Consider the following 56,736-nt stretch of genomic DNA (forward strand, 5'->3'; position numbering starts at 1 on the left):
TACGGAGGAAATATCGTCAATGAACTGACAGGCGTGAACGATGCAAAACGTGCCGCAACAGGTGTCGATCCGATCACAGGTGAAGAACTCACCGCAGGCCAGCGAGTCGCCGCAGGCGGCATGGCAGCAGCAGGCTACATCCCGATCGTCGGATGGGCGGGCCGTATTTTCAAAGGCGGTAAAGCCGTTTATAAAACGACTCAAGCCACGTCAGCCGCAGTCAGAGCAGTCGACATTTACAAGACATCACAAATATCCTTTGACGCCCTGAAAACATCACAAAAAGGCTTATATGGCCTCACCGCAACAAACGGCTTCAGCGAAGCGATTACGGGTCGAGACATGTTTGGAAATAAAGTCTCGAAAGAACAGCAAGAAGCCAGTATGAATGCGGCTCTGGGGATGCTTTTGCCGTTTGGGGCGAAAGGGTTTCAAGGGAAGATGGGGATTAAGGGTGCTGAAAAATATAATACCCATACGATGAAACACATTTATCATGGTGAAATTAATAAAAGAGGAAAAGCAGTTGGTTATCATCATGAAAGTATGCAAGGTGGTAAGATTATTCCAGGAAGTGAAAGTTTACCTGATAAAAACGGTATTTATAGAGCTAAAGTTGAAATTGAAGGAGTTGAAAAAGTAGCTAAATCAAGTTTCTTTCCTAAGGAATGGAACCGCATTGATGTGTTAAAAGCTATCGATGAAGCTTACCAAAATAAACAACAGATAGGTCCTAATAAATTTAAAGGTATAACATCATCAGGAATTAAAATAGAAATGTATTTGAAAAAAGATGGATCAATAGCTACAGCATATCCATTATATAAAAAATAATATGAAGGTGATTAACTTATATGAGATATCCATATGAATTTAAGGAAGACCAATTTGGTGATTTAGCAATCATACTTCCCGAAGAAATAAGTATTTTCTCAGATTTTATACAAGATATTTCATCGATAGAAGAAGTGGATGAATATATAGGATATATTCAAAATGTTATAGATGGAGTATATGAGAAATTTGAAATTACATTGAATGCTACCAGTGTAAATATTAAAAAAGATGAGACAGTAGTTGAACATCATTATAGGATTGAAGAACCTCTTGAAAATAAAATTGAAACGAAGGAATTCATAGAATTGTTGTTAATTTGGAGAGAGAAAATACCGGAAATATTCGAAGGTTAAACATCATTGTCGAGACTGAAAAATAAAAAGCACTTTATTGTTATTCAAGGCAAAAAGTGCTTTTTGTTATGAAATAAAACTTTAGATAATTGTCTAAAAAAGAAGTTGCCAAAAATGATCCCAAAAAGAATAACAAGAAGCTCAGTCTACCGTTTTTGGTATGAAAAAGCACTCGATTTATGGGAAATAATTTTAGATGACTCCGTGGAGACAGCTTACTACCATTAATAAAGAATGCTGTGTATATGCCTTGAAAGGAGACATGATGATGTTAAGAGTAACAGAATATAAAGACAGTCAGCCTATAAATATTGAAAATGATCTTTATACACCGATTAATATAGAGTTCGGTAGTTGGAATATATCAAAAGAGCCAACGATATATTGGAAAACTGAAGATTTTAAGAAATTCCTAATTAAAATAGGCATAATGAAGGGTCTCTGTGCTTAAAGCAAACAGAATATTTTATCAGAACGCTCTAAAATAATAAATATGAAAGTTATAAAATGAAAGGGGTTTACATGATGGATGATATTCTGACAAAAAAAATAATTACAGAAAGTGGTACGGAGTTTGAAAAATCTCTAGAATATGGAGGACCCTACGAGCTAGCAATTGTAGAATTTACTAAAGAAGGAGAAGAAAAACTTTTTACAGGACTAGCCTATGATTTATATGAAAATGGAAATATTGAAAGTTATTTCTATGCAGAGCAAGGTGTTAAGCAGGGAAAGTATGTTGAATTTTACTCAAATGGAAATGTGAAAAAAATAGGTAATATGAATAAAAGTGCTGCAGACGGATATCAAGTCGAGTTTTTTGAAAATGGAAATAAAAAGTATGAATCTGAATATATAGCTGGTCGGAAAATGACTTATATAAAGTACGATGAAAACGGAAGTATTGTAGAGCAAAAAACAGAGCCTGATGAATCTGATTTAAAATACGTCGAAAAATTCAATGGTTAATAAGGAAAAATAAATTCGAATAATGATTGAAATAATTGGAGTAATATTAATCTGTCTCAAAATAAAGAGAAGGCTTATATATAAAATGTGATAAAATTTATTAATCTTGACTACTGATCCCTGTAAGATATGCAGATATCGAGACACGCATTATTCGAAATGAGCTATTAACAAAAAAGGGGAATAAACCATGCTATGGATTTTCACACAAAACGAACAAAGTTTCGTTAATGTTCACGAAGTCACAGTAACCGGTAAAAAGATTGAAGGGTTTATCGCAGGCAGTGATTCTTGGGTCAAGACGCTCGGCAAGTATGACTCAAGCGATCGAGCGTCAGAGATCCTTCAAGACATTGTGAAAGTAATTGAAAAAAACCCAAATGGTACGATGACCTATCGGATGCCTCAGCAGTAAAAAAGAAACCACCTTTCCATTGCGAAAAGGTGGTTTTGTTTATGAAGGTGTTTTAGTAAAAGCTAAAAATAACGGGATGCCTGTGCCGACAAGTGTAGTGGCGAATAGGAACATACCGCAAATGAATAGAAAATGACTGGCTGAAAAGACGAGTGCCAGAATGAGAAACACGATGCTGAGTCCTGCCATGCTATATGATGGGACAAAGCGGCGTTTGTATGTGGCTTTCTTTGTTAGGAATGAGAAGAAAATGCCAAATAATAAAGGGACAATCCATAAGTAAAATAAAATAATAAGAGACATACATAATACCTCGATTTTTTCCTTCTATTTTATCAGATGCCAATCACAACGGATACTACAAAGCTTCACTTTGTAAAATAGTTCATGCAATCGACACAATTAAGTGGGCTGATTGATTGAATTCGTTTTTTGTTTCATATATTCAGGCTGTAAAAGTGCGTACACACAGTGATCGGCAAAGTGGTCGCCCAGCCATTCACATTGTCTTAATATGCCTTCAAGTGAAAAAGATAAACGCTCTGCGATGCGTCTGCTTTTTTGATTATCAACAGCGGCCCTTATTTCAATGCGATGCAGACCGCACTCTTCAAATAAATAGTGAATGACCGCTTTGCATGCTTTTGTCATGATGCCTTTTCCTTGATAGCCTTCCCCGAGCCAATAGCCAATGGAAACCGTCCGATTAATCCAATGAATTTGGTGGGTGCCAATGATACCAACGAGTTCTCCATGTGACCAGATTCCAGCCTGAAAACCATTGTTTTGCAAAGCTTGCTGCATGGCACCTTGAATAAACGCCATGCTATCTTCTTCTGTCTGCGTCGAATCGACCCATAGCATCCATTCACGTAAGTGCTCTCTTGAGCGTTGGATGAGCAGATACAGACTTCTCGCGTCTCTTGGTTCAAGCAGCCGCATGGATAGATCTTGATCCTGATAAAAAAACATGTGATCACATCCTCTCAAGGGAAATTCTACCACAACCCGATATAAAAGACAGCCTGATCACTGTCTTTTACATAAACGTATCCACAATTAAAAACAGATTAAGTGCGACAACAAGAGCTGCTATCACCCAAGATATTCCGGTCACCCAGCGAGCATTCGTCAAATCGCCCATAATTCGTTTTTTACTTGTAAACAAAATGAGCGGAATTAAAGCAAACGCAATTCCAAAGGATAAGACCACTTGACTCATCACAAGCGCAGATGTCGGATTGACCCCAGATGCAATGATCGCAATAGGGGGAATGATGGTAATCAGCCGGCGGACATACAGCGGAATGCGGTACTGAATAAAACCTTGCATGATAATATCGCCTGACAGTGTACCGACAGAAGAACTGGAAAGTCCGGCTACAAGCAGACCTACACCAAATAAGATCGCTGATACAGGACCTGCGAGAGTTCCAAAATGCTGAAATGCTACATCTAAATCCTCAACAAAAAGACCATTTTTAAAAAATAAAGCAGCTGCTACAATCAACATGCTGGCATTGATAGCGCCAGCAACTACCATCGCAATGAGGATGTCTAAAAACTCAAAACGAAAAATCAGCTTTTTCTCTTTTTCCGTTCTGCCGACGACTCTTCTTTGCGTTAAGGCTGAATGGAGATAGATCGCATGCGGCATCACCGTAGCGCCTAAAATACCAGCGGCAAGCAGTACGCTGTCTGTCCCTTCAAACCTTGGAATGAACAGTCCACCGGCGACACTTGCAAGATCAGGTTTAGCCACAAAGGTTTGTACAGCGAAAGCAATCACGACAACAAACAGCATACCGGTAATTCCTGCTTCTAATGCTCGATAACCTCGTCTTTGGAGCTCTAAAATGGCAAAAGAACCGATCGCTGCAATAATCGATGCTTCAAGCAGCGGGATACGAAAGAGTAAGTATAAACCAAGGGCAGCCCCGATAAATTCGGCTAAATCTGTGGCGATAATGACGAGTTCGCCCTGAATCCATAAACCGATCGAGACTGGTTTTGGAAACTCTTCTCGAGCAATTTCAGGTAAATTTTTCCCTGTTGCGATTCCAAGCTTTGCAGACAAAGACTGGATGAGTAAGGCCATGAGATTGGATATGAGAATGACCCATAACAGAAGGTAGCCATATTTCGAGCCAGCCGCAATGTTGGTCGCAAAGTTTCCTGGATCAATATAGGCAATGGCTGCGATAAAAGCAGGTCCGAGAAAAGGAAGGAGCCTTCTAAAACCCTTCACCTTTCCTTCAAGTGCACGCTCCGCTGCCACTGACATGTGGGCTTGTGCCTCGATGTATTTGTTTGTCATATGTCATCACCTAGATTCTACAAAGTTTTGCTTTGGCACAAAAAGTTTCCTCGATGCAATTTTTAATCATCATATGCCCATCTTCATGAAAAGTCAACTATCTGAACTAATAGGTTTGTTTATCATATGTAAGTGAAAAAAATAGATACCTTGTCAATCAAAACATAAAAAACACCGCCTCTGATCTTAGGCGGTGCATCCTCTGCTTCCTCTTCTTTTGTATCGTTTTTTAAGAAACCCTTGATCCAACGCTGCGGAAGATCAGGCTTAAAATAATGACAAAAATGGCTGCTCCTAAGATCGCTGGAATGATCGCAAATCCTGCCAGACTAGGACCCCACGTTCCAAGTAATCCATGACCAATCCAAGCACCTGCAAGCCCGGCAATCATTGAACCGATCCAGCCTCCTGGCACACTGCCTCCAGCGAGTGCACTCCCAATGAGACCAATGACAATCGCCACAACTAATGAAATCAGAAATCCTAACATGTTGATCACTCCTCTTTTGTTTGTTTATTGTTTACTAAGCAATAACCGTTTTAAAAGAGATTAAAACCTTTCGGAACCACTTCAATGTTCGATACGTATGATGGACAAGGATTGTGTATAATAACAGACATATACTTGAACGGCATCTAAGGAGGCAAATCGCATGGAGGAAAGAGAGTGGTTAAAAGCACAATTAAAAGAGATTGAAAAGTGGGAGAAAGACCAGCAAAAGGTATGGTTTTGGGAGAAACTTAGCCGGCTTCCATTTCAAATGCTGGACAAGCTGACCCCTGCCTTTATTCAAAAAAAAATCGGTGTGTTATTAGATGAGATGGGGCACTATATTCAATCAGGCGGTGTCTATTTGACGTCAGAGAAAGGCATTATTCATCAATTTCAAAAGAAATGTGCCGATGAATCGATTCAGCGTATTGAAGATATTGAGGCGGCTCCAATCGAGGTCATGGATGCCATTAGTGATCAGATGGGGAAAAACCGAACAAACCTCGCCACTGTGCAAGGTGCGACAACAGGTGTCGGAGGTATGTTTACATTAGCGGCAGATATTCCGGCTGTCCTCGGTCTCTCTTTAAAAACATTACAGGATATCGCCGTCACCTATGGCTATGATCCGAAAAATAAAGAAGAACGAGTCTTTATCATTAAATGTTTACAGCTGAATTCTGCTGACGTTGTTGGGAAAAAATCAATATTAAAAGAGCTGAAGAGCTATCATGCATCAGAAGGGAAGCACGAAAACATGATCTCTCAAATTCAAGGATGGCGTGAGGTCGTATATAACTACCGTGATTCGTTTGGCTGGAAGAAGCTGTTTCAACTTGTCCCAATTGCGGGGATTTTGTTTGGTGCAGCGTCCAACCGCTCACAGTTAAAAGGAATTGCCGAAACAGGCATCATGCAATATCGAAAGCGCAGAATATTAACAAGATTAGAGGAGCTCGCTCAGCAAGAACAGCGTGACTCCGGCGCATAAAAAAATCCCTTTCTCGAAGGGATTTTTTATTTGGTCTCAGCATCTTCATCAAACGCTTGAATCGGAGAATATTCATAGCGTGCCCGGAGCTCGCGGATTTGTTTGATCAAGGTGGAACCGATGATCCTTTCTGCTTCATCATACAAAGGATCGAGCGCTTTCATCCATTTTTGCCGCTCTGCTGGTGTTAATTCGTGTATGGCAATTGGAGATTCGCGTTTAATTTCCTCCAGTTGATCCTTGTTCATTTGTTCGGCATGTTTTTCGTTCCATGCCGTTGTTTCTTCCATCGCTTCGAGTAAAATTCGCTTCGTCTCAGGTGTTTGACGATCAAAAAAGGATTGATCTGTTAAGATGACATACCCTAAATACCCGTGATTACTGATCGTCATATAGTCTTGTATATGATAGAATTTTTTTGAATAAATATTTGAAATTGTATTTTCTTCACCGTCTACTTTTTTTGTTTCTAGCAGCTGAAACGTTGAATTAAACGATTCCTGATAGGGTTTTGCACCAAGAAGCTTGAATTGCTTTTCAATCATGTCACTTTGCATAATACGGAGAGATTGCTTTTTTAAATCACTAGGCTGCTTGATTGGGCCTTTATTCGAAGTGATTTGCTTAAAGCCATTTGTCCAGTAGGCCATTCCCTTTAGTCCGTCTTTTTGCAGTGTGCCGAACAGTCTCTGTCCAATCGCACCATGTAACCCTTCTTGGACAGCATCGTAGTTAGAAAAGGCAAAGGGCAGATCAAGTGCCAGCCATTCAGGGGACAGCATGCCGAGCTTTGACGTAGACGGAGCAATAAATTGAACTTGATTCTCTTTTAGTGCATTAATTTCTTCGATATCAGAATAAAGACTCCCGTTTGAAAAGATTTGAATGCTGATCCTGCCGTCGGATTTTTCATGAACAAGCTCAGCAAATTTCTTTGCAGCCAGCCCTTTTGGGGTATTATCTGCGACAACATGGCTGAATTTGAACACAAGCTGATCCTTCAGCCCAGTCTGTTCATCGTCGAAGGTCGTCGCTGATTTAGGCATCATATGATAAAAACCAAAGTATAAAGCGGTTACAAAACCGATGATGAGCAATAGCGTATAGGCGAGTAAATTCTTCATGCGTCAGATCCCCCTTATGTCAAGGATACTTGACAGAGGAAGAATTCGTAAAGATACAGGTGAAAAAATGATGAGAAATCGACTGAAATTACAACAATTATCTATTAGATGGAAGCTCACCATCCTCACATATTTCGTTGTCATTTTTGCCCTTTTAATCGGAGGAATTGTTCTGGTCGGGGGAATTCAGCAAACAGAGGAACGAGAACTTCGAAAAAGGCTCATGAACACGGCAAGAACAGTAGCTGAGATGAATGAGGTAAAGCAGGCGTTGGATGATCAGACAAAGGAGCGTGCGCGGTTGCAGCATGCCATTGAAGAGATTCGGATTATCCAAGATGCTGACTACATTGTTGTCATGGATATGGATCACGTGCGATTGACACATCCAGTGAAAACAAGGATTGGCCAGCGCTCTGAGGGGACAGATGAAGAACCTGCCTTTGCAGAGCATATCTATTTCTCAGAAGCACAGGGAGAGCTTGGCACAGCCATTAGAGCTTTTTATCCAGTAAAGGATGAAAAATTTAACCAAACAGGGGTTGTACTAGTCGGAAGAACATTGCCGAGTATGGCAGATATATTAGGAGAAATGAAGCAGGATATCCTCATGATCCTTCTGCTCACGCTCAGCTTCGGGCTTGTCGGTTCATTTTTGCTCGCCCGTCATATTAAACAGCAAATGTTTAAGCTGGAGCCGCATGAGATTGTCAGAATGCTAGAGGAACGCACCGCTACTTTTCATTCAATTAATGAAGGGGTCATTGCCATTGATAACCAGCACATGATCACCATTTTTAATGAAAAAGCAAAGCAAATTTTCAGCGTGACAGGTGATGTCGTGGGCCGAAATATTTGGGATGTGCTGTCAGATACAAGGCTTCCAGAAATCATTGACCGTGCAGAACCCGTCTACAATGAAGAAATTCATATGAGCGGAAAGCGGATCATGAGCAGCCGAATCCCAATTGTGATGAAAAAGAAAATCATCGGAGCGGTTGCTATTTTTCAGGACCGGACAGAGGCGGCCAAATTGGCGGAGGAATTAACCGGGGTGAAGAACTTCGTTGATGGCCTGCGGGTGCAAAATCATGAACATATGAATAAGCTTCATACAATTGCGGGATTAATTCAGCTGGGGAAAGCCGATCAAGCACTCGATTTAGCGTTTCAAACGACCGAAGAGCAGGAGCATGTGACGGACTTTCTCCACCGTGTGATACAGCATGATGCAGTTGCTGGTTTATTGATGAGCAAGATAAGAAGGGGCAAGGAGCTTGGAATCAAGGTTGAAGTAGATGAAAATAGCAGTCTGCGCGATTTCCCAGAGCGGCTGGATCAGCATGATATGACGAAGCTGCTTGGCAATCTGATCGAGAACGCCTTTGCCGCGTATGATACTGTAGAAAGAGACACAAAACTCATTTCTATTAGTATTGATCAAACAGAGGATGTCCTCGCGATCTTAATTGAAGATTATGGATCTGGAATAGAAGAGGACATGATTCCTCATATTTTCGACAAAGGCTTTACTCACGGTAAAGAAGGCGGAACAGGCTACGGGCTGTATATTGTAAAAACGATTATCGACAAAGGAATGGGAAATGTAGAAGTCACATCAAGCATCGGCATTGGTACCACCTTCTCAATCGAATTCCCAATGACAATAGAGGAGAGAGACAGATGACTCAGATTAAGGTGCTATTAATTGAAGATGACCCGATGGTGCAAGAAGTCAATAGAGAGTTCATTAAGAGTGTCCCTGGCTTTCAAGTTGCGGCTGTAGCAGGAAATGGCGAGCAGGGCATCCAGCTCATCAAAGACATTCGCCCAGATCTTGTGGTGCTCGATGTGTATATGCCTAAAAAAGATGGCGTCAAAACACTGCAAGACATCAGAAAGCAAAAGATGCAGGTGGATGTGATTGTGATTTCGGCAGCAAAGGACAAAGAGACGATCGGCACCATGCTTCAAAATGGTGCCCGAGATTATATCATTAAGCCATTTAAGTTTGAACGGATGAAAGAATCTCTTGAAAGCTATAAAGCGTTCAAATCAAAAATTCGTACCGCAGCAGAATTTTCTCAAGAGATGCTCGATGATATCATACGAAAGCCTGCAGTTAAGCAGGAAGACACATGGCTTCCTAAGGGGCTGAATGTGCATACGATGAATGAAATTAAAGCCTATATGCGTCTGCAAGAAGGAGCGCAGTCTGCAGAGGAAGTCGCCAATGCACTTGGGATTGCACGTGTCACGGCACGCCGTTATTTAGACTTCCTTGTAAAAGAAGGCGAGCTGAAATTAGATATGCAATATGGCGGGGTCGGACGCCCTGTGAATAAATATATCGTACATTCTGACTAAGAGACCAAAAAGACCAAAATGTACGATATGTCCATAAGCTTCACAGCCTTTGATGAAATCGCTATCATTTACCTACAGATAACAGTTAAGCGTTTACATCAAAGGGTGAGGGAGTTGATTTTTTATGAAGAGGCTATTGAAGAACCTGACATTTCAGGTCATTGCAGCTGTCATTATCGGGATCATTGTTGGGATGGTTTGGCCAAACGTCGGGAAAGAAATGAAGCCGCTTGGTGACACATTTATTAATGCAGTGAAAATGGTCATTGCACCCATTATTTTCTTAACCATTGTTCTTGGAATTGCCAAGATGGGGGACATGAAAAAGGTTGGAAAAGTTGGGGGAAAAGCTTTTATCTATTTTGAAGTTGTGACGACACTTGCGCTTGTCATCGGACTGTTTGTGGTCAATATCATGAAGCCGGGAGCAGGTCTTGACTATAGTAAGCTTGAAAAAGGGGATGTCTCGCAATATACCCAAAATGGGGGACAGGGTATCGACTGGATGGAGTTTGTCACACACATTGTGCCATCTAACATGGTAGATGCCTTTGCAAAGGGAGATATTTTACAGGTCTTATTCTTCTCTATTTTATTCGGTGTTGCGCTCGCTGCACTTGGCGAGAAGGGGAAAGGCATCATCGAATGGCTTGATAAGCTGTCGCTTGTCTTCTTTAAAATCATTGGTTACATTATGCGTGCCGCGCCATTAGGGGCATTTGGAGCAATGGCTTATACAATTGGACACTTCGGTTTAGCTTCGATTAAACCACTGGCTAGTCTGATGCTTTCCGTTTATATGACGATGTTCCTGTTTATTTTCGTCGTGCTGAACATCATTTGTAAAATGTATGGCTTCAGCCTGTTCGGTTACCTCCGTTTTATCAAAGATGAAATTTTAATTGTTCTTGGCACAAGTTCTTCAGAATCTGTCCTGCCAAGAATGATGGATAAAATGGAACGCTACGGGTGCTCTAAGTCGGTTGTTGGACTTGTCATTCCGACAGGCTATTCCTTTAACTTAGATGGAACCTCAATCTACTTGTCCATGGCCGTGGTCTTCTTAGCGCAAGTGTTTGGGGTGGACCTATCCATCGGACAGCAGATCACGATTATCCTTGTTCTGATGCTCACATCAAAAGGAGCAGCTGGAGTCACAGGAAGCGGATTTATCGTGCTAGCTTCTACACTTGCTGCACTTCAGGTTATCCCGCTAGAAGGTCTTGCACTGCTGCTAGGGGTCGACCGTTTCATGAGTGAAGGAAGAGCAATTACGAACCTGATTGGAAATGGAATTGCTACAATTGTTGTAGCGAAAAGTGAAGGGGAATTTGACGAAGCGAAGAGTAAAACAGCGCTACAGGAAATGCGAAATATCAAGCAGGCTGTTTAGTATAAAAACAACCAAAAACCGAAACCTTATGTTCTACATGGGGTTCGGTTTTTTCTTGTGTAAAAAAAGAAAAAACATAAAAGCTTGATAAATTTAGGACGAATCGTAAGACCTCATTGACCTTTTGTTATATAATTTACAGAAAGATCCGATATAATGAATATGAGATCCAACGAAAAATAGACTTTAGTCCTGGCAGGTGTGTAACGTATGGCGGCATTTTTTAAATTGTTCGAAAAACCTGGTGTCAAGAGGTTTTCAGTATTTGTAGTATTAGCCACAGCATTATATCTATTAAGAGGAATGATGAATTTAATTCTCCTGACCTTCATTTTCACCTTTTTAATGAACCGGTTAGAAGAGGTCATAAGAGGCTTTTTAAATCGCTTCCTGAAAATAGGACAGAAATCAGTCATCACCATTTTGTACATCCTTCTAGCTGGTGGATTGACGTTTGGCGGCTTTGTGTTTGTGCCCATCATCGCTAAACAGGTGGAACAGTTATTTCATTTAGGGAAAAAGATTGCAGATCATCCACAAGATTTACCCTTCTTTGACGTCGTCACCAATGTGTTCGGAGATTTCAAAATATCTTCTTTCTTCGAGAAAGGGTTTAATTTCCTCTATACATACTTAACAGATTTCAGCACGTTCAGTATCCAGGTCATTATGTCCTTAATATTAAGCATGTTCTTCCTGTTCGAAAAGGAACGCCTCATTCAATTCATGAATAAGTTCAAAACGAGTAAAATCTCCGTGTTCTATCATGAAATTGCCTTCTTTGGACGTAAGTTTTCCAGAACATTTGGTAAGGTACTTGAAGCACAGTTCATCATTGCAACAGTTAACTGTGTCTTAACGACAATTGCGCTTGGCATTATGGGCTTCCCGCAATTATTTGGATTAGCGGTCATGGTCTTCTTGTTAGGTTTAATTCCGGTAGCGGGTGTGGTCATCTCTCTCGTTCCACTCAGCATCATTGCGTATACACTTGGAGGCGGAATGTACGTCCTATATATTGTGCTGGTGATCGTGATCATCCATGCCATTGAAGCCTACTTCTTAAATCCGAAGCTCATGTCAGCTAAAACAGAGCTCCCTATTTTCTTCACGTTTATTGTCCTGATCTTTTCTGAACACTATATTGGCATTTGGGGCCTGATTATCGGCATCCCAATCTTTGTGTTTATCTTAGATATCTTGGAGGTCACGAATAAGGAAGAAAGTAATTAAAAAGTTCATATGAACCTGTTTACAATTTTCTAAAAATAAGGTATAAATAGTATGAAAATATCATATTACCACACGCTTAATCCTTCTAAAGGAATGGGGGACCCAAGTTTTTGGGGTGAATTTTTCTTATTTAAGAAAAAAGGACATCTCTTCGTCCTAACCCGTCAGCTAACCTCATCAGCGTGAAGAGAGTAGACAGTGGTACACGTATGGACACGCAGGCCCACGAGAAGACTCTCTCGTGGGCCTTTTTGACGAGGAAGGGGAGATTTTATTGAAGCTTGCGACGAAAATTATTATTGCTTTAATTGTAGGTGCAATCACAGGACTACTACTCAACATTTTTGCTCCAAACGTATTCAAAGTGTTAGACCCTTATCTATTTACACCTCTAGGTCAAATCTTCTTAAACCTGATTAAAATGTTAGTTGTACCGATTGTCTTCTTTTCGATCACACTTGGTGTAGCAGGCCTTGGCGATCCGAAAAAACTTGGCAGAATCGGCGTAAAAACCATTACTTACTTTCTACTCACTACGACTTTTGCCATCATTATTGGCATTTCATTGGCCTTACTTATTAAGCCAGGCACATTTGGCAATTTTGATACGAAAGCGGCAGAATATTCCGCTGAGGAAGCCCCATCAATGGCAGACACACTACTCAATATTATTCCAACCAATCCAGTCCAATCTCTAGTTGAAGGAAATATGCTTCAAATTATCGTCTTCTGTGTATTTTTAGGTCTTGGCATTGCCTTGCTCGGTAAAAAAACAGAAGGTTTGCTGAAGCTGTTTGAACAAGGAAATGAATTAATGATGTATCTTGTCGGTGTTGTGATGAAATTCGCACCGTACGGGACATTCGGTTTGATCGCAACGGCAATTGGCAGTCAGGGGCTCGATGCCATGAAAGCGATGGGACTTTACTTCTCAGTCGTCTTAATTGCGCTGATCTTGCATTTCTTCCTGACCTATGGGTCAACCGTTGCCCTATTAGCTAAACGAAATCCAATGGCATTCTTCAAAGGATTTTCTCCAGCGATGGTTGTGGCATTTAGTACATCAAGCAGTAACGCAGTACTGCCAGTATCAATGGAAACAGCTCAAAAGCGTTTGAAGGTGCCAGAACCTATTTCAAGCTTTGTGCAGCCGCTAGGTGCGACCATTAATATGGATGGTACAGCGATCATGCAAGGGGTTGCGACTATTTTTATCGCACAAGTGTATGGAGTTGAATTAACCCTTGTTCAAATGCTGACAGTTGTCTTAACAGCAGTACTAGCAAGTATTGGCACAGCAGGTGTCCCAGGGGTAGGGCTCATCATGCTAGCCATGGTTTTAAATTCCGTGAATCTTCCTGTTGAGGGCATTGCGCTGATCCTTGGCATAGACCGCTTATTAGACATGGCAAGAACCGTGGTCAATATTACAGGTGACGCAGCATGTGCGGTGATTGTTTCTGAAACCGAAAAGAAACATGAGAAGGAAGCACCAACACCTAATTTATCACTTTAACAACAAGAAGGGCTGACTGGATCAGCCCTTTTTTTCGTGGAACGGCTTGTCTAGCGTGATATACTTTTTACAGGATGAGCGGCCGTAACTGCCGCCATAGGTTTTACATTAGAAGGAGGAACCACTTTGCAGTCTGCTGTTTTACACATAGAGAACGTCGATAAACAAATTGGCCGGCATCAAATTTTGCAACATATTTCGATGGACATTAGGCAAGGGGAAATTGTCGGTTTACTTGGACCAAATGGGTCTGGAAAAACGACCTTGATTCGATTGATCGTTGGCTTGATGAAAAAAAACAACGGCCGGATCATCATAAATGGATATTCTCAAGATGATGATCATCAAAAGGCGATGTCATCTGTTGGGGCGATCATAGAAAATCCGGAATTTTATTCATATTTAACAGGTTTTGAAAACCTTGAGCTGTATGCGTCTATGCATGATGGAGTTTCAGAAGAGCGCATTCTTGAAGTGGTAAAAAGAGTTCGTCTGGAGCACGCCATTCATCAGAAGGTCAAAACGTATTCACTAGGGATGAAACAAAGGCTCGGGATTGCACAAGCAATTTTGCATAAGCCCAATCTGCTCATTTTAGATGAACCAACAAATGGGCTTGATCCCGCAGGAATGAAGGAGTTTCGAGAGCACTTGCAACTGCTTGTACAAGAAGAAGGTGTCTCTGTGTTATTTGCTACACATCTATTGCATGAAGTAGAAGAGCTTTGTGACCGCATGATCATCATTCAAAAAGGACAGATCAAAGCCAATACAAACCTTCGCGACATGGAAGGAAAAGAGCAGGTGCTGATGAATATTCAGCCAGTAGAAAAGGCAGTTTCATGGCTAGATACGCAAGGATATACATATGAACAAAGGGATCAACATGTGCTGGTTCAACTGAATAAAGACCGTGTGCCGGAGCTGAATAAACAGCTTGTCTTAGCAGAATTTGATGTACTTGAAATGACGCCTCAAAAACAATCAATTGAAGAGGCCTTTATGAAATGGACGGAAGGCGGGACGGCAGATGCTTCAACTCATCAAGAATGAACATAAAAAAATCACGAGACAAAAGATCACATTCATTGCACTTGGACTGATTGTTGTCTTTCAATTGACGATGGCTCTAGCATTGAAACGAGTCATTTCCGGGCTTGGCGGGCAAGATACAGTCGCAAACTATTTTGCTTATTCCACGAATGTTGTGTTTATTTTACAAGTGTTCGCTGTCGTGATTGGCGCCACATTGATCTCAACAGAGTTTCAAAAAAGAACCATCAAGTTCTTGTTGATTCGGCCAAAGACAAGGCTTCATATTTTCTTGTCAAAATACATCACTCTTGTGCTGATGGTCCTTTACCTGTTTGTTTTTTATTATGTGTTCGCTTTTCTTTTTGGCCTTATTTTCTTTGGTACTGATTTTGATGAAAGCACTGGGCGATTATTTCTGCACACATTTGCTGTGATTGGATCACAGTGGGTGGAAGTAGTCATGATGGCAAGCTTTGCTTTTCTGTGCTCAAGTTTGTTTAGAAACAGTCTGATTGCACTTGTGACTTCATTTTTCGTCTTATACGCAGCGAAATCATTAGTGTCGATCATGTCTCTGTTAGAAAATCAGTGGGGGAAGATTCTACTTTTCGCTAATACGGACTTCACACAATACAGTTTTCAAGGTCCGCCGCTCTTTCAGGGCATGAGCCCTCTGTTTTCGCTATTCATTGTAGGGGTGCATTTTGTTTTCTTTGTTGGTGCTGCTTGGCTCCTTTTTTGGAAGCGTGATGTAAATGTGTAAAAATTGTGTCAAATAACAAGAAAAATTCGTGACATCTTTGTGAAAACGAGTCTGTATTTCACGATAACCGGCTGATTTTGTCTTATAATAAGACAGAGTCATGGAGGTGGCACTATCGTGAAAAATTTTATTACGGCTTTACCTATTTTGTTGCTGTTGTCGTTTTCGTTTGTGTCTTTTGCCTTCCAGTTTGATCATCTTGTTTATTTCAGACTAGCGCTAGGGATCTTTTCATTAGCGGGTCTTTTCTTTCTGTATACACTTAAAAGAAACATGAAATGGTTCATGGTCTATTTATATGCGAGCTGGATCGTTCTTGCTGCCGTTACGACATTTGAAGAACCCGTGTTTTCACAATTCTTCTTCGGTGGTTTAACGATGACAATGGGTTATCTAACATATATGCTCATCTATTTAGGAATGAAACAAGACCGTGTAGCGAAATCACATTAAAACAAAAGCCGATAAAATCGAAGAATAGATTTTATCGGCTTTTTCTTTTCTTCAGGCAAATAAAAAAGCAGCCATCTATTTGACTGCTCTTCTTGTGTTTATGATTCACGTCCAGCAGCGGCAAGCTGCTTTTGGTGCTTTTTGTCGATGGTTGCGTATATACTTTCCATCATCTTAGGGTCTCGCATGATCGCTTCCTTGTTTTCTTCAATCAATTGCTGATACGTTTTGATTTTCTTCTTAGACATGTAACTCAACGCTCCTTTGGTAGAATGGACTCTATAAGATTTCACACAGATGAAATTGATAATCATTTTCAATTAGCAACTCCATTATACAAAGCAGAATGTCATAAGTAAAGATTCAATTCAGAAAATTCACGTAACCGACATATTCCCATCCATATCGACGATGAATTCTTTCCCAGGAAATAATCCGCTGTCAAACCTTGTCATGAAATCAGATCAAACATTCCTGCCGATGTTGAAACATTTTAGCCGCACATCTCGTCTTATGAAGAGATTTGATTTAAAAGGATATAAAAAAAGACACCAGCATGAGTTGGCTGATGTCTCCATTCAAATGAGTTATGAAACGTGTTCTTGAAGAAACTCCGTTACTTCTTCAGGTGATTTAGCGTTGGCACTGTGTAAATGACCTGTTTTTTCGCCATTTTTGAAAATTAACAGGCTAGGAATTCCCATGACCTGATACGTTTCCGCTAACTCAGGAAAGTCGTCTTTGTTTATTTCAAACCATTCATTCTGAGCATAAGCCTCTAAAATGTCTGGAATGAACATGTCCATTCTAGTGCAATCAGGGCACCATGTCGCAAAGAATTTAACGATGACCTCTTTGTCTGATTGAATGATTTCGTTGAATTGTTCAGTGCTTGTAATTTTTTTCAATTTGTCACAACTCCTTTTCAATGTCATTTTAATATAAAATAAAGGCGAATGACATACAAATGCTCGGGGGGCGCTTACAACCTTTACAAATCATTTCAATTCCGTAACAACAAAAATTAATTAGAGCATTTTTGCTTGAAAGTGATAAGATAGTAAAGATGAATTTTAGTGGGGGGAGTATCCATTGAAAATAAGTTTAGGATTGGTTTACGGCGGAAAGTCAGCCGAACATAATGTATCACTGCAAACAGCCCTTGCAGTTACAAAAGCACTTAACACTGAGAAGTTCGATATACATCCAATTTATATTACAGAAGAGGGCGAATGGCTAAGAGGAGAAAAACTCACTGAACCAGTATCAAACGTCAAAATGCTTCAATTTGAACAAAATGCAAAGACGTTTTTACCAACTTCTTTAAATGAAAGCATGTTTCCACAGCCTGCAGCAGCTGATGAAAAGATTGATGTTGTCTTTCCATTGCTACATGGGCCAAATGGTGAAGATGGGACCATGCAAGGGTTACTTGAACTATTGAATATCCCGTATGTTGGTAACGGCGTTCTCGCGTCTGCTGCGGGTATGGATAAAGTCATGATGAAAGATGTGTTTGCTCAAGCTGGACTTGCGCAGGCAAAGCACCTTTCCTTCAATAAAAAGGATTATGAGAAAGCCATATCAGACAGTCTAGAACAGGTAGAAGCAGTTCTCGGGTATCCTTGTTTTGTGAAACCTGCCAACATGGGATCAAGTGTCGGAATTAGTAAATGCCGCAGCAAAGAAGAGCTGCAAACAGCATTTGATTTGGCTTTCCAATATGATCGTCGTGTTGTTGTGGAAGAAGGCGTTGTAGGACGAGAAATTGAAATTGGTGTATTAGGAAATGACGAGCCGAAATGCTCAGTTGTTGGTGAAATTGCACCTAAAACAGATTTTTATGACTACAAAGCAAAATATGAAGATGGCGATACAGATTTGATCATTCCTGCGAGTGTGTCAGAGGAAGAGTACAAGACGATTCATGATATGGCGATTAAGGCATTTAAAGCCATTGATGGATCTGGCCTCGTACGTGCAGATTTCTTCCTAACAGAAGAAGGCGAAGTGCTGATCAATGAAGTGAATACTATGCCAGGATTCACACCTTTTAGTATGTTCCCGCTTCTTTGGAAACATACTGGTGTAGAGTATCCTGAGCTGATTGAGAAGCTGGTGTCACTTGCAATTGAACGCCATCAAGAAAAACAAACCATTAAAACCACTTTTTAATGTAAGAAGCAAGCAGACACTATCCTACAGGTAGTGTCTCTTTTCCTTCAAACGTGAAATGAGAAAGAGAGGCGAAAAAACATGATCAAACGTACAGTGAAACAAGTCGCCCAAATGGCTGGTGGCACATTATCGAATGAAGCTTTTGGCGAAGAACAGATACACGGAGTGACAACAGATACACGAAAAGTATCAAAAGGCGCACTATTTATCCCGCTTATCGGGGAACATTTTAACGGTCACACTTTTGCTTCAAAAGCAGTGGAGCTTGGAGCGGCAGCGGTTCTTTGGAATGAAACAGAAGCGAACCCACCATCCGGTGTACCTGTCATTCTTGTAGAGGATACTCTGACAGCACTCCAACAGCTTGCGAAATCATACTTAAAAGAGGAAAACCCTCGAGTTGTCGGTATTACTGGAAGTAATGGCAAAACAACGACGAAAGACATGATCCATTCTGTCCTACAAACGACATACAGAGTCCATAAAACAGATGGCAACTTTAATAATCATATTGGACTTCCACTGACCATCCTTGCAATGCCAGAAAAAACAGAGATTGCTGTATTAGAGATGGGCATGAGTGCAAAAGGAGAAATCGAATTTTTATCTAATCTCGCTGAACCTGATGCAGCTGTCATCACCAATATTGGAGAATCTCATATGCAGGATCTAGGATCAAGAGAAGCCATTGCAGATGCAAAATGTGAGATCACAAAAGGGTTAAAAGAGGATGGGACTTTTTATTATTTAGGAGACGAGCCTTTACTCCGCCAAAGAGCAAATGCCCTTGCACGTAGCGTAAAAACATTTGGGGAATCAGAGGACTGTGATATCAAGGTGATTCACATCCACCAACTCGCTGAAGGCACTGAATTTCAAGTGGAAGGATACGCTCAAGGGTTTCTCATTCCTGTATTAGGGAAACACAATGTAAAGAATGCTCTTGCAGCTATTGCAATCGGCCAGCATTTCGGTCTGAATGAAAGGCAAATTGCCCAAGGGCTAATGCAAACGAAATTGACAGGCATGCGTTTAGAACTGTTTAAAACAGATAAGGGCATCACGGTTATCAACGATGCGTATAATGCGAGTCCTACGTCGATGAAGGCAGCGATTGATCTTGTAGGAGATATGGATGGCTTTGCTAACCGCATACTCGTTCTCGGAGATATGCTGGAGATGGGCAGTGAAGAAGAAACCTATCATTTTGAAGTAGGGGAGTACATCAAGCCTGAGTTTATTGATCATGTTTTAACGTTTGGCCGTCTTGGCGCATTCATTGCTGAAGGAGCAAAGAAAGCATTTGGAGACGACCGTGTATCTTCTTATATGGACAAAGAAGAACTGAAGAAAAAACTAGCGGATGTGGCAGGACCTGACGATGTCGTTCTGGTCAAAGCTTCCCGTGGCATGAGATTGGAAGACGTGATTACTGCACTATAAATCAGATCGGCAAAGAAGGTGACAGGGTGATTGGCTGTCTATGTATACACGGTTTTACTGGTGCCCCGTATGAAGTAGAGCCGCTTGCGGAATATTTAAAGCAGACGACAGATTGGACGGTACAATCTGTCACGCTTCCGGGGCATGGGGAGGAACTTCAGCTCAAAGGCATTCTCTATCAGGAGTGGATTGCCACCGCTGAATTAGAACTCTTATCCCTTTACCGAACATGTGACACCATTTATTTGGTCGGCTTTTCTATGGGCGGGATGATTGCCTCATATTTAGCAGCGAAGTATCCAGTGGCCCGTCTTGTTCTGTTAAGTGCTGCTGCTAAATATGTTAACCCAAAACAAATGATTCAAGACACAAGGCAGATGGTGAAGGAATCCTTGTCTGGTTTGATTGATACGAACCCATTGTATGATCGATATCGTCATAAGCTGAAGAGTACACCGCTATCAGCTGCTGTAGAATTTATGAAATTGGTGAAGCAAACGAAAGGTTCTCTTGAAAAGCTTCATCTACCTGTCTTGATCGTTCAAGGTGAAAGCGATGGGATCGTCCCCGCTTCTAGTGCAGAATTCATTTATCATAAAATCCCGTCCCGTCAGAAAGAAATGTTCTATTTACCGGATTGTAAACATCACGTTTGTCATGAGCCTTGTGCACAGCAATTGTTTGAGAAAGTCGAACAATTTCTAAAAAAACAATTTAATCTATAGAAAAGCTAAAATGTGGCTAAACTAATATAAATTGAATCCCACTTGTTAAAATTTGCATCATTTTTGTCGAATGAGTGACAGGCCTATGTTACAATAGGTAAGAAAAGGTGGTCGATTCGGTTGTTTCAATATGACGGAAAAACCTTTGTCCCGCAGTCTAATTCGAGCAATGGGGAAGTATCGGAAGGAACCATATTTCAATATCGTCAGGACGGGAATATTTTAACGGGCACATATCAAGGCGGCAGTATTCAATCTGGCGTACTTGTAGGAACTGTGAATAAAGACGGAGCACTTCATTTTAGATATCATCATGTAAGTAAGGATGGCAGCATGAGAAGCGGTTCATGTCATTCCACCCCTAAGCAGCTGGATAACGGGAAAATCCAACTGTTTGAAAAGTGGAAATGGATGGACGGAGATCAAAGTGAAGGTGAATCAGTCATTGTCGAGCAGTAGATATATCCATTTCTGTCTTGTTGAAAAACAAATAGTGTAATGGTAAGATATAATGTAGGGTAATTCGGGCTTTGTATATAATGGACCTGTCCTTTCATACAAAGGGCAGTTTTTAATGATCATTCACGAGATTACTGAAACAGCAATTAGAAGGAGTTTGAATAAATTGACTATAACGTTTCAAGATTTTCAATTAAGCGAAAGTCTCATGAAAGCTATTAACCGCATGGGATTTGAAGAAGCAACACCGATTCAAGCAGAAACGATTCCTCTCGGTCTTCAGAATAAAGATGTCATCGGACAAGCACAAACAGGAACAGGAAAAACTGCAGCATTTGGTATTCCTCTTGTAGAAAAAATCGATCCAGCGTCTCCTAACATCCAAGCGATCATCATTGCGCCAACAAGAGAATTAGCGATTCAAGTATCTGAAGAGCTATACAAAATCGGCCAAGACAAGCGTGCACGTGTACTTCCAATTTACGGTGGACAAGATATCGGCCGTCAAATCCGTTCGCTCAAGAAAAATCCTCATATCATTGTAGGAACTCCAGGACGTTTACTTGATCACATTAATCGTCGCACAATGCGTCTTCAAAATGTTGAAACAGTCGTGCTTGATGAAGCAGACGAAATGCTCAACATGGGTTTCATCGAAGACATTGAAGCGATCCTTTCAAATGTACCAAGTGAACACCAAACACTTTTATTCTCTGCGACAATGCCTGCACCAATTAAGCGTATTGCAGAGCGTTTCATGACAAACCCAGAACATGTAAAAGTAAAAGCGAAAGAAATGACTGTATCTAACATCCAGCAGTTCTACTTGGATATTCACGAGCGTAAGAAGTTCGATACATTGACTCGTCTTCTTGACATTCAATCACCAGAGCTTTCAATTGTTTTCGGCCGTACAAAGCGCCGCGTTGACGAATTGACTGAAGCATTAAACCTTAGAGGTTATACAGCTGAAGGAATTCATGGTGACTTGACTCAGGCGAAACGTATGGTTGCGCTTCGTAAATTTAAAGAAGGTTCAATCGATGTGCTTGTCGCAACAGACGTTGCAGCACGTGGACTTGATATCTCAGGTGTTACACATGTGTATAACTTCGACGTACCACAAGATCCAGAAAGCTATGTACACCGTATTGGACGTACAGGCCGTGCTGGACGTACAGGTATGGCGATGACATTCATCACACCACGTGAAAAAGATATGCTTCGTGCGATTGAGCAAACGACTAAGCGTAAAATGGATCGTATGAAAGAACCAACTCTAGACGAGGCAATTGAAGGACAACAACAAGTCACAGTTGACCGTCTACGCACAATCATTAGTGAAAACAACTTGAACTTCTACATGACAGCAGCTGCTGAATTGTTAGAAGATCATGATTCTGTTACAGTGGTTGCGGCTGCCATCAAAATGATGACAAAAGAGCCGGATGCAACGCCTGTTCGTTTGACAGATGAAGCACCAATGATTTCAAAACGCAATCGTAACAACCGCAGCTCTTCTAAACGCAGAGACGGCGGCGGTGGTGGCGGCTATCGCGGAAAAAGCCGTTCATCTTACGGTGATAAAAAGCGTTCTTCAAATGACCGCAATCGTTCTTCTAACGATCGTCGTCAAAAGAAATCTTATAACAACTAATTCAAAAGCGAATCCTTTGCAGGGTTCGCTTTTTTTAACAGTCCTAATGAAACTTTTTAGGCTTTCTTTCGTAATATATTGATAGAAAAGTAAGAGAATGGGGGAAGAATGTGAGAAAACAGCCGCAACGTCAAATCAGCTTAAATGGATTAAAAGTATGGCGTCTTCAAAATGGAATTATCTCATTGATTTTCTTATTCATCATCATTGGGGTATTTGTAGCTAGTTATTATTTTCAATGGCCATATTGGATTGGAGCCATCCTCATCGGTTTGTGGATTTTACAGGTCATCTTCGGAATCTGGCTCATACCGAAAATCCGCCATCACATCTGGCGCTATGAAGTATTTGAGAACGAAATTGAAATACAGCACGGATTGATTCGTGTCACACGTGTCATTGTGCCAATGGTACGTGTTCAGCATGTGGATACATCTCAAGGGCCACTTTTAAGGCGCTACCGGTTGGCATCTGTTCAAATTTCTACGGCTGCGACAGTGCATGATATTCCGGCACTGGAATTAGAAGAGGCAGATGAGCTTCGCGATTACATATCTCGATTAGCAAGGGTGACGGAAGATGATGTCTGAACCAAAACGTGTACATCCAATCTCGATGTTCATTGATTTTATATCAGATGCCGTATCCATGATCAAAAACTTCATTATCCCTTTTTTCGTGCTTATTTTTGTGAACTCGAATTCAAGTATTCGTTTTTATGCGTTCATTATTCTTGGGGTGCTTCTTTTATGGAAAGCTGTTTCAACCGTTTTAGCATGGAGACGATTCACCTACCGAATGGAAGACGATGAATTTCGAGTAGAATCAGGTGTCATCACCAAAAAGAAAAAGTATATCTCGTTAGAACGAATTCAAACGGTGAATACAAGTGAAGGCATCTTCCAGCGGATTTTCGGTTTGGTTCGGGTGCAAATCGAAACGGCAGGCGGGACGGATGGACCTGAAGTGAGCCTGACGGCCATTACAAAAGCAGAAGCTGAGCAACTAAAGCAATCGATTTTCAACCGGAAGAAAAGCTTGCAACAAGAAGAAATGATTGATGAAAATTTAGATTTCCCTGATTCTCTGACAGCGCAACAGCCTGTAGAAAAAGAAATCAGTGTTTCCTACCGAATGGGTATACCAGAGCTGCTTTTGGCTGCGACCACTTCAAGCGGAATCGGCGTCATTATTTCTGGGTGTCTCGCCATTTACACACAAATAGATGAAATTCTACCTTTGGACGGATTCCTTAAACGGTTTTCTTTTTTAAGTCATGCGAGTGTTGAGATTTATGCGATTCTCATATTTATTGCCGTATTGATTGCGTGGATTCTTAGTGTTGGGGTAACAGCCCTTCAATATGCGAATTTTACCGCAAAACGAAAAGGGAAAGACATCATCATCACAAGAGGACTCATCGAAAGGCATCAAATGACCATTCCGCTTGCGAGAATTCAAGCAGTGAAAATCAAAGAAAATATTCTGCGTGAACCATTTGGTTTTGCGACGGTCATGCTTGTCAGCGCAGGAGGTTCCATTACAGAAAAAGAGACCTCTTCTGTCTTATTTCCACTCATACGGAAGAAAAAGATCAATGAATTGTTAACGCAATTTACAGATCAATATCAGCTGGCACCAGAAAGTGAATTGAAAAAAGTGCCGAAGCGTTCACTAAAACGTTATCTGATATCTTACGGATTTGTTCCATTACTTGTAGGTATAATCCTTTCTGTACGTTTTCCACCATGGGGGTATTTGGCGCTGATTCCATTACCATTTGCCTTGTTTTTTGGGTATTTAGCCTATAAACAATCAGGATATGTGATCAAAGATCAACTGATTCAATTAACGACAAGAGGTATCGGCAAGACCACCGGAATTGTTTTAAGAAAACGAATGCAAAACTATACGATGACCCAATCCTATTTTCAAAAGAAAGGGCGGGTGGCAAGTATTCACACCTTTGTGAAGTCCTCTGCCTTGCTTGATTCCTTTGGTGTGCATCACCTTGAAGAGGAAGATGCTGAACGTGTATGCGATTGGTATTCCTATGAAACGAATCAATCAACTTAAACAAAAAATGTCGATCAGCTCCCGTTAAACGGAGTGATCGACATTTTTTATGAGCTTAATAGCGTCGTTTTTTTGAATGGAAGAATAGAGTGATCGGTGCTAGGATCATGCCGCCTATCAATCCAAATAAGTGGGCCATGATGTTGATGTTCGAGTTGACGAACGTCATAATAACAGAGACGCCGAGAATCGTTAAGATCACCTGAGAATTACCACGGTCCATCATATGCGGTTTAAATAGGACAAGATAAAGATAGACGCCAAATAAACCAAATATCGCACCAGAAGCCCCGACATGTACGTACTCTAAAGGCTCCACCCAATAGGTTCCGAGATTGCCAATGAATCCAGCACCCAGATAAATCACAAGAAATCGAACCTTTCCAAGCAAATACTCAAGTGCTGGAGCGAATAGGAAGAGCGACATGGAATTGAACAGAATATGTGTCAGACTTCCGTGAAGAAAAATAGGCGTTAAAAGCCGCCACCATTCTCCTGCTGCAACACCATAATTAAAACCAACGAGATGGTCCTGCCCAAGCTGGATCATTGGAATAGGGATTGCAAATAAAAGCCATAGGCCGATTTGCAAAGCAAGGATCGCTGTTACGATTGGATACGATCTAATAAATTGTTGAAAGCTCTCCGTTCGAATAAACATAACAAACCCCTTTTGACTAGATAATGGTAAGTTTATAGTAACACGTTTATGAAGCGAACATCCAAATTAGTACGAGTATCATAGGAGGTACCTCATGATTAAAGGAATCGGTATGGATATTGTAGAGATCGGCCGGCTGTCACGAGTTCTTAGCAGGCAGCCCCGTTTACCAGAACGAATTTTGACTTTACGTGAACAGGAAGTCTTTCGCACACTAAGTGAAAAGAGACAGCTGGAGTTTCTGGCAGGACGTTTTGCGGCGAAGGAAGCATTCGCAAAAGCATACGGTACGGGAATTGGTCAGTATGTAAGCTTTCACGACATCGAGATACAAAAAGATGCAAACGGAAAACCTCTCATCAAAAGTGAGAAAACAAAAGAAGACTACGTTCATGTATCCATTACCCATACAAAAGAATATGCTGCAGCACAAGTTTTAATTGAAAGGTTGTCAAGCTAGTCTGCATATTGTTTGTCCCCCCTTCATATATTGGGTAGTGCGATAAGGAAGGGCGAGTTGCTAACAGGCTTTGATGGTTCGCGGTACGCAGTTAACTCTTGAGGCGTACTGTTAAAGTCAAACAAGCGGTTTCTTCCTTTTAACACAATTAACGAAGGGGTTGAAAAGGGTGAGAAAAAGCTTTGTTTTGCTTGTAACGGGGATCCTTTTTGTACTGATTCTCTCCGCATGCGGTCAAAAATCTCAACAGGATATCGTTGGAGATTTAAACAAAAAGGCAGAGGAAATGACATCATACAAAGCCAAAGCAAAAATGACCATTGAGACAGGAAATGATCCGCAGGAATACCATGTGGAAATTTGGTACAAGAAGCCGGAGCTTTACCGTGTCTACTTAGAAAATCCGAAGAAGGATCAGAGTCAAGTCATTTTAAGAAATGGCAATGGTGTATTTGTGCTGACACCTTCATTAAACAAAAGCTTCCGCTTCCATAGCGATTGGCCGAACAACAGCAGTCAGGTGTATTTATTTGAATCGCTTGTGAAAGACATTAAAAATGACAGTGCAGCTCAGTTCAAAGCAAAAGAGTCGAAGTACGTTTTTGAAACAAAAACCAACTATCAGCACAATCAAATGCTGCCGACCCAAGAGATTACTTTTCATAAAAAAACAATGGCGCCTGCTAGTGTGAAAGTACTGGACAGCGATAAAAAGCCAATGGTGAAAGTAGAATTCTCTCACTTTGAATTCAACAAATCCTTTGACAAAGATGCCTTTGATGAGAAGAAAAATATGACACTTTCTCAAATGGATGTTGCCACAAGTGCAGATCCATCTGACAGCTTTGCTGTGAAAACGCCTGTGGATATGCCAGAGGGCGTGAAGAAAATGGAAGAGAAAGAAATGACAACAGATGCTGGAAAGCGGTATGTGATGACGTATGGCGGAAAGAAATCCTTCACGCTCATTCAGGAAAAAGCGCGGGTAGCAGAAGCGTCTACGCCTGTGACGATGAATGGCGAGCCAGTCGATCTTGGCATGACAGTGGGTGTTCTGACAGACAAATCTCTTTCTTGGACATCTGATGGAGTTGACTATTTAATTTCTTCAAGTGATTTATCGAAAGAAGAACTCTTAATGGTCGCCAAAAGTGTAGAAGGACAGTCAGCGAAATAGGCGAGATTCTTAACATAACAACAAATCAGCCCTGTGCAGGGGCTGATTTTCTTTGAGTTGTTTCACATTATTCTGGATTTTTAGTATCATAATGAAGTATTGAATCATTCAATAGGGAAGTGTGATGAATGGACACAAATGCCTTTTATAGAGACACATGGGCAGAAATTGATTTAACAGCAATCAAGCATAATGTTTCACATATGAAAGACCATATTGGTCAAAGCGTCCAACTAATGGCTGTTGTGAAAGCCAATGCATATGGACATGGAGATATAGAAGTGGCAAAAGCTGCCCTCGAAGCAGGAGCAGACCTATTAGCCGTCGCTTTTTTAGATGAAGCCATTTCTTTAAGAAATAAAGGTGTAAAAGCACCTATTCTTGTGCTCGGCGCAGTACCGTCAGAGTATGTCAAAGTCGCCGTTAGATACAACGTTATCATGACTGCTTACTCTATCCAGTGGCTGAGAGAAGTCGTCAAAGTGATGAAAGGGCAGATGGGACAACCCATTCGTTTCCACTTGAAAATCGACAGCGGCATGAATCGGTTAGGTGTGAAAACAATCGAGCAGGTGAGCGAAGTAAAAGAGCTTGTCCACGCTCATTCTTTTTTACAGCTGGAAGGAGTATTTACTCACTTTGCCACAGCGGATGAAAAAGATGAAAACTACTTCGGTATGCAGGTTGATACGTTTAAAACATTGCTTCAACCGCTTCATACGGACAAACTGCTCATTCATTGCGCCAACAGTGCAGCAGGTCTAAGGTTTAAAGACACTTTATTTAATATGGTTCGTTTTGGCATCAGTATGTACGGGCTGTCGCCGTCGGAAGAAATCAAAGATGAATTGCCGTTTCAACTGGAAGAAGCATTATCTCTTCATACAAAACTTGCACATGTAAAGCCCATTCAAAAGGGTGAGAGCGTGAGCTATGGTGCAACTTATACAGCGAATCAAGATACATGGATTGGTACGATTCCAATCGGGTATGCAGACGGCTGGATCAGGAAGCTTGCCGGAACAGAAGTGCTCGTTGGCGGAAAACGCCGAAAAATTGCTGGAAGGGTGTGCATGGATCAATTCATGGTTGATTTGAAAAAGGACATTCCGGCAGGGGAGCCAGTCGTGCTCATCGGCACACAAGGCGAAGACAGGATATCTGTCGATGAAATAGCCAAGCGGCTTGAAACCATTAACTACGAAGTCACATGTTCTGTTGGCTACCGCGTCCCAAGAGTCTATATAGAGGACGGCAAAAGGGTTCATGTACGTAATCCGCTGCTTCAAGGCGGGCCAAGCTTTTTATAAACAGCATCCACGGGAACGATGTTCAAACTGACATCGTTCTCTTTTATTCTACAAAGGCATCATAAACATTCTCCCTTTTTTAGAGATTTTGGAAATACCGTATGATTTTCGGAAAAAAGCGTATAATGGGAAAGAGGAACTCCATTATCATCTTGATTTACGGGTGGCGAGCCGCTTCATGTTCTAATAAGAAATCATGAAAAAACAGCTTTGCTTGTGCATTGAATAATGGTATGATTAGTCTTGGAATGGATCGAAACGGTATCCGTAAGTTTTGTGGAGGTGTATGTTTTTTGTCTGAATCCAGCGCAACAAACGAAATGAAGATTCGACTGCCGGAGGCTTTAATGTCTGAGATCGAACGAGTAGCAGAGCAGGATAAGGTAACAAGAAATGAATTGATCTACCGAGCGACAAAAACGTATATTCGTGAACGTAATATTCGACAAAATCGTGAATCGATGAGACGCGGCTACATGGAGATGGCGAAAATTAATCTGAATATCTCTTCAGAGGCACAATACGCAGAATTTGAGGCTGAGAATACAGTTGAGCGATTAGTCAGCGGGGGTTAAACATTTGATTGTTAAACGCGGTGATGTTTACTTTGCTGATTTATCTCCTGTTGTTGGCTCCGAGCAGGGCGGGGTTCGCCCAGTATTGGTGATTCAAAATGACATTGGAAATCGCTTCAGCCCGACTGCTATCGTTGCAGCCATAACAGCCCAAATACAAAAAGCGAAATTACCGACTCACGTCGAAATTAATGCAAAGCGATACGGCTTTGAACGAGATTCTGTCATTCTTTTGGAACAGATTCGTACGATCGATAAACAAAGATTGACAGATAAAATCACACATCTTGATGATGAGATGATGGAGAAGGTTGATGAAGCCTTACAAGTTAGTTTGGCTCTTATTGATTTTTAATATGGTGAGATTTGGTTGCTCTCTTGTGAGCAACTTTTTTTTGTGTTCAATTTTTATTAACGTTATAATGAAGAAAGACTAAAAGAAGTGCTTTTTATGTACGCAGGGGGTAAAACATGTCGAATCATATCGTGTTAGCATTCGCAAGAGAGCATCAAAAGGAATTAGAAAAAGAGTGGACGGACATTTTTAAACGACTCGGTGAAGAAGAAACGGACATGATGCTGAACGACAAAATGTATGAAACCATCTGTTCGGAATATGTTCAGCTCATTATTGCCTCTCTTTCTGAGGGATATGCCGAAGATTTTGAAGAAAAAATGCAAACTTTTGCTTTAAAAATTGTTCAAATGGGTATATCACTTAAGTTACTGGCAAATGGTCTAACAGAAATCCGTACTCATTTATATCAAAAAATGAACAACGACAAAGATACAGCAGAAGAGAGCAATGACCTCATCTGGCAAATTGATCGATTCATCACACCGATTCATAATGAAATTTTGAATCAATATTCCATCTCATGGGAAAAAACCGTGAACCTTCAAAAAATCGCGCTGCAGGAACTGTCTGCCCCGCTGATCCCAGTATTTGAGCATATCACCGTCATGCCGCTTGTTGGAACAATTGATACAGAACGTGCGAAAAAAATTATGGAGAACCTGCTCAATGGTGTCGTCAAACATCGCTCACAGGTCGTCTTGATTGATATCACGGGTGTACCTGTCGTGGACACAATGGTGGCCCACCATATTATTCAAGCGTCAGAGGCTGTGAGATTAGTAGGAGCGAAGTGTTTACTTGTTGGGATTCGCCCAGAAATAGCCCAAACGATCGTTAACCTTGGAATTGATTTATCTCAGGTTACAACAAAGAATACCCTTCAAAAAGGAATTCAAACTGCTTTGGAAATGACAAATCGAAAAATTGTTTCATTGGAGGGATAACCAATTGAGAAATCACCCGAAGATTCCAATCTTAAAATTATATAACTGTCTTCTGATTTCAATACAGTGGGAGCTTGATGATCAAACAGCTCTTCACTTTCAAGAAGACTTACTGAATAAAATTCATGAAACAGGAGCAAACGGTGTTGTCATTGACTTAACATCCGTCGATATGATTGATTCATTTATCGCAAAGGTATTAGGCGATGTGATCACCATGTCCAAGCTCATGGGGGCAAAAGTTGTATTAACAGGAATACAGCCGGCAGTCGCTGTGACGCTTATTGAACTTGGCATTTCACTGGAAGAAATTCAGACAGCACTAGATCTTGAACAAGGGCTTGAGACACTGAAGCGGGAATTGGGGGAATAGATATGAAAGACCAATCCTGTGTAAAAATATTGACGGAATGGGACATAGTCGCAGCAAGACAATTGGGGCGCAATGTTGCAAAAGAACTTGGTTTTGGAACAGTTGACCAAGCAAGAATTACGACGGCCATTTCAGAATTAGCTCGTAACATCTATTTATACGCTGGTAAAGGTCAGATTTGTATAGAAGAAGTAATGGAGCGCGGAAAGCGTGGACTCAAAGTCATCGCAGCCGATGAGGGTCCTGGCATTATGGATATACGTAAAGTAATGGAAGACGGATTTTCTACATCAGGCGGACTCGGAGCAGGCTTGCCGGGCGTCAGAAGACTGATGGATGAATTTAAATTAGATTCCGCACCAGAACAAGGAACTGAGATACAAGCTGTCAAGTGGCTTCGCTAGGAGGGAAACCATGGATTTTAAGGAGGTAATGGAGCAGCGGTATCATCAGCTGCTCAGTCGTTATATCAGTGATTTAACTGAAACATCGCTTTATCAAGCTCAAAAATTTAGCCGTAAAACCATTGAGCATCAAATACCTCCTGAAGAAATAGTGAGTGTTCACCGAAAAGTGATTCAGGAGCTTTACCCTGATTTGCCGGAAGATGTCTTTCATTCACTAGACTTCTTAATTGAAGTCATGATTGGATACGGACTTGCCTACCAGGAGCATTTAACACTAAGAGGCATTCAGCAAGAAATTAAGTCGGAAATTGAAATTGCTGCAAATGTTCAGCAAACCCTTCTGGAAACGAAAATTCCAGAAGGAGACACATTTGATATCGGAGCCATCAGTGTGCCGGCAAAACAGATGAGTGGGGATTATTACCATTTCGTAACAGATCACGATACAATCAATATCGCGATTGCAGACGTCATTGGGAAAGGAATTCCAGCTGCGCTCTGTATGTCGATGATTAAGTATGCGATGGATTCCTTGCCAGAGTCAGGCAGCGGCCCAACGAAAGTGCTCAAAACCCTTAATCGTGTGGTCGAGCAAAACGTAGACCCAAGCATGTTTATCACCATGTTTTATGGCAGCTATAATAAAGAAACACATGAATTTAAGTACGCATCGGCTGGACATGAGCCGGGCTTTTTCTATTGCAAAAAAGAGAATCAATTTTACGATTTAGATGCAAAGGGTCTTGTTCTTGGAATCGCACCAGACTTTGATTACAGGGAATATGAGCAACATTTGGACGTAGGAGATATGGTGATCTTATTTTCAGATGGGGTCACCGAATCCAAGTCAGAGGACGGCTTCTTAGAGCGCGAAGATATCAAAGCGCTCATAGCAGAGCATCTTTCCTATTCAGCGCAGGAAATGGTCGACGCTATCTATGCAAGCTTACTCAAATTACAAGATTTTCAGCTTCACGATGACTTTACTTTACTTGTCCTTAAAAGAAAGGTTTAGAAAGTGAATATGCGGGTATATAAAACTTTAGGAAACAAGAATTTCGAGGTGAATGCATAATGAATATGTCTGTAAAAGAGCATCAAATAGATCATAAGACGAAAATTAGTGTCAGCGGAGAAATCGATGTGTACTCTGCTCCTGAGCTGAGAGAAACCCTTATGCCCAAAGCAGAGAAAGGAGAGCATCTTGACATTTGTCTGAAAGATGTTACTTACATGGATAGTACAGGTTTAGGTGTGTTTGTTGGGCTGTTCAAAGCGGCTCAAAAAGCAGGAGGATCATTAAAGCTTGAGAACTTGTCGGATCGGCTTGTCAGATTGTTTGAAATCACTGGACTAAAGGACATCATTGACATTTCTGCAAAGTCAGAGGGTGGGGTACAATGAACGAATCAGTAGATCTAATCGAGATGAAAATACCGGCGAAACCAGAATACGTAGGCATCATTCGTCTGACTCTTTCAGGCGTTGCAAGCCGGATGGGCTATGCCTACGAAGAGATTGAGGACTTGAAAATTGCCGTCAGTGAGGCGTGTACCAATGCAGTTCAGCATGCCTATAAAGGTGCAGATGGCGAAGATGGAGAGGTAGCGGTTCGCTTTCTTGTCTATGAAGATCGTCTAGAAATTATTGTCGCTGATAAAGGCGGTAGCTTTGACTTTAAGCAAAAGCAGGAAGACCTAGGGCCGTACACATCTGCTCATACGGTGGATCAATTGGCAGAAGGAGGTCTTGGTTTATACTTAATGCAAACATTGATGGATGAAGTCGAGGTGCAAGCAAACTCCGGAGTTACCGTGGCAATGACAAAGTTTTTAAACAGGGAGCGAGTTGACCATGACACAACCATCCAAAACTATGAAACTAACTAAAGATGAAGTGGATCGCCTCATTCAAAGCTATCAATCCAACCAAGACGAGCAGGCGCAGCTGACACTAGTTGAGTGTTATACAAACCTTGTGGATATGCTCGCGAAGAAATACTCCAAAGGAAAAAGCTTTCATGAGGATTTAAGACAAGTTGGAATGATTGGTCTACTCGGCGCAATTAAGCGTTATGATCCACTTGTCGGTAAATCATTTGAGGCATTTGCCATTCCAACCATTATCGGGGAAATCAAACGCTTTTTACGTGATAAAACATGGAGTGTCCATGTACCAAGACGAATTAAAGAGCTTGGACCAAGAATCAAGATGGCAGTTGATCACCTGACAACGGAAACGCAAAAGTCACCTAAAGTACAAGAAATCGCAGAATATCTAGATGTAACAGAAGAAGAAGTTCTTGAAACAATGGAGATGGGCAAAAGCTATCAAGCGCTGTCTGTTGACCAAGGCGTAGAGGCTGATTCTGAAGGAAGCACTGTGACGATTTTAGACGTTGTCGGCTCACAAGAAGAAGGGTACGAACGTGTAAACCAAAAAATGATGCTTGAAAGTGTGCTTCACGTTCTGACAGATAGAGAAAAAGAAATTATCAATCTCACGTATTTGCAAAATAAAAGCCAGAAAGAAACAGGCGATTTACTCGGCATATCTCAAATGCATGTATCAAGGCTGCAGCGGAAGGCAGTTAAAAAGCTACGAGATGCATTGTCAGAAGATGCGTCTATGGAGCTAGGGTAATGAAGCAGATCGAACAGCATGAGCATGTAAACGCCATTATCTATCAATCGAACAAAGAAGGAAAATCATGCTGCGGGGACAGTTTTTTTATTAAAGCAGATGATGAAGAACTAATTTGTGCTGTAGCAGACGGATTAGGCAGCGGCCAGTTCGCCAATGAATCATCTTCTTTAGTCAGCGAAATTGTCGAAGAATATGGACATGAGGATGTAACAACCCTCATCGATAGATGCAATCAGGCCATGAAAAATAAACGCGGGGCCACTGTAGCCATATTAAAGGTGAATTTTTCCCAGCAGCAGTTTACCTATTGTTCGGTTGGCAATATCCGATTTATCTTGAATGCACCTTCTGGCGACTATATTTATCCACTTCCGACATCAGGATATCTATCAGGTAAACCTAGAAAATATAAAACATACACCTATTCCTACGAAAAAGGATCGACATTCATTATGTATTCCGACGGACTGAATGTGCCAAACATGCGAATGTGTTTAAAGCATAGCCATTCAGTTGCAGACATCGCCAAACAACTTGAAACATACACACAAGACAAGAAGGACGATCTCACCTATGTACTTGGTCAGCTTACATGAAATAGCTGACCTTTTTTCTGTTTTGCCGGTTTTTTTGATACACTAAAAGAGAAGACACAGTGAGAGGATGCAAAGTATGAAGACATCTGACTTTTTATTGAAACAAATTGCGACAGAATTAAAGCTTTCAACAAAACAAATTGGAAGTGTGATCCAGCTATTAGAGGATGGCAACACCGTCCCGTTTATTGCACGATACCGGAAAGAGCAGACAGGCTCACTAGACGAGGTGCAAATTCAAACCATTTCTGAACGCTATACATATATCCAAAATGTGATGAATCGAAAAGAAGAAGTGATTCGCTTAATCGCTGAACAAGACAAATTAACTGATGAATTAAAACAGAAGATCGAGCAGGCGCATAAGTTGCAAGAGGTCGAAGATTTATACCGTCCATTTAAACAAAAGCGTAAAACAAAGGCAAATGTAGCCAAAGCAAAAGGACTTGAGCCGCTGGCGGAGTATTTACTGAAGCTGCCAAACGATGAGATCGAAAAGAAAGCATCGGCTTTTATCAATGAAGAAAAAGAAGTCACAACTGCAGAAGAAGCACTGGAGGGCGCCCAGCACATCATTGCTGAACAGCTCGCAGATGATCCTGATATGCGAAAATGGATTCGCAGTGAAACGTACCAAAAGGGCAGTCTGGTCACATCAGGAAAAGACGTCGAAAGCGATGAGAAAAACGTCTATGAAATGTATTACGATTATCAAGAGCCAATCAAAAAGATTGTTCCGCACCGTGTACTAGCGGTCAATCGCGGGGAGAAAGAGGGCATTTTAAAGGCAGCCATCGAACCACCTGCTGAAAATATTCGCTTCTATCTCGACAAACAAGTTCTAAAAGGCAAACAGACGACGGCGAGACCGTTTATTGAAGCGGCAATCGATGATGCGTATAAACGCCTCATTCAGCCTTCCATCGAGCGAGAAATACGAAAAGAGCTGACAGAAAAAGCAGAGGAACAAGCGATTCATATTTTTGCTGAAAACTTAAGAAAACTGCTGCTTCAGCCGCCGATGAAAGGGAAACGTGTACTTGGAGTCGATCCCGCATTTCGGACAGGCTGTAAATTAGCTGTCGTGGATGATACAGGCAAAGTCCATCATATTGGCGTCATTTACCCGCATCCGCCCGTGCAGAAAAAAGCGGAAGCGAAACAAAAAGTGAAAGAGATCATTCAATCATCAAACATCGAAGTCATTGCGATTGGAAACGGAACAGCCTCAAGAGAGACAGAACAATTCATTGCAGACTTGATTCAAGAACTGGATCAGCCGGTGTCTTATTTGATCGTGAATGAAGCTGGAGCAAGTGTTTACTCCGCATCAGCGCTGGCGCGAGAAGAGTTTCCAGATCTGCAAGTCGAAGAGCGAAGCGCCATCTCAATTGCTAGAAGATTACAAGATCCTTTAGCAGAGCTCGTGAAAATTGATCCGAAGTCTGTCGGTGTGGGCCAATACCAGCATGATGTCAGCCAGAAGCAATTAAACAGCTCGTTAACCTTTGTGGTAGAAACAGTCGTCAACCAAGTTGGTGTAAACGTCAATACAGCCTCACAGGCGCTGCTGCAATATGTATCAGGCCTTTCAAAAGCCGTCGCAGGAAATATCATCAAGCGCCGCGAAGAGATTGGGAGATTCACAAGCAGAAAAGAATTGAAGGATATCCCAAGGCTCGGTGCTAAGACATATGAGCAGTGTATCGGTTTCCTTCGCATTACAGATGGACAAGACCCGCTTGATCGTACAGGTATTCACCCTGAGAGCTATAAAGAAACAAAACAGTTTTTACGCATGATCAACATGACGCCAGACGATCTTGGCACAGAGCAGTTAAAAGAGAAAATTGCTGAAGTGAAACTGGACGAAGCAGCAGAACAGCTTGAAATTGGCTCAATCACTCTTCAAGATATCATTGATCAGCTCACAAGACCTGAGCGTGATCCGCGCGATGAAGTACCAAAGCCGCTTTTAAAAACAGATGTATTGAAATTAGAAGACTTGAAGCAAGGGATGGAGCTACAAGGAACGGTGAGGAACGTCGTAGACTTCGGCGCATTCGTTGATATTGGCGTCAAGCAGGATGGACTTGTCCACATTTCCAAGCTAAGCAATCGATTTGTGAAACATCCGCTCGACGTGGTATCAGTTGGTGACATTGTGACCGTATGGGTAGACTCCGTTGACCAGGCAAAAGGCCGGGTCGCTCTATCGATGCTAAAACCAGAGTAAACAAAAAACGAGGCGCACCTTAGGATGGGGTGTGCCTTGATGTGACTGAATGTTTTTTTCTATAGAAGTACCAGCATTGATTGAGTAATTTGATTTGATAATGATTTTTCTCATAAAATGCTTTCTGCATCTGATTTTTCAGCCAGTTGGGCATCGCCCATTCCTCCTTTGATCAAAACAGTGGGTGTACCTTCAATGTATGCAAAGGGGAAATTGTCCCGTTCGAGGTTTTTATAGAAAGGAACGATCTTGATTGAACGAAAGAGAGTTACAGCAGTTAACAGAAGACATTTCAGAGCAGTTCTTTGGTAAGGCGTTTCGCCATCAGGCTGTTTTTAATGACCGTCTTAAAACGACAGGCGGGCGATATTTACTTGGAACACACAATATCGAATTGAACCGCCGATACCTAGAAGAACATGGACGAGAAGAATTAATCGGGATCATCAAGCATGAGCTGTGTCATTATCATCTGCATCTTGAGGGAAAAGGCTATCAGCATCGTGACCGTTCCTTTAAAGAGTTATTAAAACAAGTAGGAGCCCCGCGTTTTTGTACAGCGCTAAAGACCGTACAAAATAAACGACGTGGACAGAAGCGACAAGAATATGTTTGCACAGGATGCGGTCAGTATTTTATGAGGAAAAGGCGAGTTGATACCTCTCGTTATGTGTGCGGCGTCTGCAAAGGAAAATTAAAATGGCAGCGTACAATCGGTTCAGAGTGATATGCATTCCTTTATGGGATGCTTTTTTTTGTGAGATGAAGTAGACATATTGAGACAAATAGAGACGCGAGTCTCATTTTGTCTCTTTTTTGATCGATGGGAATCGCTCAAATCCTAAGCTTTCAAGCGCCATGATGTTGGCACGCTTTTTGCTTGTATAGAAGTGTAAGCAAAAAAGATAGGAGGTTTTATCATGGAAATGTCACTCACAAAAGAAAAAGCCGTTTGGATGTATCAAAAAATGCAGGAAATTCGCCAATTTGAAGATCAAGTACACATGCTTTTTACAAAAGGGATCTTGCCAGGTTTTGTCCATCTTTATGCTGGTGAAGAAGCTGTAGCTGTAGGAGTCTGTGCTCATCTGAATGAACAAGACAGTATTACAAGTACACACCGTGGCCACGGTCATTGTATCGCCAAGGGCTGTGATCTAAAAGGAATGATGGCAGAAATCTATGGAAAAGCCACAGGTCTTTGTAAAGGTAAAGGTGGATCTATGCACATAGCAGATTTTGATAAAGGAATGCTCGGTGCCAACGGGATTGTTGGAGGCGGCTTTCCACTTGCGTGCGGGGCAGCCCTCACGGCTAAATATAAAAAGAAAGATAATATAAGCGTTTGCTTTTTTGGGGATGGTGCTAATAATCAAGGGACTTTTCACGAAGGAATCAATCTCGCTGCCATCTGGAAACTGCCAGTCATTTTCATCGCAGAAAACAATGGTTACGGGGAAGCGACACCATTTTCGTATGCTTCAAGCTGCAAATCGATTGTGGATCGAGCCGCCAGTTATGGTATTCCGGGTATTCAAGTGGATGGAAAAGATGTGACAGCCGTTTATCAAGCAGCAGAACAAGCGATAGAACGAGCAAAAAATGGAGAAGGTCCGACATTGATTGAATGCATGACATATCGGAATTATGGTCATTTTGAAGGAGACGCTCAGCGCTACAAAACCAATCAAGAAAAAACCGAACATCAAGAAGAGAAAGATGCCATCACTCTTTTTAAAATTGAATTATTAAAGCAGCAGCTGCTAACAGATCAAGAAATATCAAGTATTGAAGCGTCTGTAGCAGAAGCGATAGATGAAGCCGTGAGATTCAGTGAAGAAAGTGAATATCCAGATCATACTGAATTGCTAACTGATGTGTATGTTTCGTATCAATAAATCTGAAAGGAGAGAGGGAAATGACAAGAGAAATCAGCATGTCTAGTGCTTTGAATGAAGCGATTAAACTGGCAATGAGAAGAGATGGAGATGTCATTTTGATGGGGGAAGATGTTGCGGGAGGTGCTCATGTAGATCACTTACAGGATGATGAAGCATGGGGCGGTGTTCTTGGTGTAACAAAAGGGATTGTTCAGGAATTTGGGCGTGAACGTGTCCTTGATACACCGATTAGTGAAGCTGGCTATATAGGTGCGGCCATGGCAGCTGCTTCAACAGGATTAAGACCAATTGCTGAACTCATGTTTAATGATTTTATCGGTACTTGTCTCGACCAAGTGCTGAATCAAGGCGCAAAATTTCGATACATGTTTGGCGGAAAAGCAGAGGTGCCTATCACGATTAGAACGACACATGGGGCGGGTTTTAGAGCAGCTGCCCAGCATTCGCAAAGTTTGTATGCACTATTTACAAGTATCCCTGGATTGAAAGTAGTCGTACCTTCTTCACCTTATGATGCCAAAGGGCTGCTGCTGGCAGCTATTGAGGATCAGGACCCTGTCATCTTTTTTGAAGACAAGACGCTTTACAATATCACAGGAGATGTGCCGGAAAGGTATTACACACTTCCGCTTGGTAAAGCAGATGTGAAGAGAGAGGGATCTGATGTAACCATCTTTGCAGTAGGCAAACAAGTGCATACAGCACTCGAAGCAGCAGAGCAACTATCTGCTCAAGGTATTGAAGCGGAAGTGATTGATCCAAGAAGTTTGTCACCACTCGATGAAGAGGCGATTCTAACTTCAGTAGAGAAAACAAATCGGCTTGTCATTGTGGATGAAGCAAATCCGAGGTGCGGAATTGCCTCAGATATTTCTTCTCTGGTTGCGGATAAAGGATTTGATTTACTTGACGCTCCAATCAAAAAAGTGACGGCTCCTCATACACCGGTACCATTTTCACCACCTCTTGAAGATATATATCTGCCAACACCTGATAAAGTTGTGAACACCGTATTAGAGATGATTGGCAAGAGTCATGACAAGATCTTGAACTAGAGAAAGGAGAGAGGGAGATGGCTGTCGAAGTTGTGATGCCTAAATTGGGCATGTCGATGAAAGAAGGAACGGTATCTGTCTGGAATAAAGAGGTCGGTGAGACCGTAAATAAAGGGGAAAGCATTGCAAGCATCAACTCCGAAAAAATTGAAATGGAAATCGACTCCCCTGCTGAAGGAACCATATTGGATATAAAAGTACCTGAGGGAGAAGGTGTACCGCCTGGCACGGTCATCTGCTATATCGGTGAAGGAAATGAACAAGTGGAGAGAAAGAAAGAAAAAGAAATCCAGTCAAAACCAAAGAAAGAGAGAAAAAAAATCTCCCCTGTTGCCCGTAAAATGGCGAATAGCGCAAACCTAGACATTGATACGCTAGTGGGGACAGGACCAGGTGGAAGAATTACGAAAGAGGATGTGCTTCGTGCACTTCCTGAACGGAAAGAGAAGAAACAAAACGAGACAGTGCAACAGCCTATTAACATGATGCGGAAAACAATTGCCTCAAGAATGATGGAAAGCCTGCAAACAAGTGCACAATTAACCATTACGATGAAAGCGGACGTGACAAAACTGACAAACCTACAACAACAGCTGAATGAAACAGCCATCGCACGTTACGAGACAAAGTTGACCATCACCGATTTTGTAGCCAAAGCAGCGATCCTATCGTTGTTAGAACATCCTGCGATGAACAGTCAATATCATAACGGAGTTGTCGAAACCTTTGAGAATGTTCATCTTGGGATTGCTGCTGCGTTAGATAACGGATTGGCTGTACCGGTTATTCGGCATGCGGAGCGGTTAACGCTGATAGAGCTGGCGAAGGGCATAAAATTGTATGGTAAAAAAGCACGTGAAGGAAAGCTTCTACATGACGAAATCAAAGGTTCTACCTTTACCATCACCAATCTTGGAGCGTATGGTGTAGAGCATTTCACACCAATTTTGAATCCGCCGGAAGCGGGGATCCTTGGTGTCGGAACAATGTATGACACCCCTGTTTATCGAGAAGATGAATTGTGCAAAGGGACCATCCTACCACTCAGTCTTACGTTTGATCACCGCGTGCTGGACGGGGCGCCTGCCTCTGCATTTTTATCAACGGTCAAAGCACACTTAGAAGAACCAATATCCATTCTTTTATAGAAAGAAGGTGAATGTACCATGACACTGGTCATTATAGGAGGCGGACCAGCAGGTTATGTGGCGGCCATAACAGCCGCCCGTTTTGGCAGGGAGGTTGTGTTAATTGATCAAGGTCAGCTGGGGGGTACCTGCCTCAATGACGGCTGTATCCCGACCAAAGCACTTTTGCAAAGCGCCGATATGTATGAGCATGTGAAATCAGCTGGACATTTTGGAATTGAGCTTCCAGAACATGAGCCCATCATCCAATGGAAGGCCGTTCAAAAACGAAAACAGTCTGTCGTCAAGCAGCTCACTGATGGTGTTCGTTACTTGATGAATAAAAACAAAATTACCGTGGTAAATGGGAAGGCTTCATTTCTATCAGCACATGAGCTATTCATAGAAAGTGAAGGAAAGTCTGAAATCATTCAAGCAAAACAAATCATTATTGCAACAGGGGCTGTGCCTGCGGCTTTACCGTTTGCACCTTTTGATGGCGAATGGATCATTCACAGCAAGGACGCCATGTCACTTTCTTCGATCCCAGATTCACTTTGTATCATTGGGGGCGGGGTGATTGGCTGTGAGTTTGCGAGCATCTTTAGCAGAATGGGATCAAAGGTTGTCATGGTTGAACGGGCAGTGCACATTTTACCAGAAGAAGATCGTGATACAGCACAATGTCTTCACGAGCAGCTCGAGGAATCGGGTGTAAATATTTTGACTTCCGCCGCAGTCAAACAGCTTGATTCCTCTTCAAGAAAAGTAGTGGTGGAGAATAATCAAGGAGAACGTTGTGACATCCAGTCGGATCTTTGCTTAGTGGCGATTGGCAGAACTCCGCAACTTGGAGAGTTGAATCTTGATCAGATTGGAATTGAATTTGATAGAAACGGAATCTACGTCAATGAACATATGCAAACCAATCTCCCGCATATTTATGCGTGCGGTGATGTGACAGGTGGTGTCCAGCTTGCTCATACTGCCTTTCATGAAGGGACGGTTGCGGCTTCCCATGCATCAGGTGAACATCTAAAGGTCAATGAACAAGTGATTCCGAGGTGCATCTACACCTCTCCAGAAATCGCGAGTGTTGGTTTAAATGAAGAGAGTGCTAGAAAACAATATGAGGAGATTCGGATAGGGACATGTGCATTTTCTGCAAATGGAAAAGCATTAATCTTAAATCAACCAGCCGGTCACGTAAAGGTCATTGTAGAGCCGCAATATCAAGAAATATTAGGCGTTTCAATCATTGGACCGAATGCAACAGAAATGATTGGACAAGCGGCGGTGATGATGCATGCAGAGTTGACCGCTGATACATTAGAGCAGTTTATTGCGGCACATCCGACACTGTCAGAGGCAATACACGAAGCCGTTCTGCAAACCATTGGAAGAGCGGTGCACTGCTGAAAAAGACTCCTTTTCTATCCAATTGACTTCTTGGGTTAGCCAATGATAATTGAAAGCGCTTTTATGTTTATCTATAATGAATAAAAAGCCCCCAGAGGAGAGGATGGAATGAATCCGACGCCTTGTTATTTAAATACGTGGAAACGTTTTGTTCGTGAAGGTTTGCTTGATCAGTCTCGTCTGAATAAGAGAGTGGCAGAATCATGGCACAGGTGTAAACAGGCAAATGTGAATCCGTATTTAGGTAAAGGACAGTCGTTGTTAGAAAAGGAACGATTCAGTGCCCAAAAAAAGAAATATTCATTATTCCTAAATGCGGCTCTTCCTTACTTAAATAAAATCAATCAGCAATTAAAAGATTCTGATATGCTGGCCTTACTCATCGATGCAGATGGTTATGTGCTAAGTCTGACAGGAAGCGAAAGAACGATGGTGGAAGCCAGAAGAATTAATTTTATGGAGGGTTCACGCTGGACTGAAACAGATGTAGGGACAAATGCGATCGGAACGGCACTCGTCATCGGAGAAGCGGTGACGATCAACGGAACGGAGCATTTTTCTATCGCCTCTCATCATTGGAGTTGTTCAGCTGCTCCAATTCGCGATGCGGACGGTACGATCATAGGGGTGATTGATATCTCCTGTATGACGGATAACAAGCACCCTTTTATGCTTGGAATGGCTTCAACGGCTGCTTATGCCATAGAGAGAGACATTCAAGTCGAGCAAAAAAGGAGAGAGATGGAACTGATCACTCATTGTCTCCAGCAGGTGGAAGCAGATGAACCGTATGTGGTCTGTAATGAAAAAAAGCAAATTGTGTCTGCCTGCAGGTCGATTAGAGATCGATTTTCAGACTGGCATGGAATGGATGTTGAGCGGCTTAAGGATCATTCATTTGTTATTCGGGGAAAGGAGATCATTCAATCAGAGCAAGATGGGAAGGTGCTAGGCATATCCCTTTCTCTTGAAGAAGTAGCGAAAAGCAGCATGACCGTTTCTTTTGCTCAATTTCCCGGGGAATCAGGAACAAGTAAGGTATTTCAACAGACGCTTAGTGAGATGAAGAGAGCGGCACAAACAGATGCTCATGTGTATATTTGGGGAGAAACAGGGACAGGGAAGGAACTCGCCGCTAGAGCCATTCACTCCGCCAGTGAAAGGCATAAAGGGCCGTTTATTGCTGTTAATTGCGGAGCCATTCCTGAAAGCCTGTTAGAAAGTGAGCTGTTTGGCTATGCTGAAGGTGCTTTTACAGGAGCAAAACGTCACGGAGCTAAAGGGAAATTTGAACAAGCCCATAAAGGAACACTCTTTCTAGATGAAATAGGCGAAATCCCATATGCGATGCAAGTAGCGCTTCTTAGGGTGATAGAAGAAAGGGCAGTCGTACCGCTCGGCGGGACACACGAAATCCCTTTGGATATTCGAATCATTACAGCGACTCACCGTAATATGAACGAACTGCTGAAGGAAGGAAAAATACGAGAAGACTTGTATTACCGTCTTCATGTCTATCCGATCAATATCCCGCCGCTTAGAGAAAGAAAAGAAGACATTCATGATTTGTATCGTTATTACCAAAAGAAGCATCACTGGAATGCAGCGTTTCCTGAATCATTTTTTCAGAAATTACAGGCGTATCATTGGCCAGGGAATATACGAGAGCTTTTTAACCTGTTTGAACATCTAAGGGTCCTCTTTCCGAAAGGTGGATGGATTGGTGAATCGCAATATGCTTCAGTATTAGAGACGATTGATCAGAAAAAACAGAAGCTGCATCCAGCGGAGCAACCCGAGACTTCAAAAAAACTCACATTCAGGGAACGCATTCAAAAGCAAACAGTGATAGACGCACTGCATAAAACAAAAGGTCATGTGTCAGAAGCAGCGAGGTTAGCAGGAGTGCCAAGAAGTACTTTTTATAAGTGGATGCGAAAGTTTCATCTGTCTTAATCTTATGAGGAAGGCTGCATCAAGGCCCTTGGTCTACGTGGAGGTCGGGGGCTTTCTGCCAAGTTAAACAAATGGCATGGAAAAAGGCTTGACTGTTATATTAGTATATGTTAAATTATAAAAGCCGTCGCAAATGGAGCAGGAATGAAACGTTTAAAAATTCTTGACACATTTTTCTGGCATAGATATAATGAAACATGTCTTATTATTCCGCAGTAGCTCAGTGGTAGAGCTATCGGCTGTTAACCGATCGGTCGTAGGTTCGAGTCCTACCTGCGGAGCCATAATGGAGAAGTACTCAAGTGGCTGAAGAGGCGCCCCTGCTAAGGGTGTAGGTCGCGCAAGCGGCGCGAGGGTTCAAATCCCTCCTTCTCCGCCATTATCATATGGCCCGTTGGTCAAGCGGTTAAGACACCGCCCTTTCACGGCGGTAACACGGGTTCGAATCCCGTACGGGTCATGTTTTCTTTTTATGTTGATTCGTTGGGCTATAGCCAAGCGGTAAGGCAACGGACTTTGACTCCGTCATGCGTTGGTTCGAATCCAGCTAGCCCAGCCATTTTTTATATATGTTTTTCTGCATAGCAGATGAGCCATTAGCTCAGTTGGTAGAGCATCTGACTTTTAATCAGAGGGTCGAAGGTTCGAGTCCTTCATGGCTCACCATTGTCACGCGGGTGTGGCGGAATTGGCAGACGCGCTAGACTTAGGATCTAGTGTCTTTATGACGTGGGGGTTCAAGTCCCTTCACCCGCATTGTTTTTAAACAGTGCACTTATGAATATATGAGCACATCATACACGCGGTCGTGGCGGAATGGCAGACGCGCTAGGTTGAGGGCCTAGTGGGTGAATAACCCGTGGAGGTTCAAGTCCTCTCGGCCGCATCTAAGAAACCAAAGGTTATAGACCTTTGGTTTTTTTGTTTTTTATAACTTTTAAATGAATTTGTCCACTTATCTTAAGTAAATGGATTTTTTTGTTTGAGTTTGATATTTTATATATTGTCGTCTAATTCTCAGCCGTAGCCTTTTTTAGAAAATAAATGACCTTATACATTCTTCTCCTTGTTCAATTAATAGAGCGATATGAGAGTGTTTAAGATAGTGAAGATTTTTGAAGTTTTTGTTTGTAGATAGTCGCAGTACACGGAAGTACACAACACAATATTAAAGATATGTTTTTAGCTTCTTTCAATTAATGAGAGGTTAACAGAGCCTTCCTTAATAATTAAGTTGAATGGTTGGTGAGTATGAAACAAATGTAATTTACAAAGACACCACGTAGAAACTTATTATGTAAATTCATTTGGCAAGTCTGTAACATGAACATCCTTTTTCTCTTTCTTGGAAAGAATGAAACAAATTGAAAAGAAAGACATTTGAAAAGATTTTAATTTTTATTAGGGGATATTGATAATAAATATTTATGATAAACTGATGTCATCAAAATTTTCTAATGGAATAATAAATCTTAACGCAGGATCAGTTGCTAGATAATGGGGGATAACATGAAACAGATAGAAGCAATTTTTTTAGATAGAGATGGAACAATTGGTGGTGATGACACTATTCATTATCCCGGAAAATTCGAACTCTTTCCTTATACAGCAATTCAAATTAATAAACTAAAAAAAGATAATGTGAAAATATTCTCTTTTACAAATCAACCTGGCATATCAAGTGGACTAGCTAAGGTAGAAGATTTTAAAGAGGAATTGAAAGGTTTTGGTTTTGATGAAGTATATATATGTCCACACGGTCATAATGACGGATGCTCTTGTAGGAAGCCCGGCATAGGAATGTTAATGGAAGCTCAACAAAAACACGATTTAACTCTCGAAAATTGTGTCGTAATCGGGGACCGTTGGAGTGATATTGTTGCAGCTGATAAAGTAGGAAGTATTAAAATTTTGGTTAGAACTGGGGCTGGTGAATATTCGCTTAGTGAACACTTTGATAAATTAAGTGGGATTAAAATAGACTATATAGCCAATGACCTTAATGATGCTATAAACTGGTTGTATAAAAATTCTTTTTTAAATAATCAAGTGTAATATTACCCTGCTAATGAGAGCTGTCAATACAAAAAAGGTGTTTCAACATGTAGCATCTTTTTTGTTTTTTTAAAACAGGTTACGAGTCCTTTCATGAACAGAGTGTTGAGGTCGTTGAAATTAAGTTAAACCAGTGGAAATGATGGTGACGGAGTTAAAACAGACCGAACTATGAAAAAATGGCAAGAAACATGAAAGCTAATCAGGAGGAAAGTCTTTAGAAATCTGTGAATGGAGAGTGAATCCAATTGCTCTATAAAAGAAATTGACTCGGATAAAAAAGTACCTCGTGACAGGTCGAAGCTGATTGCAGTTACATTGTGGTCTTGTGTTGAGAGCCTGCTGCTGAAAACTTTCTGTCAGGGTTTATCAAAGAAAACATCAGATTATGAAGAAGTAAAGGCAATAAGGACAATGTTAGAGGAGTAGACCCACTTATCAAGGCCAAAATTAAAAAACATAGCATATTATATAATGTGCTATGTTTTTTCTTGTTCCACTAATGCACCCATTACTTTAATTGCTGATGTTCATTAGGTTACTTTATTATGGAATAAAAACAAGTGTCAGTCAGCTTGCTGCCATCTGCGGATAAATCATCATTTCTTAAAGTGCCTTCAAATACAAAGCCAAGTTTTTCTGGGATAGCCCGACTTTTGAGGTTTGTTGATTCACACCTTATTTCAATCCTTCTAAATTTGACATTGTTTAATCCAAAGTCAGCTAATTTCTCCACTGCTTCTGTCATATATCCATTCCCACTAAACTTTGTATTTATCCAGTACCCAATCTCACATTTAGGAATGGTCCAGTCAATCCTCTGAAGGCTAGTTGTCCCAATGAAGTGATTGCTGTTTTTATCAAAAATAAGAAAACGGAAACTCTCCCTTTTTAAAAAATTGATATGAGCATTTCTTAAATTGATCTCTGTTTCTTCAGCAGTAGGAAGTTCATGAGCAAATGGCAGCCACGCTTTTAATTCAGAAAAGGAATCCTTTATTGCTTGGTTTACAATTTTCCCGTCTCCTGTTTGGTGTGGTGCTCGAAGAATGAGTCTTTCTGTTTCTAACTGTAAAGGAATATCTAACAATAAAGGGTTCATTTCATTTCTCCTCTCAATTTTATATTTTAGCGTGTATGGAGAGTATGTGGTTCAAACTGTTCGTTGTCAATTTATTGTAGCAAGAAACTGATCAATTCATTAGAAGAGCTTTGGAACAATTTTCAATTCTTTAAAATTTGAAGTAACATAAAGCATTTCAATGTCACACATGAATATGGGGATTTGTTATGATGAAGTGAAAGAATATAAACAGGCTGCACAATATTTTTTGTTAGAAGTTTTTTGGGGTTATCGCAACATAGTTTCCTAACAAGCAAAACAACAAAAACCTTGAGATTACTAGGGAAGCGCTAGAAAAGGGGATGCAAATACATGTCAATTTACCATAAAGTCATTGGAGAGGGATTTCCGATCGTGATATTGCATGGTTGGACACTTGACCATCAAGTGATGTTACATGCATTGGAACCGGTATTTGAAAAACAAAGCGGTTGGAAAAGAATATACATAGACTTACCGGGGATGGGACGTTCCAAGCCGCATCCATCTATTCAGAACTCAGATGATATGTTAGAAGCGGTATTGCGTCTTTTGGACGAGATGATCCCTGATGAACAGTTCATTGTTTGTGGTTATTCGTATGGAGGGTACATAGCTAGAGGTATTGTTCATTCACGCCGGGAAACCGTTCGTGGATTACTGCTTGTGGCTCCAATGACTATACCTGTATTCGATAAAAGAGTCGTGCCAGAGAAGACCGTTCTAAAAAGTGACAGTCACTTAATTTCACAACTGTCTTCAGAAGAGGCGGATGAATTTTGCTCCATGGCGGTTGTGCAAGGAAAAACGGAATGGGAGAGGTTTCGCGATGAAATTTACCTTCCTTCTAAACAAACAAATCATGAATTCATCAACAATATTCTTCAAAATGGATATGGCTTTACTTTCGATATTCCTTCTGAATTTCAGTATCCTACGCTCATGATCACAGGACGTCAAGACCATGTCGTCGGATATCACGATGCGTGGCGGCTGATCGAAGACTATCCAAGGGCCACTTTTGCAGTGCTTGATATGGCTGGTCACAACCTGCAGATTGAACAACCCGATGTGTTTCATTCATTAGTCCATAACTGGTTAAATAGACTGGAGTCGGAAAATGTGTAGTATTTATCAATAAGAGTTTACTGGAGTGAGACGGAACTAGATTATTCTTTTTACCATCAATTCACCTCTCTTATTTGAGTCACTATGTCATGTGTGATATGCTTTTAAATCAACAAATTGCAATTATTTCCGATTCATGCTATAATAAAAAGTAATTATTTTTGTTCGGCGTAAAGGATAGTATGAAGATTGACTTTTCGTCTTGAGGGTACTTTGGGCAAGGATAGTATAATACATTGTGTGGTAAACGCACGAGGAGGCAACAATCATGGAACAAGGTACAGTAAAATGGTTTAACGCAGAAAAAGGTTTTGGATTTATCGAACGTGAAGAAGGCGACGATGTATTCGTACATTTCTCAGCTATCCAAGGTGACGGATTCAAATCTTTAGACGAAGGTCAAAAAGTAACATTTGACGTAGAGCAAGGTTCTCGTGGAGCTCAAGCTGCTAACGTTCAAAAAACTGCTTAATCTTCTTTTTTCAAAACAGGTTCTCTACAGAGGGCCTGTTTTTTTTGCATGAAAAAACCCTACTCAGCGTACAAGTAGGGAGATGGTGCAAGGTATTCGTAAAAAATTTCATGCTTCAAAGGTTAGTGTATAGTATAACATACTAGATTGACAAAATGCGGAATTTCCATAAATTATTTTATTTTCTTTTTTACTCAAACGTTCTTTAACAAGAATTGAATTAGTTAAAATTTATATTGTATTTCTTAAAAAAATACTCTATATTAAATGTGTAAGCAGTTTCATAATAGGATTGTGACCGTTAAGGGCGATACCTAAATTGATACGTGTACAATAATGTTTGTTATTGTATTGGTTTCAGTTTAGGTTTTTTTATACCTTTTTTCAGCAAATCTTCATGACAATGACATATATGAAAAGGGATTGTGACTGTTCGGCAGGCGAAACCTGAATTGATGTGAGTTAATTGCATTGCGATGCAATTAACCGGCCTCAATTCAGGTTTTTTTATTTCAACATAGAAAGATAACATGTTTATTGTTTTGAAGGGGGGAACTCGTAAAAAAGTTTGGTTTAAACTATTTTTCTGGAGGCGATGAAAGTGGATAAAGTGACGTTAGCAAAAGATATTTTAAAATTGGTGGGTGGCAGTGAGAATGTTCAAGGTGTCACTCATTGTGCAACAAGGCTGCGCTTTAGGGTGAGCCAAAGTGATAAAGTGAAAAAAGGTGAACTGGAGCAACATCCAGACATTTTAAAGGTAGTTGAAAGTAGCGGGCAATTGCAAGTGGTCATTGGAAGTCATGTATCTGATGTCTATCAAGAAATTGAACGTCAAGGGCAATTTAATGATGACCATTCCGTCGGGAAATCAGAGCAAAAACAAACCATTTTATCAAAAGTGTTTGCTTTAATCTCAGGAAGTTTAACGCCATTAATTCCTGCTTTTGCAGGGGCAGGTTTGATGAAAGCACTGTTAATCGTTTTAGAAAATCTTCATATATTAACGCCAGAAAGTGGTACGTACGCCGTTCTTGCGGCAGCTGGTAATGCAGTATTTTATTTCTTACCCATTTTATTAGGAGTCACGATTGCTAGAGTATTAGGTGCAAACCCATATGTAGCAGGTGCTATTGGTGCAGCACTGCTAGAGCCTAACTTCACTGCTCTGCGTGAGGCAGGAAACGTTGTCTCCTTTATAGGAATCCCAGTTCCTTTATTAGATTACGCATCATCAATATTTCCTATATTTATTGCCGTCAGTCTATTTGCATTCATTGAAAGAAATTTAAAGAAAGTCATTCACAAAAATATTCAAATATTTGCTGTTCCGTTTTTATCTATCTTGATCACTGTACCTTTAACAACCATGCTCGTTGGACCATTTGGTGTTTATTTAGGGACATGGTTAGGCGACTTGGTCAATTATTTGATCAATAGCAGTCATATTGTATCGGGTATTATCATTGGAGGGTCTTGGTCTTTCTTAGTTTTGTTTGGACTGCACTGGGCAATGGTGCCTATCATTTTAGAAAATCTTAAAAGTGGATCTGATTTAATTGTGCCATTGGCAGCAGCATCTGTTGCAGCACAAATGGGGATTGCTTTAGGGGTCTTCTTGAAAACAAAAGACAAAGATATGAAAGCCTTAAGTGGTTCGACATTTCTATCAGCCATTTTATCTGGAATTACGGAACCCATTTTATATGGGATTATCCTTCGACATAGAAAAACAATGATCTATATGGTTGTAGCAGGAGCCATTGGAGGAGCGCTGATTGCGATCTTTAACGTAAAATTAGTTGTCTTTAATTTCTTCCTTAACGTATTTACGTTCCCGGCTCAAAGTCCGATGATTCTCTATATCCTAGGTATTGTGATAACGATTGTTATTGCAGCAGTTCTTCCCATCATATTTGGATATGAATTGAAGCATCAACAGAAAAAAGAAGACAACGCTACGAATAAAGAGCTTGAAACAAACGAGTCAATCATGAGCCCTCTCTCTGGACAAGTGAAAGCACTTCAACAAGTGGGTGATGTTGTTTTTTCTTCAGAAGCGATGGGGAAAGGAATTGCGATAGAACCGAGCCAAGGGGAAGTCGTTGCCCCGGTAGATGGCGTCATATCGGTTACAATGGAAAGTGGACATGCAGTTGGCATGATTTCTAAAAAGGGAGCCGAAATATTAATCCATGTAGGAATAGATACGGTGAAACTGGATGGAAAGTATTTCACTTGTTTGGTGAATCAAGGGGATGATGTGAAACAAGGCCAGCCTCTCATCAAATTTGAATTAGATAAAATCATTGAAGCTGGTTTTCAGACGACAACACCAATTGTCATCACAAATTCCGACCAATATGAGCACATAGATGCGGTTGTTCCAGTTGAAGAGCAAATTCAAAAGAACGAAGATTTACTGAATCTAAAGAAAAAATCTTAATATGAACACCAGGTATTCTTTACCTGGTGTTTGTCTCTAAATATCAGGAAAAGGAGTGTGCTTCCGTGAGGTTAATTATCAATGCAGATGACTTTGGTTTAACAGAGTCAGTGAGTAAAGGCATTTTGAAAGGGATGCAAGAAGGGATCATTACAGATACCACGATGTTGACGAATACAAGACATTTTGATCGATCTATAGAATTAGCAAAAGAAGCAGGAATTGAAGCAATGGGAGTCCACTTAAACCTTACATTATTGAAACCTATACTTGAAAGTGGGAAGGTTCAGTCGATTGTAGATGGCAAAGGGAATTTCTATCGAAAGCCATCATTGATTCCAAGTACGTTTCATAAAGGAGAAGTCCGTGCAGAGCTCAGAGCCCAAATCGAAAAGTTCCTTTCTTCGGGATTAACACTGACACATATTGACACACATCATGGTTTTAGTGTTATGCATGCAGAGATGTTTCAGATCATCCTTGAATTGGCGAAAGAATATCGTGTTCCTATGAGGAAAGATGATGTTTTAACGGATGATCCTTTCATTCAATCTCAATTAGCCGAATCGGGTGTGAAAACGACAGATGTATTATGCGCAGATTTCTCAGTTCCCACCATGCAGGAATCTGTCCTCCTCGATACGATAGCAAAATATAAACAGACAAACGCAACGATTGAAATACCGTGCCATCCTGGATTTGTTGATGATGAGTTGCGAACAATTTCTTCATTAAATGATGAGCGAGAAGAGGATCTCCAGTTATTGTTAAAGCAGGAGTGGTTAGGTTACATGAAAGAACAAGGCATCGAACTGATCTCATTTAGTCAGCTTTAACATGTTAAAATGATAAAAGTATTTTTTTAATAAAGTATGATAGATTAAAATGAGAACGTTACATTTTCTCTGGATTTTCTTCTTTAGGATTGTAGGAAAGTGGGTGATCTAAATGAAAATCAAAAAAATCTTTAATAACAATGTCATCTTATTAAGTGATGAGATGGATCATGAAATGATTGTGATGGGGAAAGGGATCGGTTTTAATAAGCATAACAGTGAAGAGGTAGACTTTTCGAAAGTGGATAAAAAGTTTGTCATTGACAAAGGTCAAACCAACAAGCTGACTGAACTCATTGAACATATTAACATCGAATATTTAGAACTAACAAAAGACATGATTGAATATGCTGAAAATAAATTAGCCGTAAGTTTCAACCAAAATATTTACCTAACCTTGACGGACCATATTAGTTTTGCCATAACACGATATCAAGAAGGCATCGATATCAGAAACCCGCTTTTATGGGAAATTCAAAAATTCCATAAAGAGGAATATCATGTGGCTTTAGAGGCACTAAAAATCGTTGAAGAGAGGCTTCAAATTGCACTGCCAACTGAAGAAGCTGCGTCCATTGCGCTTCATTTTGTAAATGCTCAACAGAGCGGGAGTGATATGAAGCAAACCATTGAAGTGACCAAGATTGTGAATGATCTAATCAATATTGTGAAATACCACTATGGCATTAAACTAGACGAAAATTCAATAAATTATAGTAGGTTTATGACACATTTAAGATATTTTGCCTATCGAATTCTCTCTAAAGAGGGTATACCGGATGAAAATGATTCGCTTTTTGAACAAATAAAAAATCGTTATCCAAAAGCATATAGCTGTGCACAAAAAATGGTCACATACCTAGAGAAAAATGATAGGATCACTCCTACCGATGAAGAGCTTGTCTATTTAATCATTCATATACATCGAGTAACCAATAGGAGTACAAATCGTTCATAATATGCTTTTTCGCAAAATATAAACTGATCTTTTGAGCTACTATTCATATAGTAGCCTTTTTTATTTTGATTGAAACAACAAAAGACCAGCCAAACAGGCTAGTCTTTGAACATGATTTTTTGATCATAATGTTGAAATATCAATCACAAACCGATAACGCACATCACTATTGAGCACACGTTCATATGCTTCATCGACTTGTTTTGCGTTGATCACTTCAATTTGTGGTGCGATCTTGTGGGCAGCTGCGAAATCGAGCATTTCTTGTGTTTCTTGGATGCCGCCAACGAGTGAGCCGGCGATGCTGCGACGCCCCGTAATTAATGAAAACACATGGAAGTTGTCTGGCTTTGGTGGTGCACCGACGTTCACTAATGTTCCGTCAACACGAAGTAAGGACAAATAGGCATCCACGTTGATATTGGCAGAGACGGTATTGAGAATGAGATCATATTGACCGGCTAGTGTCTTAAACGTATCAGGGTCACTTGTAGCAAAATAGTCTTTTGCACCAAATGACAGGGCCTCTTCTTTTTTATTCAAAGAGCGGCTTAATACAGTCACTTCTGAGCCAAGTGCGCGTGCAAATTGAATGGCGACATGACCTAGACCCCCCATTCCGACAATCGCCACTTTTTTGCCAGGCCCAGCCTTCCAGTGTTTTAACGGAGAATACGTTGTGATGCCGGCACAGAGAAGAGGGCTGGCGACATCGAGGGAGAGCTGGTCAGGAATATTGACAACAAATCGTTCTGTCACAACAATTTTCTGACTGTAGCCGCCGTAAGTTGGTTCTCCATCATAATCCAGGTTATTATAAGTTTGAACGACTCCTTTCTTGCAATATTGTTCATCTCCATTTTGGCAATATTCACATGTACCGCAAGAATCGACAAAACAACCGACGCCTACACGATCACCAATTTTGAATTTCGTGACAGCATCCCCTACAGCTGAAACAACTCCAGTAATCTCATGACCCGGAACCATTGGGAAAATACCGCCGCCCCATTCATCAAAGGCACTGTGGATATCTGAATGACAGATCCCGCTAAACTGAATATCAATTAAAATATCATGTGGACGAAGTGCTCTTCGTTCAATGGTTGTCCGTTCAAAGTTTGCTTTTGCATGGGAAACACTTAAAACGTTTGATTGGTGCGTCTGACACATTCTTGATCATCCTTTCAAAAGTAAGATTCGGTCCTTCCTCTATACTGTACGTCTTAAAGTGAACTTTAAGTCAACATAGAACCCTCTGATCACCTCAATTCAGGCTTTAGCATCAACCTTGAATCAAGATTTGAGCCAAAAGTATCTTGTCTTCTCGATTAAAATGGAGATGATGGGAAAAGGGAGATCGTCAAGTAAGAGAAAGAAGAGAAGGGTGAAAACAATGAAAATAGCACAAGCCGCCAAGCAACTCGATTTATCTACTGCTACGCTCAGGTATTATGAGAATATAGGTTTAATTAGACCGATCAGGCGTGATGAAAATGGTGTTCGAGATTATACAGAAGAAGATATTCAATGGATAGAATTTATTAAATGTATGAGAAATGCGGGTCTGTCAATTGATGCTCTTAGAGAATATACGGCTTTATTTATCGAGGGAGAGGATCGTACATTGTCCTCAAGGAAGCGTATTTTGGTCAATGAGAGAGAAAGACTCGTAGACAAACAAAAGGAAATCGAAGAAACGATTAAACGGTTAGATTACAAGATTGAAAGTTATGAAGATATTATCCACAGTTATGAACAAAAACTAGTTCATCAATTAAAAACGAGCTCTATTTAAATGAAGAAAAACCTGTGATTTGTCACAGGTTTTGTGATGTGGTTATCTTTTTGTGTAACGCACCCAATTGTAATGAGCGTAAAGTGGAGTAACACCGTTGTAGGAGCCGAGCCATTCATCGACACCTGCACCATTCCATAAGTTCATCATAATCTTTCCAGGTGTTTGAGGGATTTGAGTAGTAGCCGTATGTTTTAATTGACCGTCCACATACCATTTAATCGAGTTAGGCTGCCAGTCGAACGCATATGTGTGATAAGAGTTTGCTGCATCAAAACCAAGGTTGACGATTTTTTCATGATTTCCGACACCATTGGTATAATAGTTAAACTGAACCTTTGTCGTATCTTTTCCTAGAAATTCGATGTCGATTTCATCCCAAGGCGTACCATCAGTCGGTCCCGTATAAGTAAAGAACGAAGACACGATCCCAACATTTTTGGCTGGTTTCATGTTGACTTCATAAAGTCCATAGCCATATGTTTGAACGGAGCGGTTTTCTCCACAGTCAAACTTATTATACGAAGGACTAGTGAGCGATAATCGCATTTCCCCTAACGACGTCATGGAGACATTGTTTGCGCGCCACGTACAGTTAAACATATTTCCATTCGAGTACCCATCAGCTTTTTGCCATAACCCGGTATTGTAATTGTTAAAGGGTTCATAGAATGATCCACCAGTTTGTGCCGAGGCACCAGCTGTAAATGTGGACAAGCTCAAGCATAACCCAGCGACAAGCAGCATCAGCATCCGTTTTACACGATAAGACATATAAGCATTCTCCTCTCCTTTTTGAAAGCGCTTTCTTTATTGATCATACATGATTCTTGTAAAATGGAAAATCGGTCTAATTTCTGATATTAAGCAGTTGAGTTTGATAGAATCTTCTCTTATTTCATGGGAATTGAGGTATCAATAGAAAAGGATCAAAAACGCCAGTAGTAATGATCGGGTTTTTCATCCTTTACATATGTTTTCACTTTTTCATCCCAAAATATTGATCTCATGCTGTTTGCTATCTTTCTGTAACTGCGATATCTAATAAACAGTCCACAAGCTCTTTTTTTCTAGAATAGAAAGGGAAATGATCGGCATCAAGGGTATAGATGCGCTCAAAAGGTTTAGTGGCATACATTTGTCTTTGCAAGTCAATCGGAATGGAGCGATCATTTGTTGTTTCAATATAGACACTGGGCACTCTTCCAAATCTTTCATTGGTTAATGAAACTTGATCTTCAAAAGGCTGAACAGGCTGTGGACGTATCTTCTTTTTAAACAATTGCAGATCTTCCTCCGAACTTTCGTTGAGCATATCCTCCGCAATGAATTCTTCCATTAATGTGATGGTCTGATTCTTTTCATCAAACGTTGCTTTAGGACCGCCTGATGCGATATCACTAATAGCTTGTCCATTTTCCGGAACAAATGCACAGACATATACTAGTTTTTTGATCTTGTCTGGAATGTTCTCAGCTACTTGTGAGATCACCATCCCGCTCATACTGTGTCCAACTAAAATGACGGGTTCGTCTATTTTTTCAATCGTTGTGACGACTTTGTTTACATAGCTCTCTAATGATACATCCTGTGGAGGCGTGGCGTCTTCGCCACTGCCAGGTAAATCAATTGCTATCACTGTATGACCTTTCTGTTGAAGAGAAGGTTTTATTTGGTCCCAGCACCAGCTTCCTTGGAATGCACCATGAACGAATAGGAATGTATTCAATCCAATCACCTCTATCACTTTTTGTAACCATTATAGTTACAACAGGTGGATCAGTCAAATGATAGTAAAAAATCGCAAAAAAGAATGATTGACAAAGCGGACAGTTGTCCGTAAGATAATACCGGGACAATTGTCCTAAATGAAACCTAAAGAGCCTTGATTCAAAACATACAAATAGATGCGATGTGGATGAAGCTAGAGAAGGTGAGGTAGC

At 40.9% G+C, this 56,736-nt stretch carries 61 protein-coding genes, 7 tRNA genes, 1 pseudogene and 1 riboswitch; of the genes and pseudogenes, 56 read left to right on the top strand and 13 right to left on the bottom strand.

The window, feature by feature from the left end; translation table 11 throughout:
* The 5 genes from ACTJKA_RS16325 to ACTJKA_RS16345 form a co-directional block, all read left to right on the top strand.
* A partial coding sequence (locus tag ACTJKA_RS16325) for an EndoU domain-containing protein (protein ID WP_440607848.1) occupies nucleotides 1-834 on the top strand: 834 nt, incomplete at its 5' end.
* 20 nt (nucleotides 835-854) lie between these two features.
* Nucleotides 855-1,190 carry a hypothetical protein gene (locus tag ACTJKA_RS16330; protein ID WP_046342710.1) on the top strand — a complete coding sequence of 112 codons (336 nt, stop codon included), beginning with the start codon at nucleotides 855-857 and terminating at the stop codon, nucleotides 1,188-1,190.
* 268 nt (nucleotides 1,191-1,458) lie between these two features.
* A complete protein-coding gene (locus tag ACTJKA_RS16335) occupies nucleotides 1,459-1,641 on the top strand; it encodes a hypothetical protein (RefSeq protein ID WP_017366650.1) in 183 nt (60 codons plus the stop codon).
* 71 nt (nucleotides 1,642-1,712) lie between these two features.
* Complete coding sequence (locus ACTJKA_RS16340; RefSeq protein ID WP_249670503.1) at nucleotides 1,713-2,159, top strand: toxin-antitoxin system YwqK family antitoxin; 447 nt, start codon at nucleotides 1,713-1,715, stop codon at nucleotides 2,157-2,159.
* A gap of 190 nt (nucleotides 2,160-2,349) precedes the next feature.
* Entirely contained in the window at nucleotides 2,350-2,574 is a 225-nt protein-coding gene (locus ACTJKA_RS16345) for a hypothetical protein (protein ID WP_024720475.1), read from the top strand.
* 39 nt (nucleotides 2,575-2,613) lie between these two features.
* Here ACTJKA_RS16345 and ACTJKA_RS16350 read toward each other — a convergent pair whose 3' ends face one another.
* The 4 genes from ACTJKA_RS16350 to ACTJKA_RS16365 form a co-directional block, all read right to left on the bottom strand.
* A complete protein-coding gene (locus ACTJKA_RS16350; protein WP_008346966.1) occupies nucleotides 2,614-2,877 on the bottom strand; it encodes a hypothetical protein in 264 nt (87 codons plus the stop codon).
* 99 nt (nucleotides 2,878-2,976) lie between these two features.
* Nucleotides 2,977-3,546 carry a GNAT family N-acetyltransferase gene (locus ACTJKA_RS16355; RefSeq protein WP_008346964.1) on the bottom strand — a complete coding sequence of 190 codons (570 nt, stop codon included), beginning with the start codon at nucleotides 3,544-3,546 and terminating at the stop codon, nucleotides 2,977-2,979.
* 67 nt (nucleotides 3,547-3,613) lie between these two features.
* Entirely contained in the window at nucleotides 3,614-4,891 is a 1,278-nt protein-coding gene (locus ACTJKA_RS16360; RefSeq protein ID WP_008346963.1) for an Nramp family divalent metal transporter, read from the bottom strand.
* A gap of 229 nt (nucleotides 4,892-5,120) precedes the next feature.
* Nucleotides 5,121-5,381 carry a GlsB/YeaQ/YmgE family stress response membrane protein gene (locus ACTJKA_RS16365; RefSeq protein WP_003214275.1) on the bottom strand — a complete coding sequence of 87 codons (261 nt, stop codon included), beginning with the start codon at nucleotides 5,379-5,381 and terminating at the stop codon, nucleotides 5,121-5,123.
* A gap of 163 nt (nucleotides 5,382-5,544) precedes the next feature.
* Between ACTJKA_RS16365 and ACTJKA_RS16370 the strand changes: the two genes are divergently transcribed.
* A complete protein-coding gene (locus ACTJKA_RS16370; protein ID WP_024720476.1) occupies nucleotides 5,545-6,375 on the top strand; it encodes an EcsC family protein in 831 nt (276 codons plus the stop codon).
* Between the two features lie 26 nt (nucleotides 6,376-6,401).
* On the opposite strand, the gene ACTJKA_RS16375 is transcribed toward ACTJKA_RS16370, so the two are convergent.
* A complete protein-coding gene (locus ACTJKA_RS16375) occupies nucleotides 6,402-7,499 on the bottom strand; it encodes a TRAP transporter substrate-binding protein (protein WP_440607849.1) in 1,098 nt (365 codons plus the stop codon).
* A gap of 67 nt (nucleotides 7,500-7,566) precedes the next feature.
* Between ACTJKA_RS16375 and ACTJKA_RS16380 the strand changes: the two genes are divergently transcribed.
* The 8 genes from ACTJKA_RS16380 (at nucleotide 7,567) to ACTJKA_RS16415 (ending at nucleotide 16,259) form a co-directional block, all read left to right on the top strand.
* A complete protein-coding gene (locus ACTJKA_RS16380) occupies nucleotides 7,567-9,186 on the top strand; it encodes an ATP-binding protein (RefSeq protein ID WP_026050048.1) in 1,620 nt (539 codons plus the stop codon).
* Nucleotides 9,183-9,866, top strand: coding sequence for a response regulator (locus ACTJKA_RS16385; protein WP_050826981.1), 684 nt, complete (start codon nucleotides 9,183-9,185; stop codon nucleotides 9,864-9,866). Before ACTJKA_RS16380 ends, ACTJKA_RS16385 begins: the two co-directional genes overlap by 4 nt.
* A 124-nt stretch (nucleotides 9,867-9,990) precedes the next feature.
* Nucleotides 9,991-11,259 carry a C4-dicarboxylate transporter DctP gene (gene dctP, locus ACTJKA_RS16390; RefSeq protein ID WP_007496516.1) on the top strand — a complete coding sequence of 423 codons (1,269 nt, stop codon included), beginning with the start codon at nucleotides 9,991-9,993 and terminating at the stop codon, nucleotides 11,257-11,259.
* Between the two features lie 210 nt (nucleotides 11,260-11,469).
* Entirely contained in the window at nucleotides 11,470-12,492 is a 1,023-nt protein-coding gene (locus ACTJKA_RS16395) for an AI-2E family transporter (RefSeq protein ID WP_007496515.1), read from the top strand.
* A 63-nt stretch (nucleotides 12,493-12,555) separates the two neighbouring features.
* A riboswitch (cyclic di-AMP (ydaO/yuaA leader) is annotated at nucleotides 12,556-12,689 on the top strand.
* 77 nt (nucleotides 12,690-12,766) lie between these two features.
* A complete protein-coding gene (locus ACTJKA_RS16400) occupies nucleotides 12,767-14,008 on the top strand; it encodes a dicarboxylate/amino acid:cation symporter (RefSeq protein WP_026050049.1) in 1,242 nt (413 codons plus the stop codon).
* A gap of 126 nt (nucleotides 14,009-14,134) precedes the next feature.
* Nucleotides 14,135-15,061: an ABC transporter ATP-binding protein gene (locus ACTJKA_RS16405; protein ID WP_046527090.1), complete on the top strand. Its 927-nt coding sequence runs from the start codon at nucleotides 14,135-14,137 to the stop codon at nucleotides 15,059-15,061.
* Nucleotides 15,039-15,806, top strand: coding sequence for an ABC transporter permease (locus ACTJKA_RS16410; protein WP_331833018.1), 768 nt, complete (start codon nucleotides 15,039-15,041; stop codon nucleotides 15,804-15,806). Before ACTJKA_RS16405 ends, ACTJKA_RS16410 begins: the two co-directional genes overlap by 23 nt.
* A 117-nt stretch (nucleotides 15,807-15,923) precedes the next feature.
* Nucleotides 15,924-16,259: a hypothetical protein gene (locus ACTJKA_RS16415; protein WP_017366657.1), complete on the top strand. Its 336-nt coding sequence runs from the start codon at nucleotides 15,924-15,926 to the stop codon at nucleotides 16,257-16,259.
* Nucleotides 16,260-16,357: 98 nt separating this feature from the next.
* On the opposite strand, the gene fbpB is transcribed toward ACTJKA_RS16415, so the two are convergent.
* Nucleotides 16,358-16,507, bottom strand: a complete 150-nt coding sequence (fbpB, locus tag ACTJKA_RS16420) for a Fur-regulated basic protein FbpB (protein ID WP_017366658.1) — start codon at nucleotides 16,505-16,507, stop codon at nucleotides 16,358-16,360.
* A gap of 339 nt (nucleotides 16,508-16,846) precedes the next feature.
* Entirely contained in the window at nucleotides 16,847-17,167 is a 321-nt protein-coding gene (locus ACTJKA_RS16425) for a thioredoxin family protein (protein ID WP_008346934.1), read from the bottom strand.
* A gap of 184 nt (nucleotides 17,168-17,351) precedes the next feature.
* Between ACTJKA_RS16425 and ACTJKA_RS16430 the strand changes: the two genes are divergently transcribed.
* The 7 genes from ACTJKA_RS16430 to ACTJKA_RS16460 all read left to right on the top strand — a co-directional run bounded on the left by ACTJKA_RS16430 (nucleotide 17,352) and on the right by ACTJKA_RS16460 (nucleotide 24,797).
* On the top strand, nucleotides 17,352-18,434 hold the full coding sequence (locus tag ACTJKA_RS16430) for a D-alanine--D-alanine ligase (protein ID WP_007496503.1): 1,083 nt from the start codon (nucleotides 17,352-17,354) through the stop codon (nucleotides 18,432-18,434).
* Nucleotides 18,435-18,515: 81 nt separating this feature from the next.
* Nucleotides 18,516-19,880 (top strand): UDP-N-acetylmuramoyl-tripeptide--D-alanyl-D-alanine ligase, encoded by a 1,365-nt coding sequence (locus tag ACTJKA_RS16435; protein ID WP_025206792.1) that lies wholly within the window; start codon nucleotides 18,516-18,518, stop codon nucleotides 19,878-19,880.
* Between the two features lie 26 nt (nucleotides 19,881-19,906).
* Nucleotides 19,907-20,605, top strand: a complete 699-nt coding sequence (locus ACTJKA_RS16440) for an alpha/beta hydrolase (RefSeq protein ID WP_017366660.1) — start codon at nucleotides 19,907-19,909, stop codon at nucleotides 20,603-20,605.
* Nucleotides 20,606-20,725: 120 nt separating this feature from the next.
* Nucleotides 20,726-21,064: a hypothetical protein gene (locus tag ACTJKA_RS16445; RefSeq protein WP_017366661.1), complete on the top strand. Its 339-nt coding sequence runs from the start codon at nucleotides 20,726-20,728 to the stop codon at nucleotides 21,062-21,064.
* A gap of 166 nt (nucleotides 21,065-21,230) precedes the next feature.
* Complete coding sequence (cshA, locus tag ACTJKA_RS16450; RefSeq protein WP_017358400.1) at nucleotides 21,231-22,721, top strand: degradosome RNA helicase CshA; 1,491 nt, start codon at nucleotides 21,231-21,233, stop codon at nucleotides 22,719-22,721.
* Between the two features lie 110 nt (nucleotides 22,722-22,831).
* A complete protein-coding gene (locus tag ACTJKA_RS16455; RefSeq protein ID WP_008346922.1) occupies nucleotides 22,832-23,311 on the top strand; it encodes a PH domain-containing protein in 480 nt (159 codons plus the stop codon).
* A complete protein-coding gene (locus ACTJKA_RS16460) occupies nucleotides 23,301-24,797 on the top strand; it encodes a PH domain-containing protein (protein WP_017366662.1) in 1,497 nt (498 codons plus the stop codon). Before ACTJKA_RS16455 ends, ACTJKA_RS16460 begins: the two co-directional genes overlap by 11 nt.
* A gap of 55 nt (nucleotides 24,798-24,852) precedes the next feature.
* On the opposite strand, the gene ACTJKA_RS16465 is transcribed toward ACTJKA_RS16460, so the two are convergent.
* Nucleotides 24,853-25,458, bottom strand: a complete 606-nt coding sequence (locus ACTJKA_RS16465) for a rhomboid family intramembrane serine protease (RefSeq protein ID WP_007496491.1) — start codon at nucleotides 25,456-25,458, stop codon at nucleotides 24,853-24,855.
* Nucleotides 25,459-25,552: 94 nt separating this feature from the next.
* On the opposite strand from ACTJKA_RS16465, the gene acpS reads away from it, so the two are divergent.
* The 14 genes from acpS (at nucleotide 25,553) to ACTJKA_RS16535 (ending at nucleotide 36,540) form a co-directional block, all read left to right on the top strand.
* A complete protein-coding gene (gene acpS / locus ACTJKA_RS16470; protein WP_017366663.1) occupies nucleotides 25,553-25,918 on the top strand; it encodes a holo-ACP synthase in 366 nt (121 codons plus the stop codon).
* A gap of 160 nt (nucleotides 25,919-26,078) precedes the next feature.
* Nucleotides 26,079-27,095, top strand: a complete 1,017-nt coding sequence (locus tag ACTJKA_RS16475; protein WP_007496489.1) for an outer membrane lipoprotein-sorting protein — start codon at nucleotides 26,079-26,081, stop codon at nucleotides 27,093-27,095.
* Between the two features lie 128 nt (nucleotides 27,096-27,223).
* Nucleotides 27,224-28,405 carry an alanine racemase gene (gene alr / locus ACTJKA_RS16480; protein ID WP_017366664.1) on the top strand — a complete coding sequence of 394 codons (1,182 nt, stop codon included), beginning with the start codon at nucleotides 27,224-27,226 and terminating at the stop codon, nucleotides 28,403-28,405.
* Nucleotides 28,406-28,698: 293 nt separating this feature from the next.
* Nucleotides 28,699-28,980 (top strand): hypothetical protein, encoded by a 282-nt coding sequence (locus ACTJKA_RS16485; protein ID WP_003214273.1) that lies wholly within the window; start codon nucleotides 28,699-28,701, stop codon nucleotides 28,978-28,980.
* A gap of 4 nt (nucleotides 28,981-28,984) precedes the next feature.
* Nucleotides 28,985-29,335, top strand: coding sequence for a type II toxin-antitoxin system endoribonuclease NdoA (gene ndoA, locus ACTJKA_RS16490; RefSeq protein ID WP_003214169.1), 351 nt, complete (start codon nucleotides 28,985-28,987; stop codon nucleotides 29,333-29,335).
* 116 nt (nucleotides 29,336-29,451) lie between these two features.
* Nucleotides 29,452-30,282: an RsbT co-antagonist protein RsbRA gene (locus tag ACTJKA_RS16495; protein ID WP_008346908.1), complete on the top strand. Its 831-nt coding sequence runs from the start codon at nucleotides 29,452-29,454 to the stop codon at nucleotides 30,280-30,282.
* A 4-nt stretch (nucleotides 30,283-30,286) separates the two neighbouring features.
* Complete coding sequence (gene rsbS / locus ACTJKA_RS16500; protein WP_003214235.1) at nucleotides 30,287-30,655, top strand: RsbT antagonist protein RsbS; 369 nt, start codon at nucleotides 30,287-30,289, stop codon at nucleotides 30,653-30,655.
* 2 nt (nucleotides 30,656-30,657) lie between these two features.
* Nucleotides 30,658-31,059: an anti-sigma regulatory factor gene (locus ACTJKA_RS16505; protein ID WP_003214085.1), complete on the top strand. Its 402-nt coding sequence runs from the start codon at nucleotides 30,658-30,660 to the stop codon at nucleotides 31,057-31,059.
* Between the two features lie 10 nt (nucleotides 31,060-31,069).
* On the top strand, nucleotides 31,070-32,077 hold the full coding sequence (locus tag ACTJKA_RS16510) for a PP2C family protein-serine/threonine phosphatase (RefSeq protein ID WP_008346904.1): 1,008 nt from the start codon (nucleotides 31,070-31,072) through the stop codon (nucleotides 32,075-32,077).
* Nucleotides 32,078-32,136: 59 nt separating this feature from the next.
* Nucleotides 32,137-32,466: an anti-sigma factor antagonist gene (locus ACTJKA_RS16515; protein ID WP_008346902.1), complete on the top strand. Its 330-nt coding sequence runs from the start codon at nucleotides 32,137-32,139 to the stop codon at nucleotides 32,464-32,466.
* Entirely contained in the window at nucleotides 32,463-32,951 is a 489-nt protein-coding gene (gene rsbW / locus ACTJKA_RS16520) for an anti-sigma B factor RsbW (RefSeq protein WP_007496471.1), read from the top strand. The genes ACTJKA_RS16515 and rsbW overlap by 4 nt, the downstream gene beginning before the upstream one ends.
* A complete protein-coding gene (gene sigB, locus ACTJKA_RS16525) occupies nucleotides 32,917-33,705 on the top strand; it encodes an RNA polymerase sigma factor SigB (RefSeq protein ID WP_012009000.1) in 789 nt (262 codons plus the stop codon). The genes rsbW and sigB overlap by 35 nt, the downstream gene beginning before the upstream one ends.
* Nucleotides 33,705-34,304, top strand: a complete 600-nt coding sequence (locus tag ACTJKA_RS16530; protein ID WP_008346897.1) for a PP2C family serine/threonine-protein phosphatase — start codon at nucleotides 33,705-33,707, stop codon at nucleotides 34,302-34,304. Before sigB ends, ACTJKA_RS16530 begins: the two co-directional genes overlap by 1 nt.
* 76 nt (nucleotides 34,305-34,380) lie before the next feature.
* Nucleotides 34,381-36,540 carry a Tex family protein gene (locus ACTJKA_RS16535; RefSeq protein WP_440607850.1) on the top strand — a complete coding sequence of 720 codons (2,160 nt, stop codon included), beginning with the start codon at nucleotides 34,381-34,383 and terminating at the stop codon, nucleotides 36,538-36,540.
* A 19-nt stretch (nucleotides 36,541-36,559) separates the two neighbouring features.
* Here ACTJKA_RS16535 and cmpA read toward each other — a convergent pair whose 3' ends face one another.
* The gene (cmpA, locus tag ACTJKA_RS16540) at nucleotides 36,560-36,694 is read right to left on the bottom strand and encodes a cortex morphogenetic protein CmpA (RefSeq protein ID WP_008346893.1); all 135 of its coding nucleotides are present in this window, start codon (nucleotides 36,692-36,694) and stop codon (nucleotides 36,560-36,562) included.
* 99 nt (nucleotides 36,695-36,793) lie between these two features.
* On the opposite strand from cmpA, the gene ACTJKA_RS16545 reads away from it, so the two are divergent.
* From ACTJKA_RS16545 to ACTJKA_RS16615, 15 genes and pseudogenes are all read left to right on the top strand, one after another.
* On the top strand, nucleotides 36,794-37,267 hold the full coding sequence (locus ACTJKA_RS16545) for a SprT family protein (RefSeq protein WP_008346891.1): 474 nt from the start codon (nucleotides 36,794-36,796) through the stop codon (nucleotides 37,265-37,267).
* Nucleotides 37,268-37,460: 193 nt separating this feature from the next.
* The gene (locus ACTJKA_RS16550; protein ID WP_171465026.1) at nucleotides 37,461-38,438 is read left to right on the top strand and encodes a thiamine pyrophosphate-dependent dehydrogenase E1 component subunit alpha; all 978 of its coding nucleotides are present in this window, start codon (nucleotides 37,461-37,463) and stop codon (nucleotides 38,436-38,438) included.
* A 20-nt stretch (nucleotides 38,439-38,458) separates the two neighbouring features.
* Nucleotides 38,459-39,496: an alpha-ketoacid dehydrogenase subunit beta gene (locus tag ACTJKA_RS16555; RefSeq protein WP_017358387.1), complete on the top strand. Its 1,038-nt coding sequence runs from the start codon at nucleotides 38,459-38,461 to the stop codon at nucleotides 39,494-39,496.
* 17 nt (nucleotides 39,497-39,513) lie between these two features.
* Nucleotides 39,514-40,644 (top strand): dihydrolipoamide acetyltransferase family protein, encoded by a 1,131-nt coding sequence (locus ACTJKA_RS16560; protein WP_144741119.1) that lies wholly within the window; start codon nucleotides 39,514-39,516, stop codon nucleotides 40,642-40,644.
* Nucleotides 40,645-40,662: 18 nt separating this feature from the next.
* On the top strand, nucleotides 40,663-42,042 hold the full coding sequence (lpdA, locus tag ACTJKA_RS16565; protein WP_171465027.1) for a dihydrolipoyl dehydrogenase: 1,380 nt from the start codon (nucleotides 40,663-40,665) through the stop codon (nucleotides 42,040-42,042).
* A gap of 108 nt (nucleotides 42,043-42,150) precedes the next feature.
* Nucleotides 42,151-43,998, top strand: a complete 1,848-nt coding sequence (locus tag ACTJKA_RS16570) for a sigma-54-dependent Fis family transcriptional regulator (protein ID WP_322536246.1) — start codon at nucleotides 42,151-42,153, stop codon at nucleotides 43,996-43,998.
* A gap of 209 nt (nucleotides 43,999-44,207) precedes the next feature.
* Nucleotides 44,208-44,282, top strand: a tRNA-Asn gene (locus ACTJKA_RS16575).
* A gap of 4 nt (nucleotides 44,283-44,286) precedes the next feature.
* Nucleotides 44,287-44,377, top strand: a tRNA-Ser gene (locus tag ACTJKA_RS16580).
* A gap of 9 nt (nucleotides 44,378-44,386) precedes the next feature.
* A tRNA-Glu gene (locus ACTJKA_RS16585) sits at nucleotides 44,387-44,458 on the top strand.
* A 24-nt stretch (nucleotides 44,459-44,482) separates the two neighbouring features.
* Nucleotides 44,483-44,557: transfer RNA gene (locus ACTJKA_RS16590), tRNA-Gln, on the top strand.
* 31 nt (nucleotides 44,558-44,588) lie between these two features.
* Nucleotides 44,589-44,664, top strand: a tRNA-Lys gene (locus ACTJKA_RS16595).
* A 7-nt stretch (nucleotides 44,665-44,671) separates the two neighbouring features.
* Nucleotides 44,672-44,754 (top strand) — tRNA-Leu (locus ACTJKA_RS16600).
* 46 nt (nucleotides 44,755-44,800) lie between these two features.
* Nucleotides 44,801-44,884 (top strand) — tRNA-Leu (locus ACTJKA_RS16605).
* A gap of 623 nt (nucleotides 44,885-45,507) precedes the next feature.
* Nucleotides 45,508-46,053 carry an HAD-IIIA family hydrolase gene (locus ACTJKA_RS16610; protein ID WP_050826989.1) on the top strand — a complete coding sequence of 182 codons (546 nt, stop codon included), beginning with the start codon at nucleotides 45,508-45,510 and terminating at the stop codon, nucleotides 46,051-46,053.
* A 273-nt stretch (nucleotides 46,054-46,326) separates the two neighbouring features.
* Nucleotides 46,327-46,398 (top strand): annotated as a pseudogene (locus tag ACTJKA_RS16615) (hypothetical protein); the annotation flags it as partial.
* A 193-nt stretch (nucleotides 46,399-46,591) separates the two neighbouring features.
* Here ACTJKA_RS16615 and ACTJKA_RS16620 read toward each other — a convergent pair.
* The gene (locus ACTJKA_RS16620; RefSeq protein ID WP_050826991.1) at nucleotides 46,592-47,155 is read right to left on the bottom strand and encodes a GNAT family N-acetyltransferase; all 564 of its coding nucleotides are present in this window, start codon (nucleotides 47,153-47,155) and stop codon (nucleotides 46,592-46,594) included.
* A 333-nt stretch (nucleotides 47,156-47,488) separates the two neighbouring features.
* Between ACTJKA_RS16620 and ACTJKA_RS16625 the strand changes: the two genes are divergently transcribed.
* The 5 genes from ACTJKA_RS16625 (at nucleotide 47,489) to licT (ending at nucleotide 52,995) form a co-directional block, all read left to right on the top strand.
* Nucleotides 47,489-48,283, top strand: a complete 795-nt coding sequence (locus ACTJKA_RS16625) for an alpha/beta fold hydrolase (RefSeq protein ID WP_035390362.1) — start codon at nucleotides 47,489-47,491, stop codon at nucleotides 48,281-48,283.
* 268 nt (nucleotides 48,284-48,551) lie between these two features.
* Entirely contained in the window at nucleotides 48,552-48,755 is a 204-nt protein-coding gene (locus tag ACTJKA_RS16630) for a cold-shock protein (protein ID WP_003214229.1), read from the top strand.
* Nucleotides 48,756-49,356: 601 nt separating this feature from the next.
* Complete coding sequence (locus ACTJKA_RS16635) at nucleotides 49,357-51,201, top strand: beta-glucoside-specific PTS transporter subunit IIABC (protein ID WP_035390358.1); 1,845 nt, start codon at nucleotides 49,357-49,359, stop codon at nucleotides 51,199-51,201.
* A 65-nt stretch (nucleotides 51,202-51,266) separates the two neighbouring features.
* Nucleotides 51,267-52,037: a carbohydrate deacetylase gene (locus ACTJKA_RS16640; protein ID WP_108611735.1), complete on the top strand. Its 771-nt coding sequence runs from the start codon at nucleotides 51,267-51,269 to the stop codon at nucleotides 52,035-52,037.
* Between the two features lie 112 nt (nucleotides 52,038-52,149).
* The gene (gene licT / locus ACTJKA_RS16645) at nucleotides 52,150-52,995 is read left to right on the top strand and encodes a BglG family transcription antiterminator LicT (protein WP_017358459.1); all 846 of its coding nucleotides are present in this window, start codon (nucleotides 52,150-52,152) and stop codon (nucleotides 52,993-52,995) included.
* A gap of 123 nt (nucleotides 52,996-53,118) precedes the next feature.
* On the opposite strand, the gene ACTJKA_RS16650 is transcribed toward licT, so the two are convergent.
* Nucleotides 53,119-54,168, bottom strand: coding sequence for an NAD(P)-dependent alcohol dehydrogenase (locus ACTJKA_RS16650; RefSeq protein WP_440607851.1), 1,050 nt, complete (start codon nucleotides 54,166-54,168; stop codon nucleotides 53,119-53,121).
* 223 nt (nucleotides 54,169-54,391) lie between these two features.
* Here ACTJKA_RS16650 and ACTJKA_RS16655 point away from each other — a divergent pair, with 223 nt between their 5' ends.
* Nucleotides 54,392-54,793 carry a MerR family transcriptional regulator gene (locus ACTJKA_RS16655; RefSeq protein ID WP_017366673.1) on the top strand — a complete coding sequence of 134 codons (402 nt, stop codon included), beginning with the start codon at nucleotides 54,392-54,394 and terminating at the stop codon, nucleotides 54,791-54,793.
* A gap of 42 nt (nucleotides 54,794-54,835) precedes the next feature.
* On the opposite strand, the gene bglS is transcribed toward ACTJKA_RS16655, so the two are convergent.
* Both bglS and ACTJKA_RS16665 read right to left on the bottom strand, forming a co-directional pair.
* Nucleotides 54,836-55,567 carry a beta-glucanase gene (gene bglS / locus ACTJKA_RS16660; RefSeq protein WP_017366674.1) on the bottom strand — a complete coding sequence of 244 codons (732 nt, stop codon included), beginning with the start codon at nucleotides 55,565-55,567 and terminating at the stop codon, nucleotides 54,836-54,838.
* Nucleotides 55,568-55,811: 244 nt separating this feature from the next.
* Nucleotides 55,812-56,522, bottom strand: a complete 711-nt coding sequence (locus ACTJKA_RS16665) for an alpha/beta fold hydrolase (protein WP_108611733.1) — start codon at nucleotides 56,520-56,522, stop codon at nucleotides 55,812-55,814.
* Nucleotides 56,523-56,736 lie beyond the last annotated feature (214 nt).

The organism is Bacillus sp. 22190, assembly GCF_052045575.1.
Taxonomy (GTDB): domain Bacteria; phylum Bacillota; class Bacilli; order Bacillales; family Bacillaceae; genus Bacillus; species Bacillus altitudinis.

Excerpts from the sequence above, each read along its gene's own strand:
- alr (WP_017366664.1), top strand. The coding sequence starts at position 27,224 with ATGGACACAAATGCCTTTTATAGAGACACATGGGCAGAAATTGATTTA.
- ACTJKA_RS16495 (WP_008346908.1), top strand. The coding sequence starts at position 29,452 with ATGTCGAATCATATCGTGTTAGCATTCGCAAGAGAGCATCAAAAGGAA.
- ACTJKA_RS16355 (WP_008346964.1), bottom strand. The coding sequence starts at position 3,546 with ATGTTTTTTTATCAGGATCAAGATCTATCCATGCGGCTGCTTGAACCA.
- ACTJKA_RS16350 (WP_008346966.1), bottom strand. The coding sequence starts at position 2,877 with ATGTCTCTTATTATTTTATTTTACTTATGGATTGTCCCTTTATTATTT.
- ACTJKA_RS16435 (WP_025206792.1), top strand. The coding sequence starts at position 18,516 with ATGATCAAACGTACAGTGAAACAAGTCGCCCAAATGGCTGGTGGCACA.
- ACTJKA_RS16370 (WP_024720476.1), top strand. The coding sequence starts at position 5,545 with ATGGAGGAAAGAGAGTGGTTAAAAGCACAATTAAAAGAGATTGAAAAG.
- ACTJKA_RS16510 (WP_008346904.1), top strand. The coding sequence starts at position 31,070 with ATGGATTTTAAGGAGGTAATGGAGCAGCGGTATCATCAGCTGCTCAGT.
- ACTJKA_RS16375 (WP_440607849.1), bottom strand. The coding sequence starts at position 7,499 with ATGAAGAATTTACTCGCCTATACGCTATTGCTCATCATCGGTTTTGTA.
- ACTJKA_RS16630 (WP_003214229.1), top strand. The coding sequence starts at position 48,552 with ATGGAACAAGGTACAGTAAAATGGTTTAACGCAGAAAAAGGTTTTGGA.
- rsbW (WP_007496471.1), top strand. The coding sequence starts at position 32,463 with ATGAACGAATCAGTAGATCTAATCGAGATGAAAATACCGGCGAAACCA.
- acpS (WP_017366663.1), top strand. The coding sequence starts at position 25,553 with ATGATTAAAGGAATCGGTATGGATATTGTAGAGATCGGCCGGCTGTCA.
- dctP (WP_007496516.1), top strand. The coding sequence starts at position 9,991 with ATGAAGAGGCTATTGAAGAACCTGACATTTCAGGTCATTGCAGCTGTC.
- ACTJKA_RS16570 (WP_322536246.1), top strand. The coding sequence starts at position 42,151 with ATGAATCCGACGCCTTGTTATTTAAATACGTGGAAACGTTTTGTTCGT.
- ACTJKA_RS16365 (WP_003214275.1), bottom strand. The coding sequence starts at position 5,381 with ATGTTAGGATTTCTGATTTCATTAGTTGTGGCGATTGTCATTGGTCTC.
- bglS (WP_017366674.1), bottom strand. The coding sequence starts at position 55,567 with ATGTCTTATCGTGTAAAACGGATGCTGATGCTGCTTGTCGCTGGGTTA.
- ACTJKA_RS16555 (WP_017358387.1), top strand. The coding sequence starts at position 38,459 with ATGACAAGAGAAATCAGCATGTCTAGTGCTTTGAATGAAGCGATTAAA.
- ACTJKA_RS16560 (WP_144741119.1), top strand. The coding sequence starts at position 39,514 with ATGGCTGTCGAAGTTGTGATGCCTAAATTGGGCATGTCGATGAAAGAA.
- ACTJKA_RS16550 (WP_171465026.1), top strand. The coding sequence starts at position 37,461 with ATGGAAATGTCACTCACAAAAGAAAAAGCCGTTTGGATGTATCAAAAA.
- ACTJKA_RS16530 (WP_008346897.1), top strand. The coding sequence starts at position 33,705 with ATGAAGCAGATCGAACAGCATGAGCATGTAAACGCCATTATCTATCAA.
- ACTJKA_RS16360 (WP_008346963.1), bottom strand. The coding sequence starts at position 4,891 with ATGACAAACAAATACATCGAGGCACAAGCCCACATGTCAGTGGCAGCG.
- ACTJKA_RS16650 (WP_440607851.1), bottom strand. The coding sequence starts at position 54,168 with ATGTGTCAGACGCACCAATCAAACGTTTTAAGTGTTTCCCATGCAAAA.
- fbpB (WP_017366658.1), bottom strand. The coding sequence starts at position 16,507 with ATGTCTAAGAAGAAAATCAAAACGTATCAGCAATTGATTGAAGAAAAC.
- cmpA (WP_008346893.1), bottom strand. The coding sequence starts at position 36,694 with ATGCCCAACTGGCTGAAAAATCAGATGCAGAAAGCATTTTATGAGAAA.
- ACTJKA_RS16335 (WP_017366650.1), top strand. The coding sequence starts at position 1,459 with ATGTTAAGAGTAACAGAATATAAAGACAGTCAGCCTATAAATATTGAA.
- ACTJKA_RS16395 (WP_007496515.1), top strand. The coding sequence starts at position 11,470 with ATGGCGGCATTTTTTAAATTGTTCGAAAAACCTGGTGTCAAGAGGTTT.
- sigB (WP_012009000.1), top strand. The coding sequence starts at position 32,917 with ATGACACAACCATCCAAAACTATGAAACTAACTAAAGATGAAGTGGAT.
- ACTJKA_RS16620 (WP_050826991.1), bottom strand. The coding sequence starts at position 47,155 with ATGAACCCTTTATTGTTAGATATTCCTTTACAGTTAGAAACAGAAAGA.
- ACTJKA_RS16535 (WP_440607850.1), top strand. The coding sequence starts at position 34,381 with ATGAAGACATCTGACTTTTTATTGAAACAAATTGCGACAGAATTAAAG.
- ACTJKA_RS16385 (WP_050826981.1), top strand. The coding sequence starts at position 9,183 with ATGACTCAGATTAAGGTGCTATTAATTGAAGATGACCCGATGGTGCAA.
- ACTJKA_RS16345 (WP_024720475.1), top strand. The coding sequence starts at position 2,350 with ATGCTATGGATTTTCACACAAAACGAACAAAGTTTCGTTAATGTTCAC.
- ACTJKA_RS16410 (WP_331833018.1), top strand. The coding sequence starts at position 15,039 with ATGCTTCAACTCATCAAGAATGAACATAAAAAAATCACGAGACAAAAG.
- ACTJKA_RS16610 (WP_050826989.1), top strand. The coding sequence starts at position 45,508 with ATGAAACAGATAGAAGCAATTTTTTTAGATAGAGATGGAACAATTGGT.
- ACTJKA_RS16515 (WP_008346902.1), top strand. The coding sequence starts at position 32,137 with ATGAATATGTCTGTAAAAGAGCATCAAATAGATCATAAGACGAAAATT.
- ACTJKA_RS16460 (WP_017366662.1), top strand. The coding sequence starts at position 23,301 with ATGATGTCTGAACCAAAACGTGTACATCCAATCTCGATGTTCATTGAT.
- ACTJKA_RS16340 (WP_249670503.1), top strand. The coding sequence starts at position 1,713 with ATGATGGATGATATTCTGACAAAAAAAATAATTACAGAAAGTGGTACG.
- ACTJKA_RS16330 (WP_046342710.1), top strand. The coding sequence starts at position 855 with ATGAGATATCCATATGAATTTAAGGAAGACCAATTTGGTGATTTAGCA.
- ACTJKA_RS16655 (WP_017366673.1), top strand. The coding sequence starts at position 54,392 with ATGAAAATAGCACAAGCCGCCAAGCAACTCGATTTATCTACTGCTACG.
- ACTJKA_RS16625 (WP_035390362.1), top strand. The coding sequence starts at position 47,489 with ATGTCAATTTACCATAAAGTCATTGGAGAGGGATTTCCGATCGTGATA.
- ACTJKA_RS16505 (WP_003214085.1), top strand. The coding sequence starts at position 30,658 with ATGAAAGACCAATCCTGTGTAAAAATATTGACGGAATGGGACATAGTC.
- ACTJKA_RS16380 (WP_026050048.1), top strand. The coding sequence starts at position 7,567 with ATGATGAGAAATCGACTGAAATTACAACAATTATCTATTAGATGGAAG.
- lpdA (WP_171465027.1), top strand. The coding sequence starts at position 40,663 with ATGACACTGGTCATTATAGGAGGCGGACCAGCAGGTTATGTGGCGGCC.
- ACTJKA_RS16465 (WP_007496491.1), bottom strand. The coding sequence starts at position 25,458 with ATGTTTATTCGAACGGAGAGCTTTCAACAATTTATTAGATCGTATCCA.
- licT (WP_017358459.1), top strand. The coding sequence starts at position 52,150 with ATGAAAATCAAAAAAATCTTTAATAACAATGTCATCTTATTAAGTGAT.